53 protein-coding genes and 1 tRNA gene are annotated in these 57,671 nt (G+C 51.3%); 7 read left to right on the top strand and 47 right to left on the bottom strand.

The features are described 5' to 3' along the window. Nucleotides 1-220: 220 nt before the first annotated feature. Together BUA24_RS03520 and BUA24_RS03515 are read right to left on the bottom strand one after the other, a co-directional pair. Nucleotides 221-940 carry a PIG-L deacetylase family protein gene (locus BUA24_RS03520; protein WP_072788768.1) on the bottom strand — a complete coding sequence of 240 codons (720 nt, stop codon included), beginning with the start codon at nucleotides 938-940 and terminating at the stop codon, nucleotides 221-223. Then, entirely contained in the window at nucleotides 941-1,987 is a 1,047-nt protein-coding gene (locus BUA24_RS03515) for a threonine aldolase family protein (RefSeq protein WP_218587398.1), read from the bottom strand. A 50-nt stretch (nucleotides 1,988-2,037) separates the two neighbouring features. Between BUA24_RS03515 and BUA24_RS03510 the strand changes: the two genes are divergently transcribed. Further along, nucleotides 2,038-2,835, top strand: a complete 798-nt coding sequence (locus BUA24_RS03510) for an inositol monophosphatase family protein (RefSeq protein WP_072788767.1) — start codon at nucleotides 2,038-2,040, stop codon at nucleotides 2,833-2,835. A gap of 33 nt (nucleotides 2,836-2,868) precedes the next feature. Here the strand turns inward: BUA24_RS03510 and BUA24_RS03505 are convergent, their stop codons facing one another. The 3 genes from BUA24_RS03505 to BUA24_RS03495 form a co-directional block, all read right to left on the bottom strand. Further along, nucleotides 2,869-3,342, bottom strand: coding sequence for an SRPBCC family protein (locus BUA24_RS03505; RefSeq protein WP_218587397.1), 474 nt, complete (start codon nucleotides 3,340-3,342; stop codon nucleotides 2,869-2,871). Next, a complete protein-coding gene (gene nrdR, locus BUA24_RS03500) occupies nucleotides 3,329-3,829 on the bottom strand; it encodes a transcriptional regulator NrdR (RefSeq protein WP_272867279.1) in 501 nt (166 codons plus the stop codon). The genes BUA24_RS03505 and nrdR overlap by 14 nt, the downstream gene beginning before the upstream one ends. 93 nt (nucleotides 3,830-3,922) lie before the next feature. Continuing rightward, nucleotides 3,923-4,288, bottom strand: coding sequence for a LysM peptidoglycan-binding domain-containing protein (locus tag BUA24_RS03495; protein ID WP_084660157.1), 366 nt, complete (start codon nucleotides 4,286-4,288; stop codon nucleotides 3,923-3,925). Nucleotides 4,289-4,347: 59 nt separating this feature from the next. Here BUA24_RS03495 and lexA point away from each other — a divergent pair, with 59 nt between their 5' ends. Beyond that, complete coding sequence (lexA, locus tag BUA24_RS03490; RefSeq protein WP_072788765.1) at nucleotides 4,348-5,013, top strand: transcriptional repressor LexA; 666 nt, start codon at nucleotides 4,348-4,350, stop codon at nucleotides 5,011-5,013. A 35-nt stretch (nucleotides 5,014-5,048) separates the two neighbouring features. On the opposite strand, the gene BUA24_RS03485 is transcribed toward lexA, so the two are convergent. The 5 genes from BUA24_RS03485 to miaA form a co-directional block, all read right to left on the bottom strand. Continuing rightward, nucleotides 5,049-5,870, bottom strand: coding sequence for a 2,3,4,5-tetrahydropyridine-2,6-dicarboxylate N-succinyltransferase (locus BUA24_RS03485; RefSeq protein WP_072788764.1), 822 nt, complete (start codon nucleotides 5,868-5,870; stop codon nucleotides 5,049-5,051). Between the two features lie 10 nt (nucleotides 5,871-5,880). After that, a complete protein-coding gene (locus BUA24_RS03480; protein ID WP_072788763.1) occupies nucleotides 5,881-7,023 on the bottom strand; it encodes an aminotransferase class I/II-fold pyridoxal phosphate-dependent enzyme in 1,143 nt (380 codons plus the stop codon). A gap of 120 nt (nucleotides 7,024-7,143) precedes the next feature. Further along, nucleotides 7,144-8,415, bottom strand: a complete 1,272-nt coding sequence (hflX, locus tag BUA24_RS03475; RefSeq protein WP_072788762.1) for a GTPase HflX — start codon at nucleotides 8,413-8,415, stop codon at nucleotides 7,144-7,146. Continuing rightward, on the bottom strand, nucleotides 8,412-9,242 hold the full coding sequence (gene dapF, locus BUA24_RS03470; protein WP_072788761.1) for a diaminopimelate epimerase: 831 nt from the start codon (nucleotides 9,240-9,242) through the stop codon (nucleotides 8,412-8,414). The genes hflX and dapF overlap by 4 nt, the downstream gene beginning before the upstream one ends. A gap of 20 nt (nucleotides 9,243-9,262) precedes the next feature. Beyond that, entirely contained in the window at nucleotides 9,263-10,168 is a 906-nt protein-coding gene (miaA, locus tag BUA24_RS03465; RefSeq protein ID WP_178138688.1) for a tRNA (adenosine(37)-N6)-dimethylallyltransferase MiaA, read from the bottom strand. A gap of 81 nt (nucleotides 10,169-10,249) precedes the next feature. Here miaA and BUA24_RS03460 point away from each other — a divergent pair, with 81 nt between their 5' ends. Further along, entirely contained in the window at nucleotides 10,250-11,848 is a 1,599-nt protein-coding gene (locus BUA24_RS03460) for an aldehyde dehydrogenase family protein (RefSeq protein WP_084660154.1), read from the top strand. 35 nt (nucleotides 11,849-11,883) lie between these two features. On the opposite strand, the gene miaB is transcribed toward BUA24_RS03460, so the two are convergent. The 34 genes from miaB to dinB all read right to left on the bottom strand — a co-directional run bounded on the left by miaB (nucleotide 11,884) and on the right by dinB (nucleotide 52,740). Next, nucleotides 11,884-13,341 carry a tRNA (N6-isopentenyl adenosine(37)-C2)-methylthiotransferase MiaB gene (gene miaB, locus BUA24_RS03455; RefSeq protein ID WP_143146367.1) on the bottom strand — a complete coding sequence of 486 codons (1,458 nt, stop codon included), beginning with the start codon at nucleotides 13,339-13,341 and terminating at the stop codon, nucleotides 11,884-11,886. A gap of 65 nt (nucleotides 13,342-13,406) precedes the next feature. After that, nucleotides 13,407-14,456: a recombinase RecA gene (gene recA, locus BUA24_RS03450; RefSeq protein WP_072788758.1), complete on the bottom strand. Its 1,050-nt coding sequence runs from the start codon at nucleotides 14,454-14,456 to the stop codon at nucleotides 13,407-13,409. 112 nt (nucleotides 14,457-14,568) lie between these two features. Beyond that, nucleotides 14,569-15,819 carry a competence/damage-inducible protein A gene (locus BUA24_RS03445; RefSeq protein WP_072788757.1) on the bottom strand — a complete coding sequence of 417 codons (1,251 nt, stop codon included), beginning with the start codon at nucleotides 15,817-15,819 and terminating at the stop codon, nucleotides 14,569-14,571. Between the two features lie 152 nt (nucleotides 15,820-15,971). Then, on the bottom strand, nucleotides 15,972-16,517 hold the full coding sequence (locus tag BUA24_RS03440) for a CDP-alcohol phosphatidyltransferase family protein (RefSeq protein WP_072788756.1): 546 nt from the start codon (nucleotides 16,515-16,517) through the stop codon (nucleotides 15,972-15,974). An 11-nt stretch (nucleotides 16,518-16,528) separates the two neighbouring features. After that, nucleotides 16,529-17,827: a 30S ribosomal protein S12 methylthiotransferase RimO gene (rimO, locus tag BUA24_RS03435; protein WP_072788755.1), complete on the bottom strand. Its 1,299-nt coding sequence runs from the start codon at nucleotides 17,825-17,827 to the stop codon at nucleotides 16,529-16,531. Between the two features lie 83 nt (nucleotides 17,828-17,910). Then, on the bottom strand, nucleotides 17,911-18,582 hold the full coding sequence (locus tag BUA24_RS03430) for a class I SAM-dependent methyltransferase (protein ID WP_084660153.1): 672 nt from the start codon (nucleotides 18,580-18,582) through the stop codon (nucleotides 17,911-17,913). Nucleotides 18,583-18,858: 276 nt separating this feature from the next. Further along, complete coding sequence (locus BUA24_RS03425; protein ID WP_072788754.1) at nucleotides 18,859-19,725, bottom strand: homoserine kinase; 867 nt, start codon at nucleotides 19,723-19,725, stop codon at nucleotides 18,859-18,861. 45 nt (nucleotides 19,726-19,770) lie between these two features. Further along, nucleotides 19,771-21,054, bottom strand: a complete 1,284-nt coding sequence (locus BUA24_RS03420) for a D-alanyl-D-alanine carboxypeptidase family protein (protein WP_084660152.1) — start codon at nucleotides 21,052-21,054, stop codon at nucleotides 19,771-19,773. 83 nt (nucleotides 21,055-21,137) lie between these two features. Beyond that, the gene (locus BUA24_RS03415; protein ID WP_072788753.1) at nucleotides 21,138-23,555 is read right to left on the bottom strand and encodes a DNA translocase FtsK; all 2,418 of its coding nucleotides are present in this window, start codon (nucleotides 23,553-23,555) and stop codon (nucleotides 21,138-21,140) included. A gap of 31 nt (nucleotides 23,556-23,586) precedes the next feature. Further along, nucleotides 23,587-25,245 (bottom strand): ribonuclease J, encoded by a 1,659-nt coding sequence (locus BUA24_RS03410; protein WP_245790280.1) that lies wholly within the window; start codon nucleotides 25,243-25,245, stop codon nucleotides 23,587-23,589. Between the two features lie 2 nt (nucleotides 25,246-25,247). Further along, nucleotides 25,248-26,180 carry a 4-hydroxy-tetrahydrodipicolinate synthase gene (dapA, locus tag BUA24_RS03405; protein WP_072788751.1) on the bottom strand — a complete coding sequence of 311 codons (933 nt, stop codon included), beginning with the start codon at nucleotides 26,178-26,180 and terminating at the stop codon, nucleotides 25,248-25,250. Then, nucleotides 26,181-27,026, bottom strand: coding sequence for a 4-hydroxy-tetrahydrodipicolinate reductase (gene dapB / locus BUA24_RS03400; RefSeq protein WP_084660151.1), 846 nt, complete (start codon nucleotides 27,024-27,026; stop codon nucleotides 26,181-26,183). Between the two features lie 498 nt (nucleotides 27,027-27,524). Next, nucleotides 27,525-29,942, bottom strand: coding sequence for a polyribonucleotide nucleotidyltransferase (locus BUA24_RS03395; protein WP_072788748.1), 2,418 nt, complete (start codon nucleotides 29,940-29,942; stop codon nucleotides 27,525-27,527). A 109-nt stretch (nucleotides 29,943-30,051) separates the two neighbouring features. Beyond that, on the bottom strand, nucleotides 30,052-30,309 hold the full coding sequence (gene rpsO / locus BUA24_RS03390) for a 30S ribosomal protein S15 (protein ID WP_072788746.1): 258 nt from the start codon (nucleotides 30,307-30,309) through the stop codon (nucleotides 30,052-30,054). A gap of 137 nt (nucleotides 30,310-30,446) precedes the next feature. Next, a complete protein-coding gene (locus BUA24_RS03385; RefSeq protein WP_084660150.1) occupies nucleotides 30,447-31,421 on the bottom strand; it encodes a bifunctional riboflavin kinase/FAD synthetase in 975 nt (324 codons plus the stop codon). A gap of 18 nt (nucleotides 31,422-31,439) precedes the next feature. Continuing rightward, on the bottom strand, nucleotides 31,440-32,363 hold the full coding sequence (truB, locus tag BUA24_RS03380; protein WP_072788744.1) for a tRNA pseudouridine(55) synthase TruB: 924 nt from the start codon (nucleotides 32,361-32,363) through the stop codon (nucleotides 31,440-31,442). Next, nucleotides 32,363-32,743 carry a 30S ribosome-binding factor RbfA gene (rbfA, locus tag BUA24_RS03375; protein ID WP_084660149.1) on the bottom strand — a complete coding sequence of 127 codons (381 nt, stop codon included), beginning with the start codon at nucleotides 32,741-32,743 and terminating at the stop codon, nucleotides 32,363-32,365. The genes truB and rbfA overlap by 1 nt, the downstream gene beginning before the upstream one ends. Before the next feature lie 19 nt (nucleotides 32,744-32,762). Next, entirely contained in the window at nucleotides 32,763-35,729 is a 2,967-nt protein-coding gene (gene infB, locus BUA24_RS03370) for a translation initiation factor IF-2 (RefSeq protein ID WP_072788740.1), read from the bottom strand. A gap of 80 nt (nucleotides 35,730-35,809) precedes the next feature. Beyond that, nucleotides 35,810-36,058 (bottom strand): YlxR family protein, encoded by a 249-nt coding sequence (locus tag BUA24_RS03365; protein WP_072788739.1) that lies wholly within the window; start codon nucleotides 36,056-36,058, stop codon nucleotides 35,810-35,812. Between the two features lie 43 nt (nucleotides 36,059-36,101). After that, the gene (nusA, locus tag BUA24_RS03360; protein ID WP_072788737.1) at nucleotides 36,102-37,100 is read right to left on the bottom strand and encodes a transcription termination factor NusA; all 999 of its coding nucleotides are present in this window, start codon (nucleotides 37,098-37,100) and stop codon (nucleotides 36,102-36,104) included. Next, entirely contained in the window at nucleotides 37,087-37,671 is a 585-nt protein-coding gene (locus BUA24_RS03355) for an LSm family protein (RefSeq protein WP_072788735.1), read from the bottom strand. The genes nusA and BUA24_RS03355 overlap by 14 nt, the downstream gene beginning before the upstream one ends. Nucleotides 37,672-37,808: 137 nt before the next feature. Continuing rightward, complete coding sequence (locus BUA24_RS03350; RefSeq protein ID WP_178138687.1) at nucleotides 37,809-39,524, bottom strand: proline--tRNA ligase; 1,716 nt, start codon at nucleotides 39,522-39,524, stop codon at nucleotides 37,809-37,811. A 67-nt stretch (nucleotides 39,525-39,591) separates the two neighbouring features. Beyond that, nucleotides 39,592-40,833 (bottom strand): flavodoxin-dependent (E)-4-hydroxy-3-methylbut-2-enyl-diphosphate synthase, encoded by a 1,242-nt coding sequence (ispG, locus tag BUA24_RS03345; RefSeq protein ID WP_419187292.1) that lies wholly within the window; start codon nucleotides 40,831-40,833, stop codon nucleotides 39,592-39,594. Nucleotides 40,834-40,890: 57 nt separating this feature from the next. Beyond that, nucleotides 40,891-42,225: a M50 family metallopeptidase gene (locus BUA24_RS03340; RefSeq protein WP_072788732.1), complete on the bottom strand. Its 1,335-nt coding sequence runs from the start codon at nucleotides 42,223-42,225 to the stop codon at nucleotides 40,891-40,893. Next, a complete protein-coding gene (gene dxr, locus BUA24_RS03335) occupies nucleotides 42,222-43,403 on the bottom strand; it encodes a 1-deoxy-D-xylulose-5-phosphate reductoisomerase (RefSeq protein ID WP_072788730.1) in 1,182 nt (393 codons plus the stop codon). The genes BUA24_RS03340 and dxr overlap by 4 nt, the downstream gene beginning before the upstream one ends. Nucleotides 43,404-43,409: 6 nt before the next feature. Then, nucleotides 43,410-44,858: a phosphatidate cytidylyltransferase gene (locus BUA24_RS03330; protein WP_072788728.1), complete on the bottom strand. Its 1,449-nt coding sequence runs from the start codon at nucleotides 44,856-44,858 to the stop codon at nucleotides 43,410-43,412. A gap of 18 nt (nucleotides 44,859-44,876) precedes the next feature. Continuing rightward, nucleotides 44,877-45,449 (bottom strand): ribosome recycling factor, encoded by a 573-nt coding sequence (frr, locus tag BUA24_RS03325; protein WP_072788726.1) that lies wholly within the window; start codon nucleotides 45,447-45,449, stop codon nucleotides 44,877-44,879. Further along, a complete protein-coding gene (pyrH, locus tag BUA24_RS03320; protein ID WP_072788721.1) occupies nucleotides 45,449-46,195 on the bottom strand; it encodes a UMP kinase in 747 nt (248 codons plus the stop codon). Before pyrH ends, frr begins: the two co-directional genes overlap by 1 nt. A 7-nt stretch (nucleotides 46,196-46,202) precedes the next feature. Continuing rightward, nucleotides 46,203-46,994, bottom strand: a complete 792-nt coding sequence (gene tsf, locus BUA24_RS03315) for a translation elongation factor Ts (RefSeq protein WP_072788719.1) — start codon at nucleotides 46,992-46,994, stop codon at nucleotides 46,203-46,205. Nucleotides 46,995-47,081: 87 nt separating this feature from the next. After that, on the bottom strand, nucleotides 47,082-47,915 hold the full coding sequence (rpsB, locus tag BUA24_RS03310; protein ID WP_072788813.1) for a 30S ribosomal protein S2: 834 nt from the start codon (nucleotides 47,913-47,915) through the stop codon (nucleotides 47,082-47,084). Nucleotides 47,916-48,393: 478 nt separating this feature from the next. Then, entirely contained in the window at nucleotides 48,394-49,176 is a 783-nt protein-coding gene (whiG, locus tag BUA24_RS03305) for an RNA polymerase sigma factor WhiG (protein WP_072788811.1), read from the bottom strand. Nucleotides 49,177-49,191: 15 nt separating this feature from the next. Further along, on the bottom strand, nucleotides 49,192-50,085 hold the full coding sequence (locus BUA24_RS03300) for a tyrosine-type recombinase/integrase (RefSeq protein ID WP_178138686.1): 894 nt from the start codon (nucleotides 50,083-50,085) through the stop codon (nucleotides 49,192-49,194). Nucleotides 50,086-50,140: 55 nt separating this feature from the next. Continuing rightward, nucleotides 50,141-51,409 (bottom strand): cytochrome P450, encoded by a 1,269-nt coding sequence (locus tag BUA24_RS03295; protein WP_072788715.1) that lies wholly within the window; start codon nucleotides 51,407-51,409, stop codon nucleotides 50,141-50,143. A 101-nt stretch (nucleotides 51,410-51,510) separates the two neighbouring features. Then, the gene (gene dinB / locus BUA24_RS03290) at nucleotides 51,511-52,740 is read right to left on the bottom strand and encodes a DNA polymerase IV (RefSeq protein WP_178138685.1); all 1,230 of its coding nucleotides are present in this window, start codon (nucleotides 52,738-52,740) and stop codon (nucleotides 51,511-51,513) included. A 74-nt stretch (nucleotides 52,741-52,814) separates the two neighbouring features. Between dinB and BUA24_RS03285 the strand changes: the two genes are divergently transcribed. Beyond that, nucleotides 52,815-52,891: transfer RNA gene (locus BUA24_RS03285), tRNA-Val, on the top strand. Between the two features lie 755 nt (nucleotides 52,892-53,646). Here the strand turns inward: BUA24_RS03285 and BUA24_RS03280 are convergent. From BUA24_RS03280 to BUA24_RS03270, 3 genes are all read right to left on the bottom strand, one after another. Further along, entirely contained in the window at nucleotides 53,647-53,913 is a 267-nt protein-coding gene (locus tag BUA24_RS03280) for a hypothetical protein (protein ID WP_072788713.1), read from the bottom strand. Between the two features lie 166 nt (nucleotides 53,914-54,079). Further along, the gene (locus tag BUA24_RS03275; protein WP_143146366.1) at nucleotides 54,080-54,568 is read right to left on the bottom strand and encodes a CBS domain-containing protein; all 489 of its coding nucleotides are present in this window, start codon (nucleotides 54,566-54,568) and stop codon (nucleotides 54,080-54,082) included. Nucleotides 54,569-54,576: 8 nt separating this feature from the next. Continuing rightward, nucleotides 54,577-55,473 carry an inositol monophosphatase family protein gene (locus BUA24_RS03270; RefSeq protein WP_072788711.1) on the bottom strand — a complete coding sequence of 299 codons (897 nt, stop codon included), beginning with the start codon at nucleotides 55,471-55,473 and terminating at the stop codon, nucleotides 54,577-54,579. Nucleotides 55,474-55,723: 250 nt separating this feature from the next. Here BUA24_RS03270 and BUA24_RS03265 point away from each other — a divergent pair, with 250 nt between their 5' ends. Genes BUA24_RS03265 through BUA24_RS03255 form a run of 3 tightly spaced genes read left to right on the top strand, consistent with a single transcriptional unit; the run spans nucleotide 55,724 to nucleotide 57,560 of the window. Further along, nucleotides 55,724-56,281, top strand: a complete 558-nt coding sequence (locus BUA24_RS03265) for a hypothetical protein (protein ID WP_072788710.1) — start codon at nucleotides 55,724-55,726, stop codon at nucleotides 56,279-56,281. Between the two features lie 4 nt (nucleotides 56,282-56,285). Further along, the gene (locus BUA24_RS03260) at nucleotides 56,286-56,687 is read left to right on the top strand and encodes a hypothetical protein (RefSeq protein WP_072788708.1); all 402 of its coding nucleotides are present in this window, start codon (nucleotides 56,286-56,288) and stop codon (nucleotides 56,685-56,687) included. A 57-nt stretch (nucleotides 56,688-56,744) separates the two neighbouring features. Continuing rightward, a complete protein-coding gene (locus BUA24_RS03255; RefSeq protein ID WP_072788706.1) occupies nucleotides 56,745-57,560 on the top strand; it encodes a Cof-type HAD-IIB family hydrolase in 816 nt (271 codons plus the stop codon). The last annotated feature ends 111 nt before the right edge of the window (nucleotides 57,561-57,671 follow it).

Genomic DNA, 57,671 nt, shown 5'->3' with positions numbered 1-57,671 from the left:
ATCCCACAGATATATCGATCTTTATTTATCCGAATTGAAGGAATATTTTTAACAGAGCCCTTCGTAGTTAATTTATGCAGTTACGTCTATGGGTATATAACTCACCGGTACCTAACTGCTATTTTAGAAACGATAATCACAGCCATCATGCATATTATGCATGAACTGCTCCTAGCGGAAAGCCCACTACCGGATCTTAGCCTCAAGAATTAAAAAACCCTTAAAACACTCCAAGAGATCCGACCATGCGGAACCCTTCAGCGAAGGCTTTCCCACATTTTCCTCCTGCATCTTTGGCCATGTGTTCGATGGCGTCCCTAACTGACTCCTCATCACCGGAGATCTGGCTTTTGTGGCTGAGTACCGCTGTAACCTTCTTTTCCACAGTGCCCGTTATGTCGACAAATACATCTGGAGCCAAGGTCCCACTTAGCATCACCGCTGAGACAACATGGGCCTTTCCCCGGTCAGGATAGTACTTTGGCAGTCCGCAGGCCGGGTACACTGCGTCTAGAACCGCCCATCCTATCTCGCGATGGTCTCTGTGGTTAAAGTAGTGATCGGAGAAAAACACAGCGGTTGGATCCGGTGCCAGAACCACCTCTGGCTTTACGCTGCGGACAATCTCGACGATATCAGCACGAAGGGTTTCGTCGTTTACGATCTCACCATCGTCGATATTGAGAAAATGCAAAGCACTGAATCCCAAAATAGCAGCTGCCTCCTCAACCTCGCTACGGCGCTTGGCCGCCACCTCTTTGATATCTGCATCGGGATCTTTAGTCCCCTTCTCTCCCTTTGTGCAGATGACCACATGGACATCAGATCCTTCGTCGATCCATTTTTTTAGCGTTCCTCCGCAGGCGACATCTGCATCGTCCGGATGAGCATAGACCGCCAGTACCGGATTCGGCACTATCGAAAGAAGCTCAGCTTTCACTTACGGGGCCTTTGAAATTGCAACGATGGTTCTATCGATCATCTCGTCGTCTACATCCTTATGAGTAACCAAACGTACATATCCAGGAGCAACGGAACCGCCTAGCACATCTGCTTGTGAGAGATGGGTCAAAAACGCCTCTGGGTCTGGATGAGAAAAGACGACGATATTAGTCTGAACTGAATCGGGGTCCAAGACCTCTAGTCCGTAACGAGCTGCAATTGCCTTGGCTAGCTTTCTGGCCCGCCGATGGTCCTCGGCAAGCCTGTCGCGCATGGACTGTAGAGCCACGAGTCCAGCTGCTGCTAGGACTCCCGCCTGTCTCATCTGCCCTCCAAGTATCGCCCGCTCTTTCCATGCGTTTTCAATGAACTCCTTGCTACCTCCAAGCAGGGAGCCCACGGGGGCGCCGAGTCCCTTAGATACACAGCTCATCACCGAGTCAACGTGTTGTGCATACTCCGAGGGTTCAATGCCGGTAGCTACCGATGCATTAAACAGCCTTGCCCCATCCATGTGGATCTTTGCCTCAGGGAACAAAGAGCGTATCTCTTTGAGCACCTCTAGCCCTATCGGGACTCCTCCTGCTGGCATATGTGTATTTTCCACGCAGACTACCTTGACCGGCAACCCAAGAAACTGGAAGATATCCCTTTGCTCTTCAAGCTCTCTTACACTAAGAGTCCCTCGGTCATCTCTCACCGGGACGATCTGAACGCCTGAGTTGATCGCACTACCCATCCTCTCGTATTGAAGGACATGTTGTCTGGCACCCGCCAATACCACATCTCCAGGTGAGGTCCACGTTCTCATGGCGACCTGATTAGCCATCGTCCCTGAAGGCACAAACAAAGCAGCCTCTTTCCCCACAAGCTCTGCGTAGTAGGCCTCAAGTTCGGCCACTGTCGGATCTTCGTGGTAACGGTCGTCGCCAACGACGGCGTTCGCCATAGCTTCTCTCATCTCGATGGTTGGTTTCGTTACAGTATCAGACCGGAGATCTACGACCTCACCATTTTGAGTCGCAAAGGGTTTCATGAGTTCCATGCCTAAAACCTACCACCGCAGTAATGGTCCAAGTCAACTAATCTGGTCGAGTGAACACTGCATCTAGGTACGAGCTTCTAAATCTTGCCGAGCGCGCCAGCGCCCGAGCCGCTGCACACATAAAGGCTAGCCGTCGGGACCAAAACCTGGAGATCAAGACCAAGTCGTCCCCGACCGATATGGTAACTAAGGTAGACAAAGAGACAGAGAACATAATACGAGAGATACTGCTATCGGAGCGACCCAACGACGGCTTCATGGGAGAAGAGACAGAGGAGGTCGACTCGTCTGAGATCACCTGGATAGTGGATCCCATAGATGGAACGACAAACTTCATATACGACTTTCCCGTGTATGCCGTCTCCATAGCCGCAAGAGACAGCGATGGGCAGATACAGGTAGGAGTGGTAACCGATGTCTATCACGACGACGTGTACTATGCGACCTACAACGGCGGTAGCTACCTGAACAATCGAGCGATACAGGTCTCAAAGACCACCGAGATGTCCAAAGCCCTCATAGCAACAGGGTTCTCATACGACGACAAGATCCGACTCCGCCAAGCCAACACCTTAGTAACCCTAATTGCAAACGTTAGAGACATAAGAAGGGCCGGAGCTGCGTCCCTCGACCTCTGCTACCTGGCGGCCGGACGCACCGACGGATACTACGAGATAGGACTTTGGCCCTGGGACTACAGTGCTGGAACCCTGGTAGTGAGAGAAGCCGGTGGTGCCGTAGGCTCTCTATTTTCAGAGGAGCCCTCAGGAGAGTTGACCATTGCCGGAAATCCTTCGATCTACAAGTCACTGAAGAGACATCTACTCCACTTTAGCGATGCCCTCTAGCCTCAAATGGGCCGAATCGCAGGTCCTAGTTGTCTAGTTATAAAGATCTCTCATACGCTTCAACGTCGCTACAATCGACTCTCCGTTGCGTTTGGGTATCTTGAGACTCTCATAAAGAAGCGGAGATCGCGCCTCACCCCAGTAAAAGATCTCAGTGACCTTGGTAGAGCCATCTTCGACGTCTTCTAGGAGGTACCTCCAAACATGCCTACCCATATGCCGCCACGCAATGGAGTAACCCTCCACAAACTCAACTACCTGATTGGTGATCCGATAAGGAACCAAAAGGCGCATGTTCATAGAGAAGGTTGCATTCAAATAGAGTCTCTTTGGAGCTTGCAGAGAACCTTTGACGGTTCCAGATCCGTCAAAGAGCGCGTGTTTTGACGGATCGGCCAGGAGTTCAAAGAGATCAGATCTGGGAGCTGTGACCATCACCCAAGCGCCTATGCTGCGGACTCCGTCTAACTGCCTAAGTTCCAATTCCTTTGCATCACTCACCAACATCTCTATCATCCTCCCGTTTCTCAAGCACTGCCGGAGAGACAAATGAGGCCTCTTCGGTGAAGTCCTGAAGCCGCTCAAACCCCTTGTAAACAGAGGCAAAGCGCATATACCCCACCTCATCGACCTCGAAAAGCCGTCGTAAGACGATTTGACCTATCTCTTGCGAGGTTACTTCCTCCTTGAACGATCGAATCTCCTCCTCGACGTCGGCCGCCAAAGCGTCGATCTCCGAGTCCGAAAAGGGTCGATTTTTCAAAGCTGCTCTCATGCCTTGTGCCACCTTCTCCCGATCGAAGCTCTCCCTAGCGCCTCTTCTTTTGAGCACGACAATCTTTGTATCTTCGGCGACCTTTTCAAATGTGGTAAACCTACGCCCACATGCCAGACACTCGCGCCGACGTCTCACGGCGTCCCCATCATCGACCGTTCTCGAGTCCACAACCCGATCTTCATCCCTAAAACAGTAAGGGCAGCGCAAACCTATCACTCAATCCATCATTGGCCTACAGATAAAATCTATATGCTCATGCAGAAGATTCTTTAGGTGATGCCGCTGACCACAGCTTTTATGATAGTTCACCTATGCCGAAGGGAGTTGTATAATCTCTCCGGGATAAATCAGCGCGTTAGGCCCTACCTCCTGTTCCAAGGAGTAGAGATATTGGTTGAGATCAGACCCGTCACTGTAGCGAAGCGCTATCGAGTACAAAGTATCCCCGGGCTTTACCACATACTCCCTAGCTACAACGGCGCTTTGGCCCTTGGAGGAGATAAAGTGCGAGTAAAGTCCCAGTCCTACAAAGGCCAGTGCTACCATAAACAACCCGTAGCACAACCAGAGATAGATTCGCTCTCCTATCTTTCCATGGAGAGTATTAGCGGGGTGAGAGCCTGGGATTGAGTAATCTTCGAAATAGGTTGAAGATTTTTCATTTAATGCGAACATATGTTCTACTGTACTACAGATTCGCACACATGTTCTAATTTAAAGTTACAATAGTTTTTATGAAAAGATCGAGCCCTCAGCTACCGACAGCCCAACAGAGACAGATTATGGACTTTATTAAAAAGGTAGTCGCAGAACAGGGCTACCCTCCATCGGTACGCGAAATAGCGGACGCCATTGGATTTGCGTCGCCATCGACCGTCCAGTACCACCTGCGAGCTCTCGAAAAAGCCGGACAGATCGTGAGGGACCCAACAAAACCACGTGCGCTTAGCATTACCCAAAGCCCTGACTCTTTAGCCCCAGAGAAAGGTGACGAGCCGGTCCTCCTGGTTCCCCTACTCGGAGACGTAGCCGCCGGAGTTGGGGTATTAGCTGAGGAACACTTTGAAAACACCTTTGCTGTTCCTTCAGATCTCATAGGTTCACAATCTGGAAAGCTCTTTGCCCTGAAGGTTAGGGGCGACTCCATGGTAGATATCGGAATCTTCGAAGACGACGTGGTGGTGGTCGGCTCTCAAAGAACCGCGAAACACGGAGACATCGTGGTAGCACTTATAAATGGAGGACAAGATGGAACCGTAAAGGTCTACGAGGACCGAGATGGAGTTCCCAAGCTGAGAGCCAGAAACTCCACCTACAGCGAAGAACGCTCCACCATCTACTTCAGCGACGAACGAGACGGCGTTATCGGTAAGGTTTTAGGTCTGATGCGGACCTACTAGTTAGGCACTCCTACAACCCTCTACAGACTCTGTCTCTAGATGGCTGCACCGTGCTCGCGCAATAGGTCGTTCAAAAGCGTCTTGTTGTGGCGCTCGCCCTCGTTCAATCTCTTTATCACCAATACACAAGGAAGGCCAAAGGTACCACCGGGAAAGCTCCTAGTTCGTGTACCTGAGATACACACCGACCAAGAGGGAACTTCACCTCTTGAAAGCTCTTCGCCAGTATTTACATCAATGACAGGGATCGAGGGGTTCAAGATCGTGCCAGCTCCCAAGACGGCACCTCTTCCGACCCTCGCTCCTTCGGTAACCATGGCACGAGATCCTATGAAGGCATCGTCTTCTACTATAACCGGCCTCGCCTGAGCTGGTTCTAAAACTCCACCTATCCCCACACCTCCAGAGAGATGGACATTGCTACCTATCTGAGCACACGAACCAACCGTGGCCCAGGTATCAACCATGGTATTTTCTCCCACGTACGCTCCGATATTTACATAGGATGGCATGAGCGTCACGCCACGTCCCAAGTAAGACCCAAATCGCGCAGAGGCTCCAGGCAGTGCCCTTACTCCAATCTCGGAGTAGTTCTTCTTTAGGGGAAGCCTGTCTAAAAACTCAAAAGGTCCTACCTCATAGCGTACGAGGTTGCGCACTTTAAATGAAAGTAGAATAGAGTACTTAAGCCACTCATTTACGACAACATCTGCGTTCTGATCAATGAAGGCAACCTTCTCCAGTCCTCTGTCTAGTAGATCTAAGGCCTCAAATACAGAGTCTCTGGCATCTACATCTTCGGTTCCTAAGGTGTCTCTGCGCTCCCAAAGCGACTCGATCTCTTCCTTTAGACTCACTCAGTCCTCCTCATATACGAACGTCTTGAACCCTATGCGCCAATACCTTGATCGTCTCTGTTGTTGCCACCATCGCTATGCGCACACAGACTCCATCTGCGCCGTAAAGCTCACCAGGCGACGATACGAAACCGCCAGCCTTTGCCAGCCAGTTTGCAAAGTCAAATCCGCTAACAAAGGCTCCCGCTGGTGCCTTTGTCCACAGATAGAAGCCGCCTTCGGGCAGAGGCGCTTCGAGACCAATCCTTCCTAGAGCCTCGCTCATTATCTGCAGTCGCTCTAGATACCTACTCCGCTGAGTCATGACGTGACCGTCGTCCATTAGAGCTCCCGCTGCTGCGTCTTGAATGGGGCCTGGAACCATCATCCCGCTGTGCTTACGGACCTCGGATATGTACTCAACGAGTTCAGGGTCTCCACTGTAGGTGCCGACCCTAAGCCCAGCCATGTTCGACCGTTTAGACAGTGAGTGCACAGCTAGGACCGCTCTAGTCCCGAACTCCAGCGCAGACTTAGCCCGCCCATCCCACGTAAAGTCCGCATAGCACTCGTCTGAAGCAACAACGACACCGTGTTTGGAAGCCCAAGCTAGAGCCTCTCGCATCCCTGCGTTCTTTCCAGTGGGGTTTGATGGGAGATTGAGCCACAACAAAGCCGAGTCTTCAACCACCGACTCTGGCAAAGAGTCCAAAAGCAGTAGACCCGACTCGTCCTGTGGGACCTTGAAAGGGACGCAGCCGGCTAAGAGGGCCCCCATCTCATAAGAAGGATAGGAGATCTGAGGAAATAAAACCGTGTTTTTATTTGGATTTATAAGTCTTAGATAACGTGGAAGTGAGACTATAAACTCCTTCGAACCCAAAGTAGCACCTATTGAACTTGGGTCGATCTCTACCCCAAAGGTTCGCTTCATCCAAGCCGACGCCGATGACCTAAGCTGCAGCGTACCGAAGGATGGGGGGTAACTTCTCTCCTTCCCTGAAGTTGCCAGTGCAGAGGGCACAAATAGAGGCGGTGGATCAACAGGGGTTCCGATCGAGAGGTCGACAACCTCATCAAACAAGGTCCTCGCCGACGCCTTTATACCGTTTAGCAGGTCGTAGGGGTATGGAGGTAGCTTAAAGCCAGTAGAGGACTCTGAACGAAAATACATAGCCTACGTAGTTTACCAATCACTACATCCCCCAAAGACATCAACTACCACCACCGTCTACATCAGACCAACCCAAAAGGATCAACCGGGGCGCTTTGACTCGATTGAATCACCTTTGAATCACCTTTCATCTACTTCGCTCAGCATCTTCTCAAGCAGACCAAGCGACGCCGGTTCCAACCTTACAAGTACGTTTATGCCGTCTTCGTCGATTCTCTCCGATAGGATCTCTCCCTCTCTGTGCAAGAAAGCCAGGAGCTCTCCATGTTGCAGGGGAACCGAGATCTCCTTCAGAACCGCTCTTCTGCGCAGTCGACCTGATATCTCAGAGAGTAACTCATGAACACCTTGACCGGTTAGGGCAGATACTAGGACCGCACCGGGCACCACCTTTTGAATATGCTCGGAACTTTCAAGGAGGTCCACCTTATTTATGGCTACGACCTCTTCCACTTTACCTGCTCCGATCTCATCTAGAACCTCACGCACAGCCTTCATCTGCTCAAGCGCATTGAGCGAGGAGCCGTCAACCACATGGATCAAAAGATCCGCCTCAGAGATAACCTCCAAGGTTGACCGGAAAGACTCGATAAGCTGGTGGGGAAGTTTTTTTATAAAGCCAACGGTATCAGTCAAAGTGATGCTCTCCCCACCTGGAAGGCTCAGCCTTCTGGTTCTGGGATCCAAAGTCGCAAAGAGCCTGTCTTCTGCCAATACGCCTGCATTTGTCAGCTGATTCATAAGGGTCGATTTGCCGGCGTTCGTATACCCCACGAGCGACACAGTTGCCCCTCTCGATCTCTTTCGGGATCGTCTCTGAAGCTGTCTAGTGCTTTGAATCGCCTTCAACTCTCGTCGCAGCGCTGACATACGCTCAAGTAGACGGCGACGGTCTTCTTCTAGCTTTGTCTCTCCTGGTCCTCTGGTTCCGATTCGCCCAACCTGCTGAGAGAGCGCCTTCCCTTTCCCTCGAAGCCTTGGGAGTCGGTAGGACAAAAGCGCCAACTCAACCTGCGCCTTGCCCTCTGGTGTAGAGGCGTTTTGCGCAAAAACATCCAAGATCACCGCCGTTCTGTCGATCGCGGTCCTTCCAAAGATCTTCTCTAGATTTCGTTGTTGCGCTGGTGTCAACTCCTCATCAAAGACGACCGTGTCTACGTCTAGCACTTCAGAGAGTTGATGAATCTCCTCCGCTTTTCCAGCGCCAACAAAGGTGGCCGGATCGGGACGATCCCTCCTTTGGATCACTCGTCCTACCACCAAGGCTCCTGCAGTGTCCACCAAAAGAGCAAGTTCGTCGAGGTCACTTTCTACCTCTTCATAGCTCTTTCCACCCAAAGCCACCCCAACCAGTATGATTCTCTCCTGAAAGGAGCGTTCAATAAGCGTCATAGATGGCCGACGCTGGAGTCAGGTGCATATATGTCACCCACATAAACAGATGGTCCTTCCAGCCAGAGCGTCTCCGCATCGGAGAGTCCATCTCCCCCACTTACCCAGAGAGAGCCTCCTGGATTTAGGATCTCGACTCTTTCGTCCAATGTAGCGACCTCTGACAGGGCTGTAAATGAGGCCACAGATCCAGTGCCACACGCCAAAGTCTCACCCGCTCCCCTCTCCCACACCCGTAGATGTACCTTCGAATGACTCTCAAGGTAGACCCACTCGATGTTTGCCCCACCTTCAAAGGCACCCTCTAGCTCAGGACCGATCTTCGATAGAGGCTGCGATCTAAGCTCTGAGATATCTTTGCACTCGATCACGAAGTGGGGATTGCCAACGTCAACGAGATACCCCTTCACGCCTAGAACCTCTTGAGCTGTGACCTTTGCACGGGGCATCTCAACGCTAGAGAGAAGAACCTGAGGGGCGACAAAACCAAGAGCCTGAACCCTCCTCGGTCCCGCAAGCGTATCGAGGGTTACAGCGTCTTTAGCCTCCATCGCCTGAACCCTCACCAAGTGGTGGATAAGGCACCGCACCCCGTTTCCGCTCATCTCGGCGATAGAACCGTCAGAGTTCACCAGGTGCATATAAGCACCACCTAGTTCTTTGACGAAGGTCTCGATCACCCCGTCGGCACCAAATCCGTATCTCCGATCACAAAGACGCCTTACGTCATCAGAGCTAGTTAGGTCGCCTTCACTCTGTAGGAGTCGAACCAAGAAATCGTTTCCCAAACCGTTATACTTTGAGTACTGCGTAACTACCTCTTTCATACATAAAGATACACTCAAACTTACTGAGTCCCATCTAGTCGCTCGAGAACCTCGTCCAGGGTCTCGATCCATAGGATGCGACTGTCTCTTCTAAGCCAAGCTAGTTGGCGTTTAGCCAGATTCTTCGTCCGCCGAACGGTAAGCTCAACGGCCTCATCGTAATCAAGCTCTCCCCTAAGGTAAGCCGCAAGCTCCTTGTACCCGATAGCCTGGGCTGCCGTTCTGGATATCACCTTATCGCTCTCGATAACTGCGGCCACCTCGTCGATCCAGCCCTGCTCGAGCTGTAGATGGATCCTCTCCTCGATACGCTTGTACAACACCTCTCTTGAGACCTTCACCCCAAACTGAAGCACTCCTCCCGCACCATCTGGATTCGAGAAGACCTCACCGTAAATGCTTTTATGCATGCCTGACCCCAAAGAGACCTCAAGGGCACGAATCACCCTTCGGTCGTTAGTGCTAAGTATCTTCGATGCCGCCTTCGGATCCACGGTCTTCAAAATTTGATAAAGGACTCCTTGCCCTAGATGTAAAGAGACGGTCTCAAGCCAGAGCCGCAGGCCACTATATGTTGGCTGGGGTGTAAGACCATCGACCACGGCTCTTAGATAAAGGGATGTTCCTCCCACATAAAGGGCCGTCTTGAAGCGCCTCTCTATCTCCTCTTTCATCTTCTGGACCAAAGTTATGAACTCCGCTAGTGAGAACTCTTCTACTACCGAGACCACAGAAATCAAATGATAAGGGTGACCGGCAAGTTCGGTTTCTGTTGGTTTTGCAGTTCCAACGCTAAACTCTTTGTAGATCGTCATCGAATCAACCGAGACAGCCTCGTAGTGTGGGAGCAGCTCCATCAAATCAAGCGCAAGCCTCGTCTTGCCACTCGCTGTTGGGCCTACTATAGCTATGGGACCTCTGTACACCTCCCTCACATGATAAGAGGTTTCACGCACTTAGCTCACTGCATCACAAGAACAGCGATCACATTTAGGACAGAATTCGGCATGATTTTCTGTATCACCTACGAATATGTATGTGTGACTAAAAACATCTCAAAGAAAAAGACTTTGAAACCTGGCACATCTTTTGCAGAGGTATACGACCAAGCCGCAAAGCTCGCTCCCTCAGCCTTTTATCCTGGTAGGATAAATAATCTCTGGGGAGGTAGATGGAGAGAAGAGGGAGAACCAAACCCAACCTACTCCCCTGTAGACGGCTCCATGATCGTAGGGCCCTCCCTACTTGAGACCGACCAGGCCGCCGTAGCACTTCAAGCCTGCGTCAAAGACCACTTTGACTGGCTCAAGGTTCCTCTCTCCGAGAGGAAAGAGCGCATCGCAAAGGTGGTAAGCAAGATTCGGGAGAACCGCGAACTCCTTGCACTCCTGCTGGTCTGGGAGATAGGTAAACCCTACCAACAAAGCCTCGTCTCCGTCGATAGAACGACAGAAGGCGTTGACTGGTATATCGAAAACATCGACGAGATGTTAGTAGGTCGTGGTCCTCTACCTGGACCGGTGTCCAACATCGCCTCTTGGAACTATCCACTTTCTGTACTAGCTCACTCCATGTTGGTGCAGATGCTGGCTGGAAACGCGGTGATCGCAAAGGCCCCCACAGATGGGGGTGTAGCTGCTCTTACACTTGCTATGAGCTTTGCGGTCGACGAGGGGCTTCCCGTCACTTTAGTATCAGGGCTTGGAGGAAAGCTTTCCTCGGTGTTGGTCCGCTCCCCTGAGATCGGATGCCTTGCCTTTGTGGGAGGAAGAGACACAGGCGGTCAGATCGCCTCAGAGCTGGTACGCACGGACAAGAGACACATGTTAGAACAAGAAGGACTGAACGCCTGGGGCATATGGAACTTCTCTAACTGGGACAAACTCGCTAAGGACGTGAAGAAAGGTTTTGACTACGCAAAGCAACGTTGCACCGCGTACCCCCGCTTTGTCGTCCAGCGACAGCTGTTCGATCAGTTCCTGGAGATGTATATCCCGGTCCTAAAGTCTTTGAACGTAGGACACCCCTTGGCGGTATCTGATCCTTCAGATCCAATCCCTGCCGTTGACTTCGGACCGCTTATCAACAAGGCGAAGGCTCAGGAGCTAGAACGAACCGTCGAGGAGGCGATCGAACGTGGCGGCACCCCCTTATACCGAGGAAAGTTGAACCCTGAGAACTTCATTGAAGGTCAAGATCTCTCCGCATATCTGGCGCCGCAGTCCATCTTGGAACCTCCAAAGTCATCCAGCCTCTATCACGCAGAGCCCTTTGGACCGGTAGACACCATCGTGCTCGTAGATACAGAGGCAGAACTGCTCGCTCAGATGAACGTATCGAACGGAGCACTAGTCTCCTCAATCGCTTGCGACGACATCGACCTCGCCTCTAAGTTAGCCCAAGACGTAAACGCCTACAAGGTCGGCATCAACCAGGTCCGCTCAAGAGGCGACAAGGCCGAACCCTTCGGTGGAAAAGGAGCCTCGTGGAAGGGCGCCTTCGTGGGTGGCAAGTATCTTGTACAAGCAGTAACGGAGGGGCCTCCAGGTGAGAAGCTCTTTGGAAACTTCCCCGACCATCACACCTACCCGCCCCTTGAGGACTAAAGCGATCCGACTAAAGCGCAAGCATCGCCCCAAACCTACGGCTTTAGGGCGATGCTCTGCCTTACCCTAGGTCTAGATATTACCCTATCTACCTCTCCTCGCAAAAAGTGTGGGGCGGCAGATCCGATACGGACACCGATCAAGTCGCCTTCGCTTAGCTCTAGATCGCTTGGGGGCACAAAGTGAACCAGCTTGTTTTGCCTAGTTCTGCCGCTGAGCACAGAAGAGTCTCTCTTAGAAGATCCTTCTACCAAGACCTCTTCAACACGTCCCACCCTCGCTTCATGTTTGCCTAAAGCAGAGACCTCCACTACCTCCTTTAGAGCATCGAAGCGAGTCTGGACTATCTCCGGATCGATGAAGCTCTGCGTCATCTCTGCAGCCCTGGTTCCGGGTCTTGGAGAAAATATAAAGGTAAACGCTCCGTCGAAGTTCGCCTCTTCGACTACTCGAAGAGTATCTTTGAAGTCCTCATCACTTTCTCCGGGAAAGCCAACGATAATGTCGGTAGAGACAGCCAGATCAGGTACTATCGAGCGCGCTAATCTGAGTCTCTCAAGGTACTTTGCGGAGCTGTATCCCCTGCGCATCTCTGAAAGAACCCGGTCAGAGCCTGATTGAAGCGGGAAATGTAGCTGCTCGCAGACCGCCTCCGTCTCCGACATAGCCTCAAAGGTCTCTATAACCATATCCTTTGGATGAGGAGAGGTAAACCTTACCCTAGAGATGCCCTTGACAGACCCTACCGCCCTGAGCAGATCCGAAAAGAGAGGACGTACCCTTGGCCTTGGGTCCAGGAGCCACCTCTCCCCACTCCAACGCTCAAGATCTCCCTCGATCTCGCCCTTACGAAGAGAAAGCGTAATGTCACGGCCGTAAGAGTTGACGTTTTGTCCGAGCAAGGTAACCTCTCGCACTCCACTACGAGCGAGAAGACGCACCTCATCCACGATGTCTTGAAACGGCCGAGACACCTCTTTGCCCCTAACACTTGGTACGATACAAAACGCACAGGAGTTGTTACAACCGGTCTGTATGCTCACCCATGCCGAGATCGAAGACTCCCTCTTCATAGCGATCGAAGAGACCTCGTCGTACTCCTTTGGCGCATCTAAGAACTCCATCTCTGCTTTAGAGCCATCCGCACGAGATAAAAGATCAGGAATGGAAGAGAGGTTAAAGGTACCTACCACCACGTCCACATAAGGAGCCTTCTTGGCAACGAGTTCCTTGTCTTTTTGAGCCAAACAGCCGGCTACTACGATCTTCATACCTGGCCTTTCGGCCTTTAGTGCACTTAGATGACCGAGGTTGCCGTAGAGCTTGTTGTCTGCGTTCTCACGTATACAACAAGTATTTAGTACTACAACGTCCGCCGTATCTATGCTGTTAGAGGCTTCATATCCGACCTCTGACAGGATCCCTGCAATACGTTCGGAGTCGTGCACGTTCATTTGGCAACCAAAGGTCTTGACAAAATAATGCTGACTCACGTCTAACTAGCCTAAAGGTCTAAGCTTTAGGTTCTAGCACCACAAGGCCTCACAATACCTCTTAGCTAGTCCTCCATGAAGCTGTCTTCGGGAATCTCCTGAACCGACCCATGAGTAAGGATCCCTGGAGCGACGTTGTTTATCAACTCCCTAACCTTCATATCCAGTTCAGACATAAGCTGAGGATTGGTCCTAAGAAACACCTTGACGTTCTCCCGCCCCTGACCAAGCTGTTCACCATCGTAGGTATACCAAGAGCCTGACTTCTTTATGAGACCGAGCTCCACCCCTACATCCAATAGAGATCCTTCACGCGATATCCCCTTGCCATACATTATGTCAAACTCGGCTTGCCTAAAGGGGGGCGCGCACTTGTTCTTTACGACCTTGACCCGGGTACGGCTACCAACTATCTCGGTGCCTTCCTTTATGGCTTCGACCTTTCTGATGTCGAGACGCACAGATGAGTAAAACTTAAGAGCTCTTCCTCCGGTAGTTACCTCCGGAGAGCCGTACATAACACCGATCTTTTCTCTCAGCTGATTGATAAAGATGGCGATCGTATTTGATCTAGACAGGGTTCCTGTAATCTTGCGAAGAGCCTGCGACATAAGGCGTGCCTGCAGACCAACGTGAGAGTCTCCCATATCACCTTCAATCTCTGCCCTTGGCGTCAGGGCTGCGACAGAGTCGATGACGATTACGTCTAAAGAACCTGACCTAATAAGCATGTCGGCGATCTCAAGTCCCTGTTCACCTGTGTCTGGCTGCGCTATAAGGAGCTCATCGATGTCCACCCCGATAGCTTGTGCATAGATCGGGTCCAGAGCGTGCTCGGCGTCGATGTAAGCACAGTTGCCTCCCTGCCTCTGCGCCTCAGCGACCACGTGAAGGGCTAAGGTCGACTTTCCAGAGGACTCTGGACCAAAGATCTCTATAACTCTACCTTTTGGAAAACCTCCTACACCAAGGGCAAGATCCAAAGCCATCGCCCCGGTAGATATCGCCTCTATGGCAAGTTGAGGACTCTCCCCCATCTTCATGATCGAACCCTTACCAAACTGCTTCTCGATCTGCGAGATAGCTACCTCTAACGCCTTTTCCCTATCCATCATCACTCCTCAGCTGGTTATCTACAATCCTATATAGATAACTTACAAATGTGTAGTTACAAAACCCGGTAGATAATCTTAGAACACATGTTCTATAATAACCTCAGCTAACACACTAAGCATGAAATCTGGGAGATTCCTTCAGGTAAAGACGAAGAAGATCTAAGGCGGTCATGGTTGCGTACCATCTGATACGCTCCCTATCCCCGCCAAATAGAGTCAGACGGGTATAACTTGTCTCGCCATCTCCGATGCCGATCCAGACCGTTCCCGGATCGTTTCCTTCCTGGGTTTCAGGTCCGGCAACTCCGGTCAACGACAGACCCAAGTCACTTTGCAGAACCCTCTTTACACCCATAGCCATCTCTGAAGCCATCTCCGAGGAGATAACCGGGAGATCCCTAGCCCCAAGAACGGTCTGTTTCACCTCAGTGGCGTAAGAGACCACTCCTCCTCGAAAATAAGCAGAGGCTCCAGGGTTTGCCACGATCTTGGAGGACACCATACCCCCCGTAAGGGACTCAGCTACAGAGAGAGTCTTGCCCTTTGCAAGCAACAGATCACCAACGACCGACTCCATCGTCTCAGAGTCGTAACCAAAGATGTAGTCGCCAAGGATCTTCTCTAGCCGACCTCGCTCATCTACGAGCATTTCGTTAACCTCTGCATCACTTTGGCCTTTGGCTGTAGCCCTCACCTTAAGTCCCTCCATGCCCGAGGCCAAAAAGGCAAGCGTTAGACCCTCCTCAGAATCGAGACGCTCGATCTCAGGTGCCAAAGTCTCCGCAAGTTTCGACTCACTCAGACCCCATGTTCTAACTACCAAAGATTGGATCTTTGTAGACGAGCCACTTCTTCTTAGAAGGTCAGGGAGAACCGCTCTATCCAGCATATCTTCGAGTTCATAAGGGACGCCGGGCATAGCGTAAAGCACCTTGTGTCCAAGGCTACATATAAGTCCCGGAGCCGTGCCTCTTTGCTGTTCTATGACTGTTGCTCCCTTGGGCACGAGAGCTTGGCGTTCGTTGTTCTTGGGCATCTGACGTCCCAGGCGATCAAAGAAGGAACGGACCTTGGCCAAGACCGTCTCGTCAAGTACAAGATCGACCCCCATGACCTCAGCTATGGCTTCCCGGGTAATGTCATCCTGGGTTGGACCTAAGCCTCCGCAGACGATTACCGCATCGCATCTGGCGAGCGCCGCTCTTAGAACAGACACGATTCGTCCGTGATTATCTCCCACACGGCTTTGGTAATAACAGTCGACCCCTATCTCTGTCAACTTGGCTGCGATCATCGCAGAGTTCGTGTCTATGACTTGACCTAGGAGAAGCTCCGTACCTACAGCTACTATCTCGGCGCGCATACATTACCTTTCCAACGAGTAAGAAGACCGATCAGAACGGTTTCCACTTACGCCATAACTCAACAGGAGCCTACCATCCAAACCAACTCTAAGCCATGAATGCAACACAGGCGATGAGCACTAGCGTTGGCAGAAGCGATTGATATCGGCGCTTAGGTCGCTAAAGATGCATTTCGGAAGTATTGGTACGCCGATACGATAGCAAGAGCCGTAGCCAACAACATAAGCGGAGAGATAAAGAGCGCAAAGCTACGATAATCTGGCAAGAGTGCAAGCTCTATCACAAAGAGCTGTGACACCATCTTAAGTTTTCCTAGCATGCCTGCCGGTACAGAGACGCCATTTTTGAGAGCGAAGGTTCGATAAAGACTGACAGCGAGTTCCCTAACACCCATGATCAACACCAGCCATATAGAGATGCGCCCCAAATAGACAAGTACCCCAAAGGTCGAAAAGACCATGAGCTTGTCGGCCAATGGGTCAAGAAACGCTCCTGAACGGGTCGCACCTTGTTTTCGCGCCACAAATCCATCGAAACCATCGGTTAGGGCCAGGACAAACCACATCGCCGCAGGCCAGTAGCTACCTTTGTCGTTTAGGACGAAAACCACTACAAGAGGCGTAGCTAATATACGCAATAATGTTATGAGGTTTGCCGGTGTCCTAATAGCTGTGGGACCATAAACGCTGCTAGTCATCTAACTATACTTTAGAGCGTTTTGACCCGTTTGACCACTAAGTCAAGGCCATTAGTGTCTATCACTTTTCCTTCTATGAAACTACCAACATGAGCATCACCGACCACCTTACATAAAGCGTCTATCTCTGGGGTCTCCCTAAAGGATCGCCCTTTACCTTCGCTGTCGATCAGCACCGACACCTCTTTGCCCAGAAGTGACATCCGCTTGATCCGGGTAATCCTGTCTTGTATCTCGCTCAGCTCGTTTATCCGCTCTACGGCTAAGGAACGCTCTATATGATCACCCAAGGAAGCAGCATAGGTACCTTCTTCGTGTGAAAATGCGAAAAAACCAACCCAGTCCAGCTGGGCTTCTTCTATGAAGTCTCGTAGTATCTCTTGGTCTTCTTCTGTCTCACCTGGATAGCCGAGAATGAAGGAAGTACGAAATACAGCTTCTGGCCTAAGAGACCGGATTCTTTCGATCTTCGAAAGCACGGCCTTTGCAGATCCCACACGCTTCATTCTTCTTAGGAGCTGGGCGCTAACGTGCTGTAAAGAGAGGTCGAAGTACGGAACAGGGGACGCGGCCACCATATCGATCAACGACTCTGTAAGTCCGGTGGGGTAGATATAAAGCAGCCTTACCCATGGCACCACTTCTTGAACAGTCTTGTATAAAGTCTCAAGATATGGACGTCCATACAGATCAGCCCCGTAGTTTGCTAGATCTTGGGCGACCAGGACAGCCTCTTTTACTTCAAGCTCTAATATCTCAGCGACGATCTCCTCGATGGACTTTGAAACCTGTCTACCCCGGAAAGACGGAATCGAACAGAAGCCGCAGTTTTTGTTACAACCCTCTGCAACCTTAACATAGCTCCATGGCAGCGAAGCCTTTCTGCGTGGGAGCCTCAGGAGATCCATTACAGGCAGATCGTCTCTTGCGCCAGCTTCTCGTTCTGCACCCCTCGCCTTGCGGCCTATGGTAACACCTACTGCAACCGACGCTGAGAAGTCCTCTCCAAAACCCGCTACGATGTCGACTTCGGGGAGAGCATCGGCTAGCTCCGACTTGTATCTTTGGGCCAAACAACCTGTGACCACCAGCTTTGCGCCATCCGCTTTCAACTCCGAGAGTTCAAGTATGGTTTCGATAGACTCTTCTCGAGCAGCATCTATAAAGGCACAGGTGTTTACAACCACCACGTCCGCCTCGTCCACCTTGTTCGCCTCGCGCAGACCTTTAGCTTCAAGCTGGGTGATGAGACGGTCGGAGTCGACCTGATTCTTTGGACACCCAAGGGTCTCAAACCAGTACTTAGTCAATCGAACACACCTTAGAAAGAAACTATGATGGCCAAGCCTAGACGACTACGGCCTTACTTTATTGCGCTATACCTTGAAACCGGTCATAGTCTGCGCATCGTTATCCGCCAAAGTCTCCTTGGAAGCGCACCCTCTTCGAAGAGCGAGACCTCTTCAAGCTCGAACCCTTCTGCGAGTCTTTCAACCAACGACCTATCGAAGAAGTGAACGGCAAAACCTCCATTTTCGTAGATTCCGTCCCCAAGATCTGTTCCCGCCCCAAAGTGGGCGTCACCGACGTGTCGTACGGTGTAGATACATATGCCACCTGGACGAAGTACCCGACGCACCTCCGCCATGGCCCCAATGAGCTCCGCCGTTGAAAGCGCCATACAAAAAAGCATGTGAGAGAAGCATCCACCAAAACTCTCGTCCTCAAAGTGTAGCGGGTCGCAGATATCGTGTGTTAGCGTGATCAGTCTGTCACTCAACTTAGCAGTACTCGCCTCTTCAGCAATCGCCCTGAGACCAACGCTAGAGTAGTCCAAAGCACTAACACGCAGCCCAGCCTCCAACATAGGTAGCGTATCGCGACCCTGACCAGATCCAAGCTCAAGTATTTCATAAAGCCCTGACTCTATGAAACGTTGTGTCGCATAGACCCCCGCAAGGCTGGGTTGCTCGCCGTACATCTTTGGATTATCAAGGTAGGTTTTCTCCCAGTGACTGTACTGACTGTGATGTACATCCACTAGATCGGCCATCTTCGACTCCATCTCTTGAACCACCCTTCACATATGGGCTACGCCCAAGCAGCGTACATACTAAGGATCCTGGATTATCTATCAACAAAAAATCGCTAAGGCAGCCAGATTGGCTTGACGCAAAATAAGTGTAGTAAATGGATCCGAACCCATCGATCCATCAAGACAACATCGCCTCCATGAAGTACAAGAGAAGGGATCCGTAATCGTTCTTCGCAGAATCTAAAGTGAAAGCGAGTGTTTTGGGCTCGTAGATACTCATAGGCAATCTATACAAGCGTCCCCCTTTCACGAATCGAGTACTTTTTCAACGCCTCTGTGATCGACTCCTACGGAAAGTACCTGAGCATCTATCTCTAATCGATCTAGGTGTTTCCTTGTGCATGCCACTACCGACTCAGCATCACTGGAGCTGGAAAAACCGATCATCGTCGGACCCGCACCCGACCAGGTCGCACCGATAGCTCCAGAGTGGATCAACACATCGATGATTGAGATCGCCTGTGGAAACAGCTGCGACCTTTGTAGCTGATGGAGCCTGTCGTCAAAGAGTCCCTGCTGGAGTCTTGTAATATCTGCCAAGGCATGAGATAAAAGTACCGCCCTTTGAAGATTGAACACCGCGTCTTCCCTTGGCACCAAAGGCGCTAAGGTCTTTCTAGCCTCTTCCGTGGAGAGTCGAATCCTTGGAACCACTAGCACAAGACGGATTCGACTATCAACCTCTAGTCTTTCGAAGATGGGATCACCATCGATGCATCCAGCCGCCACAAGGCCCCCAGCGTATGACGCTGCAGCGTTTTCAGGGTGCCCTTCAAGTCCTACCGCCAAAGACAGTGGATCCTTAGCTCCAAGTGCTGTAGCTACGGCGACCGAGAACGCAGCCGATGAACCGAGACCTCTAGCAAGGGGTATCTCTGATCGAATATCGAGATGAACATGGTCGTGACCAAGAACCTTTTTAGCGATCACAGATCCCATGTGGTTTGCATCGCTCCTTAGCTCAGAGCCTTCTCCGTTCGCCGTTACCCTAAAGTTCTTTGAGGGCGTGGCTCTAACCTCTAGATACATGCCTATGGCCAACGCAAGGACATCGAAACCGGGTCCGAGATTGGCGCTCGAACCAGGCACCCTTACTACACCCTCGACGATCAAGAAAGCAACACCCCCAACAAAGATTCGACTCTTGATCGTTAGAGTCTAGAGATGAAGTAGGCGATAGCTAATCGGAGTGGATCCAATAGCGGCTCCGGCAATCAGCGGCGTGCTTAGATGCTGCTCCCCGACCATCATCGTCAAAGTACCTACGACCTGTCCTTCTTTGATGGGGGCTTTCTTTACCTTTATCGAAAAGCTGTCCGACTCGGTCAGACCCGCCCATTCCTGGACCGTCAGGGTGTCTTTCGCAAGTACTGGGATCGACCCCTTCCCAGGAACCGTTATCGACCCTACGACCCCACCGGCTTTTACAACCTGAACTGTCTTAGGAACAGAGGCTGCCGCCTTCACAAGACTTTTCGCAGCATCCAAAGCGGTAATGAGTGGCTGTAGCCCTTGTTGACCAAGGACGACACCGACTATCTTATCGGTAGCACCACCCGCCACGTTGACATCGGCAGCAAAGGCAAAGTCCCCACCATTTGGAGTAGATCCGGTCTTCACCCCAACTATCCCGTCGTGTCCCAGATCGTAGTCAACGTTGTACACAGTGCCAGCCACCGGTAGAGTTGCCTGAGGCTCTGCAACGATCTGAGCCAACACGGGGTTCTGTTCCACCAACTCGGCGATCTTTAGCTGATCCTTCGGTGTTGAGACAGTTGTGGGCGTAAGTCCGGAAGGATCGGTGTATGTCGTACCGGTCAACCCTAGTTTCTTAGCAAATGCGTTCATCTTGCCCACAAAGGCACTCACAGATCCTGCATCCCACTGCGCTAGCGTAACCGCCAGATTGTCTGCAGATGGAATCAAAAGCCCTTCCAACATCTGGTACTCGCTCAAGGTCTCGCCAGGAGCAACCGCCATCACCGAGTCCACCGCAGCTTGCATCTGAAGGTAGGTTTGGTAGTCCGACTGGGTGATGGTTATCGAGGGACCGTTCTGCCCAAGGGAAAGAGGGTGATCTTGGACGATCAGCAAAGCCGTCGTCATCTTTGCTACCGAAGCAATAGCGATGGGAGACTTTGATCCGTGTGAACCAAACGATCCCACTCCTTGAATGTCCAGAGTAGCGGAGCCCTGAGAGGGCCAAGGCAAAGACGGTGCCTGTCCTGGTACCAGTGCTGGAACATTTAGAGATGATGTAAAGTTAGGCGGAGGCACAGGTCTTAGGAGTTGGACAACGCCGACCACAACGATCAGGACCGCTACAACAATCAAGGCTGCTAATACTCGTCTAAGAGCGTACCCTCCACGTGAGGAGTGAGAACCGTATCCCCTCGAGGAGCCTCTAGCCGCTGTCCAGGAACCCTTGTCTTTCCTCGCCACACATACCTCCCACAGTTCTCACAACTCGGGCGTTTCCCAAGCAGACAAAGCGACAGCATAGCCTGACGCATCCGAAGCGATGTCTAGATGTTAAGCTCCTCTAATTGTTCAGGAGTAACCAGAACTGCCCTGGGTTTTGAACCCTCCGGAGGACCCACTATACCACCTTGTTCTAAGAGATCCATGATTCTCCCTGCGCGGGCAAAGCCTACCTTCAGCTTGCGTTGAAGCATCGAAGTCGAGCCAAGCTGCGAGGTAACTACCAGCCTTACCGCCTCCTTATATAGTTCGTCGTCCTGAGAAGACCCACCAAAGACTGACTCCCTCTCGTTTCCGTCTCCCTCCACCCCTTCTATATAGCTTGGCCCTCCCAACCTAAGCCAGTGTGACACCACCTGGCGGACCTCTGACTCAGAGACCCAAGGAGCCTGAACTCTTCGAGGGTGAGACGACGAAGCGGTTATCATCAAGAGATCACCTTTACCAACGAGTTTTTCTGCACCGCTTTGATCGAGCACGACCCTTGAGTCCGCCAATGAGGCTACAGAGAACGCGATACGAGAGGGAACGTTCGCCTTTATAACTCCGGTAATAACATCTACTGATGGTCTCTGAGTCGCAATGATTAGATGGATACCAACGGCGCGTGCTTTTTGAGCGATGCGACATATCGAGTCCTCGACATCGCGCGCAGCCACCATCATCAAGTCGTTCAGCTCATCTACCACCACCAGAATGAAGGGGAGCGGCCTAATCGCATCCTCGTGAGTCGGGTCGCCAAAGATCTCCATCGACAGAGTTCTTTTATCTACCCCTTCCTTATTTGCCTCCTTTATAAGAGCGTTGTAGCCTGTGATATCTCTTACACCTACCGCAGCAAGAAGATCGTACCTGTTCTCCATCTCTTTGACCGCCCATGCAAGTGCGTTAGCGGCTTTCTTGGGATCCACCACAACGCTTGTAAGTAGGTGAGGGAGCCTCGAATACTGGCCTAGTTCGACGCGCTTTGGGTCGATCAAGATAAGTCTCACCTCCTCAGGAGTGCTACGCATTAAGATCGAGGTAAGGATGGAGTTGAGCGCCGAAGACTTACCAGAGCCGGTGGAGCCAGCGATCAGCACATGTGGCATCTCAGCCAAATTGGCAACAACGGTTGATCCAGCGATATCTTTACCGATGGGTACCTGTAGCGGATGTGTTGCCCTGGACATCTCGGCAGAGGCCATCACGTCTCCTAAGGTCACCGTCTCCCTGGTTCTATTAGGCACCTCCACACCAACAGCGGATCTTCCAGGGATCGGCGCCAAGATCCTGACATCGGTTGCCGCCATAGCGTATGCGATGTCTCTATGAAGAGCTAGCAGACGGCTCACCTTCACTCCTTCTGCGAGTTCGAGTTCGTAACGGGTTACAGTAGGTCCAACCGTCATACCAACGACCTTTACGCCCACTCCAAAGGTTCCAAGAGAGCTCTGCAGCGCATTCCCCCTCTCTATCAGCTCAGCCTTATCCAGCTTCTGCTTCGAACCTCTGGACAGAATCGTTCGAGGAGGAAGCCTCCAGTTTCCAGCGACCTCAGAGGTCGCTGTCGTCTTGGCTGGAGCGTTATCTTGAAGATCTTCGATCAGAGAGAGATCGATGACGTCGTCCTTCTCCTTTACATCAGGGTCAGAGTCTTCAACACCCCTCTTAGACCTGCGTCTTCTCGATTCTTTCTCCACAACGTCTGAGTGTGGAGAAAATATCGGGATGTCGTAGATCAAAGGTTCCGGTTCAAGTTCACCTTTACTAAGTACAGGAGATACGTGCTCGCCTCTTCTTCTTGACCCTGCAGCGCCACTATCTAACTCTGGCTCTGACACATTAGAACTATTAGATCTGGTGAAGATAACTCCCTGGCGAGTATCCCTCAAAGCGTTAGACATCAAAGACGAGATCTTCTCTAGGTGCAGACCAAGTAGATGAAAGATCGAGATCAGAGCGATAATAGAGATCACGACAAAGGCACCGGTCTCCCCTGCAAGATGGATAAACACATACCCGAGTAACTCACCGAATACGCCTCCGTAGTGCACTACCCCAACAAAGGAGAAGTGCCCGTGATGATGGACCTCGTGTAAGACGCCGTAGATCGACGCCACCGTTAGCTGCAGTACAACGACGTCGAGCCAGACCCAGGACGACTTAGCGTAGCGTAGGCCTGCTAGAACTCCAAATGACACAACAGCACCTAGAACGACTACTACCCATCCACCATTGCCAAAAAGTACCGCAAGAAAACCATGGAAGAAGGCCCCTAAAGGACCAAGGACATGTGTATAAGCACCCACAGCAACTAGAACTGAGCCGATGAGAGCTACTACCGACCATGCCTCTTTTGAGAGGGAAAACCTTGAGGCTTTCACGGACCCTCTCGCTCCTCGTTGACCCTTTGATGCTGGACTCTTTGACCTTACAGATGCCCTAGAAGCTGGGGGTTTCGAGCTAGATGAGTTTGCCACAGGTTAGAACTCCTTTCAGGCGACTTTGTCTCTAGATCTCCGTTACCACTGGAATAACCATCGGCTTACGTTTTGTCAAGGTAGAGATCTTCTTGCCCACCGCTGTACGGATAGCCTTTTTCAGCGTATCAACATCTTTGCTGCCTGTCGATAAGGCACGGTTCAGGGCTTCAACCACTTCCTTGGAAAGTTGCGTAATAACCTCACCGTCGCCTTGCTCAACCCACCCCCTAGTAGCTATCTCCGGTTCCGCCAAGATCTGTTTGGCTCCAAGATCGACCGCTACAGATACTACCACTATCCCTTCTTCCGAGAGAACTCGCCTGTCGCGAAGTACCCCATGAGCCACACCACCGACGACTCCATCGACGTAGAGGTATCCAGCGGGAACCTCCGAGTCGTAGTGCACGCCATAGTCGTCTAACAAGATCACGTCTCCGTCTTCTGCGAGTAGAACCTTGTCAGGATCTACACCGCTTGCGATCGCTAGCTTCGCATGGTTCACCAAGTGGCGGAACTCACCGTGAACAGGAACAAAGGAGTCCGGTTTCGTAAGGGTCAGCATGGTAAGTAACTCAGATCTCTTTGCGTGTCCAGAAGCGTGTACGTGAGCGACACCTGGGTGTATGACCGTGGCTCCCCTTCTGTATAGATGGTCTATGACCTTCCCTACCGCACTTTCATTTCCTGGTATTACGTCGGCACTAATGATTACGACGTCGTTATCTCCAACCTTCATCCACTTAGAGTCCCCTGAGGCCATAAGTGATAGCGCAGAGAAGGGTTCACCTTGAGACCCCGTGGAGAGTACACAGATCTCTGAGTCCTCGTAGTCCGAGACCTTATCGATGTCTAAGATCTCGCTCCCCTTTAGATCTATCATCCCTTGTTTGACACCAAGGCTTACGTTCTTTGCCATCGATCTCCCAAGTGTAAAGACCTTTCTTCCTTGAGACATCGCCACCTCGATGACCTGACTAACTCTATGTATGTGGGATGCGAAACATGCAACGACGACCCGCTTTCCTTTGTTGGACTCAAACACTGTCTCTAGTGCTGGCCTAACCGAAGTCTCAGAGTCGCTGTAGCCGCTCTCCTCTGCGTTGGTAGAGTCTGACAGAAGTAGACGGACACCACTTTCACCGATCGCACCTATTCTCGAGATGTCTGTCCTTCTCGAATCAAAGGGTGTAAGATCTAATTTGAAGTCTCCTGTGTGGAAGATAACCCCTTGCGAAGTGGTAATCGCAAGCGCAAACGACGAAGGAACCGAGTGCGTCACCGGAATAAACTCCACTAAAAAGGGTCCAATCTCTAGAACGTCACCGTCGCTTACAACATGAGTGCGGCATCTGTTCATAAGACCCGCCTCCTCCACTCGATTTGTCGCAAAGCTTATCGTTAGCTGAGATCCATAGACGTCTAGATCTAACTCTCTCAGGAGGTAGGAGAGTCCGCCGGTATGGTCCTCATGACCGTGGGTCAATACACAACCCACTACCTTGTCCTTGTTCTCATAAAGGTAAGAGAAGTCCGGAAGAACAAGATCCACCCCAGGCATCTCTTCGTTTGGAAACATAAGCCCGCAGTCGACGATCAGTATCGAATCTCCTTGGCGAATAAACGCGCAGTTGCGGCCGATCTCTCCCAAGCCGCCCAAAAACCCGACCCTTACAGGCACTTCTCCCACAGTTAGAGTTCCCATCTTTCTTCTAGATACACCCCAGCCTCTTTCGCCTCAAGCACCAGCCGATCCAACAGCTCCTTAGCCTGGTCCTTTAGCTCTTTGGACGCACCTAAAAGCGGTAGTCTGCATATGCCTTCTCCAAATCCCATGACCTCAAGCATCGCCTTGAGCGGTGTCGGGTTTGGCGCGAAGTCCTGGCTTTGAAAGTTGAAAGAGGGCACAAGCACGAGGTTTAACTTTGCGGCTCGTAAATTATCACCGGACTTGAAGCTCTCTATCATCTCCTTGAACACAGGTCCAGCCCAGTGAGACGCCACCGATATTACGCCCACCGCACCCACCGACATAAGAGGAAGAGTCAAGGCGTCGTCACCAGAGAAGAGGCTGAGATTCTCACCACTTAGTCGCAAAAGAGCTGCAGCCTGACCAGTAGTCTGACTAGCGTCTTTTAATCCAAAGAGGTTATCAAACCGCTCTAGCAGCGCTAGTACGGTCGAGGTCTCAATCTTTCTCCCGGTCCTAATAGGGATATCGTAGAGGATCACAGGGAGAGATGTCGATGAAAGTATCGCAGAGAAGTGCGCAACTAGTCCATCCTGAGATGGACGGTTGTAATAAGGAGTAACCGCCAAGATTCCGTCCGCACCGGCTCGCTCGGCTCGTTCTACGAGTTCTAAGGAGTGTTTAGTGGAGTTGGTAGTAGTACCGGATATCACCTTCAAAGATGGCGCTGTAGACTTTGCCAAACGCACGAGCTCGATCTTTTCGTCGTCTGTCAGCGTCCCCGACTCTCCAGTGGAACCAGAGACTACGACCGCATCAGACCCGTGATCTGCCAGATACCTAACGAGTCTTTCAAAGACCTCTCGGTCTATCTCTCCATCTGAGCGAAAGGGTGTGGCGACTGCTGTGATTAGCGAACCTAACGAACTTTTCACTTAGAACTCTCCATCTCTATCTCCGCCAAATAACACGTCAAGCTCACGCTCGAGTATCCAATCGATCCCAAGCGCTAGGGACTGAAGAGAAAACACCTCTCTTAGAGCCATAACCACGCCAGGCATAAAGGATGATCTGTCGTAGGAATCGTGCCTTATAGTAAGGGATTGACCGACACCACCGAAGATAACCTCCTGATGAGCTACCGCCCCCACAGTTCTAAGAGAGTGAATGTGGACGTTACTCTCAGACTCAGCGCCTCTAGCCCCCTTTATCGTCTCTTTCTTGGTGGGGTCGTCGATAAAGGGTCTGCCAAGTCTTTTTCTTGTGGTGGCCATGGCCTTAGCTGTTGAGATCGCTGTCCCTGAAGGTGCGTCTACCTTGCGCTCGTGGTGCATTTCAACGATCTCCGCTGAGTCAAAAAACGCAGCCGAGATCTCAGACAGCTTCATCATAAGCACCGCTCCTATGGAGAAGTTAGACGCGATGATAGCACCTACCTTGTTCTCTCTGAACAGGTGGGTAAAACTGTCGATATCTTTGGCAACGAAACCCGTGGTCCCAACGACACAGCGTATCTTATTTTCAGCAAAAAACCTTAGATTCTCCCGAGCCGCCTGGGCATTAGTGAAGTCAACGATTACGTCCACACCCAATATAGGAAGGACGCTTATGTCGCCTACGACCTCTATACCCCTTGCACGGACGCCGGTCACCTGAAAGAAATCAATTCCAGCCATCTTTGGATCAACCGCCGCCACGAGCTCCATATCAGGCTGTTCCACCACGGTACGACAGACCGTCGATCCCATGGCGCCCCCCGCACCTACTACAGCTACCCTCACACACCTAATCTAATAAACAAGACCTGCAACCTTTGCCGAGAGCCACCAAAACCTGGTCAAATTAACGAAATGGAAGGAAACAATATCTGACTACTGAGATACTGAGCTAAAACCTCTTTCGTCGACGACAGTCACGGCCTTTGGTGTAATAAGCCAAGTCAATATAACCTGCTAGGTCGTACCTCTGAGATTCCCATGTCGCAAAGATCCTCTCTTTAGGCGAGACCGGCCCGATAGACCCACTTGATCCGTTAGTGCAACTATGTGTGACTGGCTTTAGATGATGAAGGAGCGACGTAACACTTCTTTACGTCGCTCCTTTCCCTTTGTTGGATCTGCTCTAAAGCGAAGATCTTCTCGCTCAGACAACCTCAGTTCTAAAGACTGTTATCGGATCATCTAGCTCTAATGGTCTTAGTGCGCATCAAGATACCTAACAGGGCCCACCTAATACTTAGGAACAAAGGTTTCAACAAAATTGGCTAGGTCTTTTGCCCGTCACTGTCTTCTCGGACTACGCCTTGGTCCTCGGTCTCGTTGTGGAGCGATATGCTTAGACACATCGGGTCCCAGATCACCGTAGTGTTGCACCAGCTCTTCTTGGAAACTCTCCTCGAAAGAGACTCTCGGCTTTGACGGCGAATCGGTCGTATCCTTGGAAACCGAATCCTCTTCCAACTCACCAGGAGAGCCTTCGGAGACTTCCGTAGTATCGCCATTCTCCCTTACATCGTTCTCCCGCCGAGCGCTCACAGTCTCTTGCGACAGAGATAAAGAGAGTTTTCCTTGAGGGTCTATGTCATCGACGCGAACAGAGATCTCTTGATCCAAAGAGAGGACGTCCTCTACTTTATCGATGCGTTTGCCGCCGCCGATCTTTGAGATGTGCAAAAGACCGTCTCTGCCCGGAAGGATGTTGACAAAGGCACCGAACTTTGTGATATTTACAACCCGTCCCACATAAACAGCTCCGACCTCCGCTTTGGGGGGGTCGACGATCTCCATGATCTTCCTTCTAACCCCTTCCGCAACCTCGATATCGGTGCTTCCAACGGTTACAAGACCGTATCCGTCCATCTCCTCGATGGAGACCTCTGCCCCGCTCTCTTGCTGTAACGTGTTAATCGTCTTACCCTTAGGACCTATGATCTCACCAATCTTGTCTATCGGCACCTCAAAGGAGATGATCTTAGGAGCCCTAGCTGCCACTTGACCTCTTGGAGACGGCATCACCTTCTGCATCTCCTCGAGAATGTAAAGACGAGCCTCTTTGGCTTGAAGCAGTGCCTTGCCAAGAACCTCCGCTGGTATCCCGTCAATCTTTGTGTCAAGCTGTAAAGCAGTCACAAACTCCGAGGTTCCAGCGACCTTGAAGTCCATATCGCCAAAGGCATCCTCCGCTCCAAGTATGTCAGTAAGGGTAACATAAGACCCCCCTTCGGCTATTAGACCCATGGCTATTCCAGCGACGGGAGCTTTGATGGGCACACCTGCATCCATCAGGGAAAGTGTAGAACCGCAGACAGAGGCCATTGAAGTCGACCCATTTGACGACAGCACCTCAGAGACGAGCCTAAGAGTATATGCAAACTCTTCCTGAGAGGGAACAACCGGTACAAGGGCTCTTTCAGCCAAAAGACCGTGCCCGATCTCCCTTCTTTTTGGACCCGTCATCCTCCCGGTCTCACCGGTTGAAAAAGGAGGGAAGTTGTAGTGATGCATGTAGCGCTTGGTGTCATCCACTCCGATAGTGTCGATCATCTGGTTCATCTTGGGCATTCCAAGTGTGCAGATATTTAGAACCTGAGTCTCACCTCTTTGGAACAGTCCAGAACCATGTGCCGTTGGAACTACACCGACCTCTATGTAAAGCGGTCTTACGGTGGTAAGGTCGCGTCCGTCTATGCGCACACCATCCCTTACTACTCGATCCCTGATTACCTTCTTAAGGAGGGATCTAAAGGCTGCCTTGATCTGAGATTGCTCTTCTGGAAAACGCTCAGTAAGAGACTCAATTACCGTAGCCTCAACCTCATCGATGGCGTTCTGTCGTTCCGTTTTGCCTTCAGTGATACTGGCGGAACGAAGTGGTTCAAGTCCTGCTGCCTCTACAGCCTCAAAGATCTCTTCGCTGTAGTCCACCTGGGGCTCCCACGCAAACTCTGGAAGCTCTCCCACCTCTGCTACGAGCACTTTTTGTAGGTCTATGGACTCCTTTATCCATCTCTTAGAGGCCTCTAGCCCCTCTGCGATGCGCTCCTCCGTTACCGGCACACCTCCACCGGTGACGTTCTTCCAAGAACTTGTCGTTCCACCGGCCTCGACCATAATGATGGCTACATCGTTTCCATCGGAGGTCATCTTTCCTGCAACTACTAGTTCAAAGGACGAGTCGTCACCATCTTGGTAGGTGGGATGAGCTATCCACTCGCCCTGTTTGGTAAAGGCCATCCTGACCGCTCCAACCGGACCTTCAAATGGGATACCCGAGACCATCAGCGCCGCTGACGCGCAGTTGATCGCAAGCACGTCATGGGGGTTTTCCAGATCTGCACCCAGGATCGTACCAACTACGTGAACCTCGTTACGAAACCCTTTCGGAAAAGATGGGCGAAGCGGTCGATCTATGAGACGAGCGGTCAAGATCGCCTGATCGGAGGCTCTTCCCTCTCGCCTAAAGAATGATCCTGGGATCTTTCCAGCTGCGTACATCCTCTCTTCGATGTCCACCGTAAGGGGGAAGAAGTCAACACCCTCCCTAACACCTTTGGCAGCTGTAGCTGTGACCAGAACCATAGTGTCTCCAAGCCGACCGACGACGGCACCGTTAGCCTGAAGCGCTAACTTTCCCGTCTCAAAGGATATGGTCTTGTCGGTATCCGAGAAGGTGTGGGAGACTGTCGTTACTTTATTCATTTTTCCTCTTTATCTTTTCCCTAACGGGCGAATCCAAAAACTTAGGTATACAACAATACCTCTGGACCACTTGACCCAGAGGTGAGGCTACCTAAGACTGTGAAACCTGCTATCTTCTGATACCAAGCTTGGAGATTAACTCCCTGTACCTCTCGACATCTTTGGACCTTACATAGTCCAGCATTCGACGGCGCCTTCCAATGAGCATCATCAGACCTCTACGAGTGTGATGGTCCCCTTTGTGATAACGCAGGTGCTCGGTGAGCTGATTAATACGATCGCTAAGGATCGCTACTTGGACTTCAGCTGAGCCTGTGTCTGACTCGTGTTTCCTATAGTTTGCTATTATCTCTGCTTTTTCTGACATTGCGTCGACCCTCAACGCCTTTTCTACTCGGAAGCGTATAGTTCGCTTGAACCCTTCTAAACAACTAGATCATCTTAGCCAGGTACAAAGCAACTAACGACCTTAGACCTTATGAAATATTACCTTGCACAGCACCTCTACTGGAGCGTCAGCTTATCCCTAACTGCCGCCACATCTAAATGTATCTGGGCGATCAGCTCATCTGAACTCTCGTAGGCGATCTGGGGCCTAAGAAACTCAACGAAGGCCACCTCGACCTCCTCGCCGTATAGGTTTCCGTTATAGTCCAGCACAAAGCTTTCTATCAATCTCGGCCCGCCCGAGGGATAAAAGGTAGGGCGCGTCCCTATCGAGATCGCCGCAAGATGGGATCTTTGACCGGACAAAGGTCTTAGGGTACCTGCGTAGACTCCGTCAAGAGGAACTGCCATATTCGCGGGAATCTCAAGGTTAGCCGTCGGAAACCCAAGTTCACCGGATCCCCGTTGATCCCCCCCGACAACAACACCTCTCACTGAGTGAAAACGGTGTAGGAGTGCCGATGCATCTTGCAACTCCGCTGCAGTCACCATCTTTCGCACTAGGGTTGAAGATATCGCCTTGTCGGCGTCCCTGTGGTTCTCGCCTAACACTTCAGATACCTTAGAAAGCCCGGCTGCGTAGACCTCGAAGTCCTCCAAGGTACCAACCTCTGCTAAAAACTCAACATCACCTTGTCGTTGGTGCCCAAAGCGGAAGTTCGACCCAACGTGAACCTCTTTGGCTCTTACACCATTTACAACTACGTCGTAGACAAAGTCCCTTGCACTTTGAAGCGAACGCCTTTGATCGAAGGTGAGAAGATAGAGATAGTCAACGCCAAGAGCTTGGATCAGCTCTGCCTTTTGTTGTGCACCGGTGAGCATCAACGGTGCCGCCTCAGGACGTAGCACCGAGAGAGGGTGACGATCGAAGCTCACAACGACCGAGCTAAGGCCACTATCATGACAACGTGACACCACCTCTGAGATGATCCTTCGATGGCCGTGATGAATGCCATCATAGGTTCCGATAGTCATAATCGAGCGATCGCTACCTGGGATAGGACCATGATAGTCATGTAAAACCTGCACTTGACTCTCCCGTACTTGTTAGGGTCTATCTATTGGCGCACCGCCACCTGGCATTACAACCTTAGGCGCAAAGAGGCCGTTAGAGACCTCCCCAACAGCCAAAAGACCGTCGAAAGAGACGGTGTTTCCCTCGTACAAAAAGGCTCGCACTCCACAGACAAGGGGGGACGGTTCTACTTTATGCAGAATCGAATCTTGAAGCGCTATCGACCTTCCGTTCCTTATATTTGAGATCTCCCTATCGTCACCAAGGACCAGATGAACATCGAGAGGAAATACCTCTTTGGGGGATAGCACATCATCTGGGCTAAGACTCTCGACTTTTTTTGCCTTCTCCAAAGAGATGGCTCCCACATGGGTCCTCCTGAGGGCTGTCATAGTTGCGCCGACCCCAAGGATCTGACCGAGGTCAAATATAAGAGACCTCACATAGGTTCCGCTTGAGACATGACAGCTCATAAGAAAAGAACCGTCTTCGTTCTCGTCAATATCTAACCCATAGACCGTTGCACTACGGGGTTCGATCTCAAACTCAACATTTTTCCTCGCAAGATCGTAGGCTCGTCTGCCATCTACATGTATGGCGGAGAACCGGGGCGGGCACTGTTGTATCTCTCCTTCGAGCGCCGCCTTAGCTGCAAGCACGTCGGATAGTCCGATACCAGAAGCGTCAGACTTTGAGAGTACCACCCCGGTTATGTCGTATGTGTCCGTGGTGACACCCAAGACAAAGTGGGCGAGATACCGCTTTTCAGCACCTGTAATGTAGGACAAAAGACGGGTAGATGGCCCTGCAGCCACCACAAGTAACCCCGAAGCTAATGGATCCAAGGTCCCAGAGTGACCGAGCTTCTTTGTGCGCAGTCGATCCTTGCACAGATTCAATACCCTCTGGGAGGTAGGTCCGCTCTCTTTGTCGACAGCGAATACACCCCGAACCATCAGTCTCCGTCGGCTTCTTGCCCAGTCTTTGCCACCCGCCTCAAGATAGCGTCTATCTTCTCACCCGCCTCCAAAGACGGGTCAAGCTCAAAACTCAAAAGGGGCGTGCGCTTCATGCGCATCTCGGTAGCCACTTTATGCTGAATCGATACCCTTACCTCAGCTAAAGCCTCCGCCTTGTCCTGCGGAAGACTGGCGAAGAACACCCTCGCTCTTTTTAGATCGGGATCCACCGCAACCTCCGTCACCGTGAGAAGAACCAGCCGGTCGTCGTACTCCGCTTCCCTCTCGATCTCCTCAGCCACCACCTCACGAAGCACGCGGTTTAGCCTTGCCACCCGATCGTAACCCTTCCTACGGGAACCTTTATTAGTATTCATACCAAGACCTTATATCCACCTAAACTCGCGGAATCTCACGATCCTCGTAGGTCTCGATTATGTCACCAGCATGGAGATCCTGGAAGTCTGATAGTCCGATACCGCACTCAAAGCCGGCTTGAACCTCTCTTACATCGTCTTTAAACCTTCTAAGAGACGCAATCGATCCCTTCCACAGCACCACGCCGTCGCGCAAGAACCTAACCTTTGAACCTCGGGTAATGGTCCCAGAGAGAACGTAACATCCAGCAACTGCTCCCACTCGAGGCACTCTAAAGACCTCCCGGACCTCGGCGTCACCTGTAACCACCTCTTCATACTCTGGCGCAAGCATACCCACCACGGCGGACTCGATGTCCTCTATCACCTTGTAGATGATCTCATAGGTTCTAATCTCAACGTCTTGTGCCTCTGCGAGCTCCCTCGCTCTTCTATCTGGGCGGACGTTGAATCCAATGATCGTAGCGTTTGAGGCAGCCGCAAGACCGACGTCGTTCTCAGTGATACCGCCCACAGCCTTGTGAATTATGCTCACTTTCACCTCGGGACGTTCAAGCTTTCTAAGACTCTCCGCCAAGGCTTCAAGACTTCCTTGAACATCGGCCTTCAAGATGATGTTCAAAGTTGCAGTCTCACCTTTTTGGATCTGCTCAAAGAGGTCCTCTAGCTTAGCCCCTGTTGCTGAAGCAGCCCTAGAGGCGTATCCAGCCATCCGGATCCGCTGCTCCCTCGACTCTGCAATCGTCTTAGCGGTGGAGAGATCCGCAGTTACGTTGAACTCGTCTCCAGCACTAGGAACCTCGGAGAATCCGAGCACCTGCACAGGCATCGCCAAAGATGCAATCTTAATGGACTTACCTTTATCGTTTACTAAAGCTTTTACGCGTCCCCAGGCGATGCCTGCGACCATCGGATCTCCGATGTGCAAAGTACCACCTTGTATCAATACCGTAGCGACAGGACCTCGACCGACATCCAAGTTGGCCTCGAGCACAACGCCGGTCGCTCTTCCCGAAGGGTTGGCTTTGAGCTCTAACACCTCAGCTAGCACAAGGATCTGTTCTAACAGATCGTCAATACCAAGGTTCTGAAGCGCTGATATCTGAACTGTGATGGTGTCACCACCCCACGCCTCAGGAACCAAACCGTACTCCGAAAGCTGTTGCATGACCCTGTTGGGATCAGCGTCTTCCCGATCAATCTTGTTGATAGCGACGACAATGGGCACATCCGCTGCCTTAGCGTGGTTGATGGCCTCTACCGTCTGGGGCATGACTCCGTCGTCGGCTGCTACCACAAGCACAACGATGTCGGTGACTTTTGCACCACGAGCTCGCATCTGCGTGAAGGCTTCGTGACCTGGGGTATCGATAAAGGTTATCGCCTTGTCGTTTAGATAGACCTGGTAAGCACCGATGTGCTGGGTAATTCCTCCCGCCTCTTGCGCAACCACATTGGCTTCTCTAATCCGATCCAATAGCTTGGTCTTACCATGATCGACATGTCCCATAACGGTGACGACCGGGGGCCTCTCGGCTAGAAGGGAGGGATCTACAGTGTCGTCCTCGTCAAAGTACTTTGCAGAAAGAACGGCTTCTTGCTCCTGACCTGGATCGACGAGCTTTACCCGTGCACCGATCTCGGCAGCAAAAAGCTCCACCATGTCGTCGGAGAGCGACTGCGTAGCCGTTATGAGTTCCCCTTGAAGGAGGAGGAATCGAACGATATCCCCTGGTGTCCTGTTGAACTTGGGAGCTACCTCTTGTGCCGTTGAACCTCTCTCAATGATTATCTCACCCTCTGGAACTGGAGCAGAAGATGGTACGTATGTAGTGACCTGAGTAGGCTCTAACTCTTCAAAGGTCTTCTTCGACCTTCTCTTAGACGGCTTCGTCTTACCCCGTGCACCTCGGGCGTTTCCACGAGCGCCAGCCGGTGGCATAGGTGCAGACGCAGCTCCACCACTGGGTCCTCTCGATCCCGGTGCACCGCCAGGACGTGTTCCAAAGGAGCGATCAGAGCCCCCAGCGCCTCCCCGTGGAGGACCAGAGAATCCTTGTCTGTCTCTTGGGGCTCCTGATTGGGCGCCGGTGAATGGGGGTCGACCCTGTCCACTGCTTCTTCCCTGATACCCGCCTTGTTGGCTCGAAGCACCGCCTTGTTGGCCAGGTCCTCGCCCTTGAAATCCACCTTGGCCTCGATCAGACCTTCCCTGATCCCCGCCTTGTTGGCTCGAAGCACCGCCTTGTTGGCCTCGCCTTGTCCTGTCTCCGTCAAATGGAGTCCCATGCGTTTTCGACCCTGGGCGCTCGTATCCTGGCTGAGGTCTTGGGGGAGGAGGTATAGGTCGACCGGTTACAGATCGAGGTGGGCCTGGGGGAGGAGGTATAGGTCGTCCAGAGATAGAGGTTGGAGCACCGTCTTCTCTGGTTCGTGCAGCTACGTCGGAGGGCCTAAGAGGAGCTCGCTTGGCTCCTTGCACTCCTTGAGGTGTCCGATGAGCTTGAGGGGTATCCTTTGGTCTTGTATCTAGTCGTTCCTCTGCGCTAAGTCGAGCTGACTCCTGAGCAACGAGGTCACCGAGTTTAGGCCTGTCTTTAGGTGGTTCACCTGTAAATGAGACGTTATCGCTCTTTGTAGTCTCTGCCGCCACTATCTTGATGTTTGCCGCTGCTTCCGTCTCGGCCTTTTCAGACTGTAACGGTACGGGTGACTCAGGTGTGAGAACTTGAGCTACGGATTCAATTTGAGCTGCATCGGTCGAAGGACCGCTCGCGTTCGCCTCCTCTGAGGACGACTTTGATTTGGCGTATATGCCGATCCCATCTCGTTCAGCACGCCGTCTAACTCTATCCGCCTGAGGATCCTCAACGCTAGATGAGTGGCTCCTAACCCCAATTCCAAGGGCTATGCAGAGATCCAACGCCTCTTTATTTTCAATACCTAACTCTCGAGCTAGTTCATAAACTCGTACTTTCTTTACCAACTGGTGACCCTGACCTCCGAATACAACATGAACAAAGCGAGTTATTTGTTACATAAGACTGGCTATTATAGCCTAGAGCTTTATTTGGGTGATGAAGCCGACCCGTCGCCTGGGTTAGTGAAGTAACCTTCCCACTCCTTTAGCACATCATCGGGTACCGACACTCGAAGTGCCTTATCGAACGCCTTACGCTTAAGGGCCAGACGGTAACAGGCATGTGAATCCGCACAGATCCACGCTCCCCTTCCGCATCTGGGATCTGGGTATCGAAGCCGGCGCAGATCTGTGACGTCCCTCTTAGCCCGGCATCCGATACAGCTTCTCTCCATATAAGCCTCCAACCTATTCGGCCCATAAAAGTAGAGACCTCGATTAGCCCTCTACGTCTATCTCCCCGTAGCTCTCCGACTCCGAGTGGATATCGATCTTCAAGCCTGTAAGGCGTGCCGCAAGCCGTGCGTTTTGGCCTTCTCTGCCGATCGCAACAGAAAGTTCTGAGTTGGGAACGATCACCTTTGCCGTGCCTGTTCCCTCATCTACCTGGACATCTAAGACATGTGCAGGCTGAATTGAACGCTCAACGTACTCAGGAAGGTACTCCGAATACGCCACGATGTCAACTCTTTCGCCTCGTAGCTCGTTCGTCACCATTCTCACCCTTGTTCCCCTGGCGCCGACACAAGAACCCACAGGATCTACATTTTGATCGTTGGACCATACAGCCATCTTGGTTCTTACGCCTGGCTCTCTGGCTATCGCCTTAATCTCCACAACACCAGAGGCGATCTCTGGAACCTCAAGCTCAAAGAGCCGCTTTACTAGTCCAGGGTGAGTCCTAGATACTACAATGTGAGGTCCACTTACTCCCTTTCGAACCTCAACGATATAGGCCTTGACTCTAGCTCCGTGCTCGTAGCGCTCGTTCGGAGGCTGCTCGGTCTGAGGCAAGAAAGCTTCTGCCTTACCAAGATCTAAAAGGGTATAACGGGCGTCGCTTTGCTGCACGATACCGGTTATCACGTCACCTTCACGACCCGCATACTCGTCGTATTTTAGGTCACGCTCTGCGTCACGGATCTTTTGAAACATTACCTGCTTTGCGGTCTGAGCAGCTATGCGTCCAAAGTCTTCAGGGGTGTCTTCCCACTCCCGAACGACGTTTCCCTCTTCGTCTAGCTCCTGACCAAAAACCCTAATCTCGCCGGAGTCTGGATCGATCATCACGAACGCCTCCTCAGCGGCGCCAGGCATACGCTTATAAGCAGCAACGAGGGCGTTCGCCAAAGACTCAAGCAGTGTATCGACGGCGAGACCCTTCTCACGCGCAACTAAAGCCAGCGCCTCCATGAAGTCTTGATTACTCTTCGCCATCTTCTTCTACCTCCTCGATCGAGCCAGCACTCTTGGCCTTTGTGCCCTTGGGCTTGCCACCTTGAGCTCCCCAAACAAACACCGTTCGGGCACGTAAAATATCTTCGAACGGCACCTCTAAGCTCAAAGAGGCGTCGTCGCTATAGAACTCAACTGTACTACCTTTGACATCGCCAACACGAACTCTCGCCTTTTTGACGGTATTATCGTCGCCATTGCGCCACTTTATATCCACGAGCGCCTCTTTGAAACGACGAAAGTGCTCCAGCTTTTTTAGCGGACGTTCAAGACCTGGGGACGAAACCTCTAACTCATAGGCTCCACTAAAAAGTCCATCTAAGTTCATTGAGTCAACGGTATCGGACAGTAGCCTCGACGCCTTCTCGATGGCGTCCATGGCCTGACTACCCTCCCCTTCCACACTTACCCGCAAGGACCGCTTGCCGATCTCAAGTTCAAGAACCTCTAGTCCAATTGGAGCTAGTACCGAATCGAATACGTCCTTCAGCTCCTGAACTCTCGTGGAGCTGTCAGATGGAACAGGCTCGTTGAAACCTTTTGAACCAGCCATCACTCCTCCTCTCCGCCGAACAAAGACCAAATTTGCCATCATCAAACAAAAACGCGGGCGATGAGCCCACGCTTTTTCTCAAAGATAGTGACAACTTAAGCTTTAAGCACTCTAGCGGGAGAGAGGCGATATCGCTGTCACAAACTTCGCCCAAGAAGCTCCCTTATGCGTGTCGGTACCTCCTCAATGGGCATCTTCGTCGTGGTTCCGTCTCTTCTTACCTTGATCTCCACCTGCCCCTCCTTGAGCGACTTCGATCCCACAACCACCTGATAGGGCACTCCAATTAGATCACAATCAGCTAAAGACACTCCCGGAGAGAGCTTCCTGTCATCTATCAGCGCCTCCACGTTGTCTTTTAGGAGCCCGCTATAGATCGTTTCAGCGACCTCTTCGATCTCCTTGGACCTCGCTGCGCCGAGAGGCACAACGACTACCTGATAGGGAGAGACGGAGACCGGCCATATAAGTCCACGGTCATCTAGAAAGTGCTCGGCGATAACCGCTATAAGTCTTGTAACACCGATTCCATAACAGCCCATGTAGTAGGGGTACTGCTGACCATCAGGACCTGTAAAGCGTGCGTTTTCTAGGATCGAGGAGTAGTACAGTCCGAGCTGAAAGGTGTGCCCTATCTCAACCGAACGAATAAGTGTAAGTGCAGATCCACACCGTGGGCAGGGATCTCCATCTCTTACAACGACTAAAGACCGATACTCATCTACCTGGAAGTCCCTACCAAGGACCGCCCCGGTTACGTGATAACCAGCCTTATTACCTCCAGTTGCAAAGTGCGATCTCTCCTTAACCGATAGATCAGCGACCACGTAGATCGAGTTCTCTTTAGCGTTCATCGGTCCAATGAACCCTTTATGCAAATACGGGTACCTCTCGAACTCCGGGTCCTCAAGGAGCCGCATACCAGAGGGGACCCGAGCCTCTCGATCCCCCGGCACGAGCAGCATAACGAGCCTCTGATCACCATCTATCGCCACTAGACACTTCAACATCTCATGTGCCTTAGTCGGAACCCCCAGATCAGAGATCGCCTCTACGGCTTTTTCCACCCCCGGGGCCTCAGGGGTGTAGTGGTACAAAAGCTCCGGTAGTTCGGAACCAACACCTTGTGCATCTGCGTCCTTGGAACCTCTCGTGGCTGCTTCGATATTAGCCCGATATCCACAGCTAGAGCACTTGGCGTAGTAGTCCTCACCGATCTCAGCTGGAGACATAAACTCGTGGTTGACGTCACCTCCGATGGCTCCGGAGTCTGCCTCTACAGGCTCAAATGGGATCTCCATCTTCGCAAAGATTTTGTTGTAAGCGTCGTACACCTTGGAATATGAGCTTCTCATTCCCTCTTGGTCAGAGTCGAAAGAGTACGCGTCGGCCATTATGAACTCACGAGTTCTCATCAGACCATACCTTGAGCGTGGCTCGTCTCTAAACTTGGTTTGAATCTGATATACGGTGGCAGGAAGATCCGAGTACGAGCTGAGGTCCTGGTATACCGCTTCTATTACCGCCTCTTCGTGAGTAGGTCCGAGAACAAAGTCACCACTTTTCGCTTCCACCTTCATTAGGACGTCTGCCATCTTCTTGATTCTGCCACTGCGTTCCCAGATCTCAACCGGATGAAGTGCCGGAAGTAGTATCTCCTGGGATCCACAGCTATCGAGCTCTTCTCTTACGATATTTGAGACCTTGGCCAACACCCTGAGCCCTAACGGGAGATAGGAATATATACCCGAAGATAGTCTCCTTATATATCCCGCTCTAAGAAGGTACTGATGCGACCTAGCCTTTGCTTCGCTAGGCGCCTCTCGAAGGGTCTTTAGGACCAACTGGCTCATCTGCATATGCAAATGCTACAGGATGAAGAATCGATCCTCCTTCAGTTGCCCTTAGTTCGCGCTTCTCCTAGCTCTCTTTGGTCTTCCGTCTTATCTTTTCGATCGTTACAGAAGAGTTGTTTGCGTCATCTCCCTTGTCAAGAAGGAGTTCAGCCCTGTCTTTGTTCGCCTCTATGACGGCCTTCGGATCTGCTGCCGCCAAGCGGGCCTCGATGCCCTCCTCGGCGATCTTTTGAGCCTCTCTGACTAGCGCCTCGACCATCTCATCCTCGGGTACCACAGCGACTATCTCACCTTTTATAAAGAGATGCCCCTTGTGTCTACCAGCGGCTATACCAAGATCGGCCTCTCTGGCTTCACCTGGGCCATTTACCACACAACCCATAACTGCCACCTGGATAGGAAGATGAAGCTCCTCAAGAGCCGCCTGAGCCTCAGAAGCTACCTTTATGACGTCGATCTCGGTTCGTCCACAAGAAGGACACGCAATAAGGTCGAGCCCCTTTCTCTCTCTAAGTCCCAGAGCCTCAAGTAGCTGTCTTCCAGCCTTTGCCTCCTCTACGGGGTCAGCCGTTAGGGAGTATCGGATCGTATCTCCGATACCCTCGGCCAACAACGTAGCGATACCGGCCGTAGACTTAATGAGCCCCCCAGGAGGAGGACCGGCCTCAGTCACGCCAAGGTGAAGGGGATGATCGGTTGTCTCTGAAAGAAGCCTATAGGACTCGATCATAAGAGGCACGTTCGACGCCTTTACGGAGATCGCTACCTGATCAAAGCCCACCTCTCCAAATAACTCAAGCTCTCGCATGGCAGATTCCACAAGGGCCTCAGGGGTCGCTCCATTGTACTTCTCGTATAGCTCGGGATGGAGCGAACCTGCGTTTACCCCGATTCGAATCGGTACGGAACGATCCTTCGCCTCTTGAGCCACGAGCTTTATCTCATTTGGCTTTCGGAGGTTCCCAGGGTTGAGGCGAAGGGCCGCTACTCCGGCCTCTAGAGCTGCAAGAGCCATCTTGTAGTGAAAGTGAATGTCTGCAACGATAGGAACCGGAGATCTCGGAACGATCTGGGCTAACCCCTCAGCCGCCTCGATCTGGTTACAAGTACATCTCACGATGTCCACACCCGCTGCAGCCAACGCATATATCTGTGCGAGGGTTCCTTCTACGTCTGCAGTCTTGGTGGTGGTCATCGACTGCACAGATATCGGAGCTCCCCCACCTACAGGTACCTTTCCCACCATAACCTGGCGAGTATGTCTTCTCTTTGCTACTTCAACCGGTTTCCTAGTCACAACTACCAACCTCCTAGGGGATCTAGAACCAAAGACCTTCAGTCCTAGAACTCCTTCAAATAAAGACTAACGCACAAACGGATTGCCGACGGGATGAGTGATATCTAGGTAAAGTGCCGTTGCACTTATGAGAATGAGAACAAAGATCACCGCATATGTCAAAGGCATCATCTTCAAGATATCCGCATGGTACGGCCTACCTCTTTTCGATCTGATCCTTTCGTATATAGCAATTACCACATGCCCTCCGTCTAAAGGAAGTAGCGGTATCATATTGAAGATACCCACGAAGATGTTGATGGAAAAGAGCAACGCCAGTACCGCTTCGAACCCTGACTGAGCTGCTTGTGATGCTAGGCGTACTATCCCTACCGGCGAGGCGAACCTTGCCTGCGCTCCCTTAGAGGCCGGATTCGTAGAGGGATGAACAAGCTGGCCAAAGTAAGCCGAGATACCATGTGGAGAGAAGTGCGAGGCTAGCGAGGTAACGGTCTGTGCGGAGAAACTAATCATATCTGAACCGGCAGCTGACAGCGCTCCAAAGAACGAGTACCTCGAGTTACCTTCTACTATGCCTATTCCGATTACGCCCCTGGCTTTGGATCCTTTAGGAAGGTAGCTCTGGCCATTAACCTTTACAGAACGTCCATCTACAGGCACAACCGAGGTGTGTATTACCTTTGATCCATCCTGTACAGACAAGGTAACAGGCTTCCCAACGCTAGATCCAATGATGTTTGCAAGCTCACTTCCAGAGGTCACCTCTTTACCATCTGCGCTTAGAATCACCTCGCCAGGTTTGAGGTGTGCAATCACGGCTGGAGACGTCAGGTTTGAAAAGTTCGTTACGGCACCGATCTCCACCACGTTCGGATTGGCAAATCCATACATGAACAACAGGGTAAGGAGGATACCAAAGGCCATTACAAAGTGCATAAACGATCCTGCCACCGCAACGGCAAGCCTCCTAGGAAAGCTCGCTTGACGGTACGTCCGGGGCTCATCTTCAGGGCGCACCTCATCCGCAGAGGACATCCCGATGATTTTGACGTATCCTCCAAGTGGCAGAAGTTTGACCCCGTACTCAGTCTCACCCTTCCTGAAGGACCACACCCTGGGACCAAAACCAAGGAAGTACTCAGTTACCTTCATGTGAGAAACCTTGGCAGCTATGAAGTGACCTAGTTCATGGATCATAATCATTGCAACTATCGCAGCCACTACCGCTAAGGTTGGGAGTGTATGGGTGTAGTACCCTAGGTATACGACGACTGCGAGCACCACAAGAAGCTCTACAGCTCTTCGTCCGCCAAGGCCCCTCGCCTCAGATAGAGTTGGACCCTCCGTCTGGGACGGGTCAGCCGACTGCGTCTCTGGCTTCTCCGTCAGATCTTGGTTCAAGTGATCTCCTCGACAACTCTGTGAGCAACGGACCTTGCTCTCCCATCTACAGACATAACATCGTCAACGCTGGAGATATTGCACTGTTCGTAGCGATCCATAGACAACTCTAAGACTTTTGCTACATCCTTCCAAGATATGACGCCATCGACCAAAGCCTTGACAGCTACCTCGTTAGCTGCGTTGTACCAGCAGGTCCCTCCACTTCCAAGTGAACCTGCTCTATAAGCGAGCTTGAGTGCTGGAAAGCGCTCATGGTCGGGGGGCTCAAACTCTAAAGAGACTACGGTCTTCCAGTCCATGGCCCCGTAGCTATGTATCGATCGCTTTGGGTAAAAGATCGCCAGGGAGATAGGCAGTCTCATATCGGGCATCGATACCTGCGCAAGCACCGTGCCGTCTTGATATTCGACCATTGAGTGCACGATCGACTGGGGATGAATAACTACCTCTATGTTGTCGTAGTCGACACCGAAGAGGTAGTGTGCCTCTATTACCTCCAGACCTTTGTTCGCCAAGGTGGAGGAGTCTATGGTATTTTTTGGACCCATGTTCCAAGTGGGATGCCTCAGCGCCTCGTCAAGGGTTACAGAATCTAGTTCATCTTTTGTAAGTGAGCGAAACGGACCGCCAGATGCCGTCACAACCAGTTGTTTGACACCTACTCTAGAAAGAGGAGAAGAAGAGAGCACCTGGAAGATCGCAGAGTGCTCAGAGTCAACCGGAATGAGCTCACTGTTTCCTTTTTGTCTCCAAATCTCAACTAAATCTCCAGCTGCAACGATCGACTCTTTGTTTGCATTCGCAAGTCTTTTACCTAAAACAAGGGCTTGCTCCGTAACCCTTACCCCACTGAAGCCCGTTACAGCGTTCATCACTATATCCGAGTCGCTTACGATACCGTAGATCTCCTCTCCGCAGACGACCTCAACGTCAAACGCAGACATCTGTTCCTTTGCATCTCGATATAGCGATGACTTATACAGTCCGACCACCTTTGGAGAGAACCTCTTGACCTGACCTACTAGGTCATCTAGGGAACTGTTTGCTACGAGTCCATATAAAGAGATCTCATCTGCTAGATCGGTGGCTTGGGCGTCGGAGACGACCTCAAGGGTCTGAGTGCCGATCGATCCTGTCGAGCCGAACACGCTGAGTAACTTCGGTGTCCTAGACATGTCTTGTTAGCCTAGATGGAAGAGCTGAAAGAGAAAGTAAGCGGTAGGCAACATAAAGAGCACCCCATCGATGCGATCAAGAACCCCTCCATGCCCAGGAAGAAGGTTCGATGTGTCTTTGACGTTCAAGGATCGCTTAATCATCGACTCACAAAGATCGCCAAGAGGTGTCACCAAACCCGCCACGAGTCCAAGAACTGCACCTTTTTCTAGGTTCATAGGGAATATAGCGCCCGCAATAAAGGCGCCTAGCAAGACTGCCGCCAAAGCGCCTATTACTACTCCTTCGAGAGTCTTTGAAGGACTCACGGAGGGGGCCAGCTTCCGCCTCCCTAAGAATGCTCCACCAAAGTAAGCGAAGGTATCTGCAGAGGTGGTGGTGATGAGGACGGCTAGGAGAAGCCTCACACCATAACCATGGAAGTCTTGGGGACGCAGAATCAAAGAAGCAAACGAACCTAGAAGTCCGATCCAAAGAAGTGGCATTAGAGAGACCGAGACTCCCTCAAGCGCCGGGGTGTGCAAAAGACCGGCAAGATACCAAAGAAACGTCACCACCACCCCAAGCAAAAGAGCGTCTAGTACGCCTTGCATCCCTTGAACATAGCCTCCGATGCTCATGAGCACGATAGATACTAGTCCAACGAGTTTTGCCGGCTTCATCTTTGCCTTTTGCACGTTCGAGTAGTACTCGGCGGCAGCCACGACGAGTGCGACAGCTACCAGCCCTGCAGAGACCTTGGGTCCTGCAGCTAGTGCGCCAAGAACGAGGGCCCCTAGCACTATCCCCGTAAAGATCGACTTGGACTTAGAACGTCCCCCAGATGCAGACCTCTTGAACTTTGATCTCATCGGTCGCTCTGACTCGGAATCAGATCCACCAGACATCTCCACATCGTCCCCCTCTGCTGTCGAAACAGGAGGTCTTTTTGGCCTTGATCGCAAACCCTTCTCAGAGCTAACTCTACCACTCCCCTTGCTTGCCGAGGAGTTTCGAGGGATGCGAACCTTGCGATAGCTTTTGTTAGTCGCTGGTTCGCCCATCCCGGGATTATCCAGCATAAGATCATCTGAATTCGCTGGAGGCGGTTCATAAAGCTTGTCAAGGTCAAGGCCATCGTCAAATCCAACACCAGCCCCGCTAAAGCTTCCCTGTTGGTTTCTGGAGGAACCAGCTCTAGAACCTAGAGCCCGATCGCCTTCCCTGTCTTTTTCTGGTTCTTTTTCGGGTGCAATTAGAAGGTCCTCTGAGGAGGTGGAGGGATCCAGCCAAAGGGGTTTGTCACCTGACATCTCAAGGACGACCCGTGGGATCTCCCCTGTGGGGGGGTCACTCCAGTGAGGCAGAACGATCTCTTCGTCGTCAGGGGGAAGAATCTTGGAGACTAAGCTATCTATCCTGTTGAGCCTGTCGTCGTCCTTCTTGTCACCCTGACCAAGGTTCTGCTCTGCCATCAATTCCCTTTCGCCTTATCAAACTTCTAGCAGCTCTTTTTCCTTATGCGATAAGGCCTTGTCCAGCTCTTGGACGAAGCTCTGCGTAATCTTGTCCAACTCTTTTTCAGCCGCATCTACATCGTCGGAGGTCAATACACCTGCCTTCTCCATCGACTCGAGGTCGTGGCGTGCAGACCTTCGAACTCCCCTGATAGCAACCTTTCCATCTTCAGCTTTTTGCTTTACCACCTTGACCAGCTCTTTTCGTCGCTCCTCGGTCAAAGGCGGAAAGTTGAGACGAATTATAGAACCGTCGTTGTTTGGGTTAATGCCCAGCTCAGAGGACTGAATCGCCTTTTCAATCTCTTTAAGAGCCGCTTTGTCGTAAGGAGTAATCACCAAGGTGCGAGCGTCAGGAACTGAGAAGTTAGCGATCTGCATCAATGGGACCTCTGTTCCGTAGTACTCCACAGGTAGCCTCTCTACCAGCACAGAGGAAGCCCTACCGGTCCTGACTGTGGCAAACTCTCCTTCTGCATGTGAGACGGCCTTAGCCATCTTCTCCTTGACAGCAGCTATCAGAGCGTCGATCGATTCGTATTCCGCCATTACCTCACCAACGTCCCAATGTTTCTAGCTTGACAGGCTCGAATTATGTTACCCGAGATCGAGACGTCAAACACCAAGATCTCCAAGTTATTGTCCTTGCAAAACGTAACCGCAGTCATATCCATCGCCGAAAGACTCTCAGTGATGACGTCCATATACTCCAAAGTTTCGTACTTTTTGGCACTAGGGTCGACCTTGGGATCCGCACTGTAGATGCCATCCACCCCTGAATGCGTGCCTTTGAGCATCGCCTGGGCTCCGATCTCCGCCGCCCTTAGAGAGGCTGCTGTATCGGTGGTAAAGTAGGGGCTTCCTGTACCAGCGGCAAAGATTACGACACGTCCTTTTTCTAGGTGTCTTATCGCCCGTCGTCTTATGTAAGGCTCAGCCAACTCTGCCATTTGTATAGCCGACTGTACCCTGGTTGGCTGACCGTGACGCTCGATAGCGTTTTGGAGCGCAAGTGCATTGATAGTCGTGGCAAGCATTCCCATGTGGTCTGAGGTCACACGGTCCAGGCCAATCGCCGTACCGTTTGTACCTCTCCATATGTTGCCTCCTCCTACAACCACCGCCAACTCTACACCGGCCTCCTCCTTTACCTGAGCTATCTCTGACGCGATACGCTCAAGCGTCTTGGCATCTACCGGGTCATCGACGTTGTCGCCACCAAGAGCCTCTCCGGAAAGCTTTAGCACGACTCTGCTCCAGCGTGACCTCACCTTGGGATCGTTGTCACCTTGCATCTTTCGCCTATGAGCCTACGACGACTAAGGCAAACTGTACGATCTCCGCACTGCCCAGAACGTCTTGTACCTTTAGCTTCTCGTCTTTGACAAAGGCCTGCTCGGTTAGACAGATGTTCTTGAAAAATCCGTCCAGCCTACCTGAGACGATCTTGTCGATAGCAGCTTCAGGCTTACCTTCGTTTCTCGTTATAGCGGTAAGGGTCTCTCGCTCTTTTTCCACCACATCTGCAGGAACGTCTTCACGCCTTAGATAGCTAGGTCGTGCGAAGGCTACATGAAGAGCTATGTCGTGCGCAAGGTCTTTGGAGCCGCCCCTGAGCTTGACAAGAACTCCGACCGTTCCACGACCGCTTTGGACGTGCATATAACCATCTAAAGTCTCACCCTCGGATGCCTCGAGGTAGCTAACTCTTCCTAGATCGATATTCTCCTTGAGCGTAATCTTTAGCTCATCTACCTCCGAGTCGAACTCCTTCGTCGCCTCGGGACCTCTCTCTGCTACCGCAGCCGCGATCTTTTCGACCAAAGACACAAAGGACTCCGACTTAGCAACGAAGTCGGTCTCACATCTAAGCTCGACGATAGATGCAGAACGGTCATTCACACTAACGTAACAGGCACCTTGGGTGTTCTCCCTATCAGATCTCTTTACTGCACCAGCCAGCCCCTTTTCTCTAAGGATTTGAGCAGCCTTCTCGGCATCACCGCCCGCCTCCTCCAAGGCCTTTTTTGCATCTAGCATGCCAGCGCCGGTTCTCTTTCGAAGGCTCTGTACGTCCGCAGCTGTTATCGCCACCGGTATCTCTCCTTTATAACTAAGTACTTTGGGGAAGCCAAGAACTTCCCATAAAACTTTTTCTCAAATATCTGACCTATGTTCAGCCTACTTGGACTGTTCAGCCAGTCTCTTCTCACGTGCTTGCGCCTCAAGAGCCGCTTGGCGACGTGCCTCCTGCTGCTCCTGTTCTTTCTTGGCTTTAGCCTCAGGATCCTCAATAAACTCCTTGGGCCTTAGCTGATCAGCTCGAGATCTCTTTCCATCTTCGATAGCTGTAGCGATGATCTCACACATGAGCTCTCCAGCTCTTATAGCATCGTCATTTCCAGGTATTACGTACTGCACGAGATCTGGATCGCAGTTGGTGTCTACAACCGCCACTACTGGAATACCAAGCCTGTTAGCCTCTGTAACTGCGAGGTGCTCCTTCTTGGTATCGATCACAAATAACGCATCAGGAAGACGGGTCATACCTGCAATTCCGCCAAGGTTAGCCTCAAGCTTTACTAGCTCCCTTGAGAGCAAAAGGGCTTCCTTCTTGGGCATGGCTTCAAAGTCCCCATTTGCCCTCATGGTCTGGTACTCTTTCATCTTCTTGATCCGAGAGACGATGGTGTTGAAGTTGGTGAGCATCCCACCGAGCCATCTGTGGTTCACGTAAGGCATGCCGACCTTGGTAGAGTACGAGGCGATGGCGTCCTGAGCCTGCTTCTTGGTTCCCACAAACATAACTACGCCACCCTTTGCGGACAGGTCACGAACAAAGTTGTAAGCCTCTTCGATCAAGACCAGCGTCTTTCTGAGGTCGATGATATAGATTCCGTTACGTTCACTGTGGATGTAACGCATCATCTTTGGGTTCCAGCGCCTGGTCTGGTGTCCAAAGTGCACTCCAGCTCCAAGGAGCTGCTTCATAGTTACTACAGGCTTATCAGCCATGTCTTCCTCCCATCGGTTCAATTCAGGCTACTTTTACGCTCAATGGCAGAACGACCGTGGGTACAAGTAGCCGTGAAGTTTGCATACTTAGCATAGCTGTAAAGCAAACGAAAGTCGTCGACAACGAAACACTCGATGGGATCTATAGACCCTTACCCAAGATAAGACGTGCAAGCTACCCTAAGGCCGCAGAAACTTCATCCATCACGAACAGAGCGTCCTTATCGCTTAGTTCTAGACCTCTGTCAATCGACTTTACAGTTACATGCGAGGAGCAAGTTTCCAGCAATCAGAGACTTCACCCGCTAAGGAACACCTCCCAGCACAATGCATGGTAAATCCATCGAAACTTTAATTCACTGTTCGATTTTAGGACTTGGAAAGTCTTGCGGTTACGAGCGATTCGCTACGTCATCTATCAAGCTTTGATGTGTCCAGGCTTATAACGGAAGGGGTCATTTGCTAGGACGGCTGTGCATCAGATTAGCTCACGTTCAGACTCCGCCAGCTTTGACTTTAATTGCATAACCGCCTTGGTATGGATCTGGCAAACCCTACTTTCTGTAACACCTAAAACATCGCCGATCTCAGCTAGCGTAAAGCCCTCAAAGTAGTAAAGGGCGAGCACCACCTTTTCCCTGTCTCCGAGCTTATTGATCGCCTGTGCAAGTATCTGCTTGGTTTCTTCGCGCTCGAATGAGTTCGTTGAGCTAGCTCTTTTATCGGCTATGGTATCTCCAATAGAGACCGATCCGTCGCCCTTGTCTCCGCCCGATATTACCTCGTCGAAGGCTACAACACCGATAAATGAGATTCTTGAGTATATGCTTTGCAGCTCTTTTTCAGATATCCCTAACTCCTCGGCGACCTCTTTGTCGGTGGGTGTTCTAAGAAGTTTGGCCTCGAGTTTCTGGTAGGCTTTTTCAACAACCCTTGCCTTAGCCCTAACCGATCTCGGCACCCAGTCGATAGCTCTAAGTTCGTCTATTATGGCGCCCTTGATACGCGATATTGCGTACGTCTCGAACTTGATCTTTCTATCAAGGTCGAACTTGTCGATAGCGTCGATGAGTCCAAACATCCCATAACTTACAAGATCTGCCTGATCGATGCTCTGAGGAAGACCTACAGCCACCCTTCCCGCAACGAACTTTACAAGTGGGGCGTAGTGGATAAGAAGTCGGTCTTTAGCGGACTTTGAGTGCGAGTCCTTAAACTCGCTCCACAGGGCAAACAGTTCTTCTGAGTTGAGTTCTTCCACAACAAACACCCTAACCTAACCTCTTGGGTGAGACTGTCGATGCACGTCACGCAGCCTCTCCTTCGACACATGCGTGTAAATCTGAGTCGTCTCCAGCCTGCTGTGACCTAAAAGCTCCTGAACACTTCTAAGGTCAGCACCGTTATTCAGCAGATGGGTTGCATAGCTATGACGTAGTCCGTGAGGGCTCACCTTCGATCCCGACCTCTCCAAGATGCGCCTGACCTCCCGCTGATCCAGCCTGTGACCGCAACTTGAGGTAAATAAAAACTCATCCTCATGACCTGCTATCTCCACATTGAAGTCTTTCAAATAAGGTTTAGGCAACATCTTTCTATCGGTAAGAAAATATTGTTCTAAAGCTTTGAGTGCGAAGTCACCGAAAATAACTGTTCGGCTCTTACCCCTTTTGGACCCAATGACCGAGGCGGTCCTTTGCATGAAATCTATGTCTGCTATGCGCAGAGAACAAAGCTCGGAGACCCTTACGCCTGTGCCGTAGAGAAACTCTAAGATAGCGGTGTCTCTTTCAGGATGTAAACCTCCATATCTTCCAGCTGCAACTCTATCGATAAGCGACTCTGCCTCTTGTTCGCTCAGATGTCTTGGTAGTCTGCTTGGTACCTTTGAAGCTGCAAGCGAGGAAAAAAGTGCTGGCTCAATAGGTACTCCACTGTCGATCACAAAGCGAAAGTACTTGCGCAAAGCTGCCGTGCTAGATGAGAGCTGGGATCGTGAAGCTCCTCTGCTTACAAGTTCACCCTGGTAGGAACGAAGAGTTCGGACTGTTATCTGATCCGGAGCAGACACTCTATTTCTCAAAAAGAAGTCAACCGCCCGACTCACCTCATAGACGTAGCGTCTACGGGTGTTTACACTAACAGACGCTAGTTGGCGCTCAAACTCCAACAACATATAGGAACTTTGACTTTGATTTTCGGTCAGAGCACTACCTTTCTACATCTCAGCGACCATCAGCCGAGACCATCAGATGCTTGATTCCATTTATGAAGTTCGACCTCAGCCTTTCGGGTTCTGCCGTTATCCTGTAGTTGGGCATATAGGTCATTACCTCTCTAAAAAGTGCCGCAAGCTCCCTTCTTGCTAGGTGCGCACCAAGACAGAAATGGGGACCATACCCTCCAAATCCAAGATGGTCGTTATTAGCCCTATCAACCCTAAAGCCATAGGGATCCTCAAATACCTCCTCATCTCGGTTTGCAGACCCATAAAGCAAAAGTACCTTCTCTCCTGCCTCTAGTTTCACACCTGAGATCTCCGTAGATCGGGTTGTGGTACGCCGCATAAACATTACCGGAGATGCCCATCTCACAATCTCTTCCACCGCAGTTGGAAGGTAGTGGGTAAGGTTTGAACGAAGGATCTCTCTTTGATCTTGAAACTCATCCAGTGCTACCATTCCCCAAGAGATAGCATTCCTGGTCGTCTCGTTACCAGCCACTACGAGAAGTATAAAAAACGAAGCCAACTCGGAGGGAGAGAGCGACTCTCCATCTACTGAGGCATTCACCAGGGCAGAGGTAACGTCGTCTCTTGGAACATCTACTCTTTCCTCCCCGATCTCATTCATTAGAGAAACAAGTTCGATAGCAGCGTTTAAGATGGCGCCATCTATCGAGGTTTCAGGATCGACGTACTCCGGATCAAGGGCACCGAGGATGATATTCGATCGTTCGAGCACAAAGTGAGCGTGATCCTCTGGAACTCCCATCATCTCGCAAATAACTCTAAGAGGTAGCTCGGACGCCACTTTGACAGCAAAGTCCAGTTCGTTCTCCGAGACAGCCTGTTGAATCAACTCGTGTGCTAGCGCTTCGATGCGTCCCTCTATCTGTGCAAGACGCTTCGGAGTGAAGGCTCTTGATACCACTCTTCGGAGATGCCCGTGTCTTGGGTCGTCGGTATTGATCATCGACCCAAAGAACTCAAGGAACTCAGTCGGTAGATCCACCACAGACACCGCTCCTCGTGCAGATGAGTACGTCTTCGGATCACGTGACACAGTCATCACGTCCTTGTGTTTCGTGACTACCCAAAATCCTCCCTCATCGTGATCTAGGAACGCCCACGGAGGATCTTCATAGTGAGAGATGGGACGGATCTCCCTAAGGGTCTTTAGCGCTCCCTCTCGAAGATCCAAAGGTAGCGTCCAGAACTCAAGCGAAGATAGGTCTATCTCATCTAACGTAAGTCTCTGATCAATAGCTTTCAAAGCTCTCTCCCCGCATAGGTGTTGGTGCCCTTTGGTACTTCCCAACCCCTAATCTATCAAAGTACAACTCAAGGGTAACTGTACCACACCCTTCAGCTCAGCTAGGGTCGTGGTCTCGTACTAGCACGATGCACAGATCTACGTCCATATCGTTGATTTATCTCACTTATAACTCGCTGTAGCCGGACCATCTCCTCTGCGTCTTTCTCTTGACGATCTAGATAGAGCTGTTTGGGTGCATCAATCGATCGAAGATTCGACAGGGAAACCCCTAAGAGACGTACGGGGAGTTTGAGATCGATCTTACGCAAAAGCTCCGTGGATCGCAAAAGAATATCTCGGTAGCTAAAGACCATCTCAGCGTAGCTCTCAGAGACAGACACAACACTAAAGTCTGAGAACTTTACCTTGACGCTCACCGTCTTGCCACCAATAGACATCTTGGAGAGTCCTTCTGCGATCTCTTCACACAGATCTCTGAGCTCCACGACGAGATCTTCTCTTGCAGTTACGTCTCTATCGAAGGTTCTTTCGTGTCCCAAAGACTTTCTCTCCCGATCTATCTCAACCGATCTTGGATCGTTCCCTTCGGCATAAGACAGGATCGACTCTGTAGATCTTCCGAAAATGGAAGTAAGCGTAGCTCTTGGAACATTGAACAGGTCAGAGACCTTTGTAACACCTACAGAGGCCAACCTAGAAGCTGACTTTGGACCCACCCCAGGAAGATAAGTCACGGGCAGGGCAAACAGAAATGCTCTTTCATGCCCCGGCTCTACTGCGAAGATACCGCTCCCATAGATCACACGATCTCGCTGAGGCTTAGGTTTTGCCATCTGGGATCCTATCTTCGCTACGGTCTTCGACGTTCCTATCCCGACCGATACTGGAAGCGCCATCTCTTCAAACACGGCCTCACGAACTTTGCTTGCAGCGGAAAGCGGAGAACCAAGCCGCCAGCGTGAGCCGGAGAGATCCAGGTAAGCTTCATCTACCGACACCATCTCAACAAGAGGAGTTAGCGTCCTGAGGATGTCGTAAAACTTTTTAGAGAGCTCTCTGTAATAGGCGTGATCAGGTACAACATAGATGGCATGAGGACAGAGCGCCCTTGCCTTAGCCACAGGCATCGCTGATCGAACTCCAAATCGTCGCGCCTCGTAGTTAGGACTTAAAACTACCCCCCTACTAGAAGATCCAGCTACGATAACTGGTCGATCAATGAGAGACGGGTCTCTTGCGACTTCAGCGGATGCGAAGAAACAGTCGATATCGACATGTGCAATTACTCGTCGACATTGCTCCACATCGGTAAGCTTAGTGCTCTGCAAAGATGAAAGTACAAACTTAGATCTAAGTGGCATGACAAGTTTTGTCTGAGCGGGGACTAGTATCTTCTACTCGCGGGCGCTTAGCTCAGTTGGTTAGAGCAATTGCCTTACAAGCAATAGGTCGAGGGTTCGAGTCCCCCAGCGCCCACCAACTCAATGTTGCGCGACACAAATGGTTTTTCTATTGTTACAGGGTGATTCCTCCCTCATCAACTCGCATCGGAAAGCCACCATAGGCAAATGACCAACGTTTCTTTTCTCTGCTTAGCTTGGACGTATCGAGACCAACAGAACATGGTCTCAGCAGAGACCTTTGGGACATGAAAGAGCAGTGGAGCACATTGGCTCGTTGTGGCGTGGAATGTCTCGGTCCTTAGGAAACGATAATGGAGTCAAGGACTCGCCAATTGGGCTGGCCGGCATAAAGCAGCGCTCTCACTCTTCAGTGTTAGAAATTCCTGCAGCCGAAGCCAACCTTCTTCACCCGCTTACTTAGGCTTGGTCTAGGTCATAAGCTATCTCCTTCGTGGATGGATCTGAGACTGGGGCACTTGTAGCCTCCTTGGCGTGACTGGAATTAATCACCAAATGGGACAGTCATTTCCCATTTGGTGATTAATTCCACCTTTACAAATCTGCGGACTTGGATCAGAACACCCTTGCGTTTGTGGGAAAAAAGCAGCTTGATAGAGAATAATCGTGCTGGGTTTATCTGGTCTCACAAGATCAAAGTCCGAAGAAGCTTCTATTGAACAGTTCAACTATCTCATAACCCTAATGGTTGGCCATTTCCTTGGAGATGGACGACGAAGTCGAGATATCCAGCACAGCCGCAACACTGCCAGCCTATGTACTTAGTCTATAAATTGGGATTTCATGGGGTTCAAAACAACTTCAGACGAACCCCTAGAGAAGGATCTCGCACCCATCAAATCGCATCACTCTTCCGTCATCGGCGTAGATCGGCATGCCGCTGATCATGACCGTCTTTCCAAGGTATCTATAGGCACTCTGCCAATCCCCTACCCCAAGACGACACAAAACCGTACACCTATCTGATATGCGCTCAACGACGGCAAGTAGATCTTCGCCTCCTGGACCATCTGCAACACTTATAAGTCGTGCATTGAAGCTGAGTGAAAAGGACGCAGTTGAAGCTTGGTTTGACTCCACGGGTTCACTCCCCTCTCATTCAGCGACCAGTTATAATATCAATATAGTCGCCACCACTAGTGGTTTTGTTACCACTTCTTGCGTTTTACAACCAAAATTCTACCTATCTCACCTAGAGGTAGGACTACGACAGACAATAGATTGCGACCATATCTCTATCTGATCTCTATCTGCGAATCAAAGCCCTGAGTAGATCTCTACGACCCAACACACCAACCACCTTGCCATCACTTACGACAGGCAGTATACGAAGATGGTGATCGTGCATCTTGGTTGCAGCCTCCTCGATGGAGTTGTGGGGAGTGACGGTAACTACCTTCTTGGTCATCGCCTCTTCCACCGTTGCGGCGAGATATCTCCTGGACTCCTCCTCAAACCTCCTTACCGCCGGTGGCCAGGCAGCCACCTCTCCAAGTGCAGCGAAGATGGTCGGTATGTGCAACTGTGCCTCTTCCACCATAAGGTCGTCGTCCGCCAGCACCCCAAGAAGCCGTCCCTCTTCATCGACGACGGGGGCCGCAGATATCGAGTGTTCAATAAAGAACTTTGCAGCATCTTCTACCGTGGCTTTGGGGCTGAGGCTGTATACGTCTCTTTGCATGTAGCTCTCTACCAAAGCCTCGCCTTGGCTCTGATCGTTTGCATCTTTATCCACGGTCACACCTATCCTTCTCGCTTAGTACTTGACCTTTTCAGTCCCGATACCTTTGACACTATAGCGTCATAGAGACCTTGGTCTCTGGCAGCGACGATGTGCCTGCGTTCTTCGTGTTCTATCCAATAGACCTCTCGGTTCTCTGTGTCTCCAAAGACATATCCCAACTCACCTAGAAGAAGAGCGGCGCCAAGATAGTCCCACAGACCAAGCCCCCGTGGCGAGACATCTATGAACCCCTCTGCACTTCCTGCCGCCACCAGGCACAGCTCCAAAGCGGCTGACCCAAGCGTTCTGTACTGCATCCATCCCAGATGGCTCTTGGGAAAGCCATTTACAAATAAAACAGACTCTCCTAGGGGTTTCGCTGGACGAGGTTTTAGACGAAGGCTACCCTTATAGGCACCGCCCTCCCTCACTGCAAAGTACACAGCCCCATCTGGTGCACCGACCAATAAAGAGATGAGAGGACCGGCTTTATCCACAACAGCAATCGACGAACACCAAAACGGGATGTTACGGGCGACGTTAGCCGAGCCATCCACAGGGTCTATAACCGCTATGAGGTCTTTGTCTTTATCGTTGACACCGGACTCCTCTGAATAGATCCCAAGCCCAGAGCTCTCAAGTACCTTTAGAGCGGCCTCATCGGCGACTAGATCACCTCTGTGCTGGCCGAGGTGCCCATCGGTACTAGACCAGTCTTGACACTTACGAGCTGCTTCAAAGGCAGCGCTGGCTGCGACATAAGCGACCTCCAATAGCTCTGCCTCCTCGCTTTGCCCAAGAGGCAGAAGCGCTCTAAAGTTTGGCATCGTCTCCACGCCCAAAGACCTGACCTCCTCGCCACCAAACAGCCTATCGCAGATCGGTCTTGCAGCGTCGAAACGGAACGTATCGACCAATAAGACTCAATCACCAACGATGCTATCTACCAACTCAAAGGGTTTGGACGATGTGTATCCCCTAGTGGTACAGCCACGATACTTGATAGAGACGTAAGTGTCTGTCATGCGAATTTGACCCCCGCTGCTATACGTTACAAATGCGCTATCTCAACCCTCATACCGATAGCGTGCACCTATCTTTCAGTTCCTTTGGAATTCGCCATGCATCGCTCAAAGCTTCATAAAAGCTCCTAGGCTATATACATATATGGCAGTTATAGATCTATCGGGGTTTGTAAGCCAACTCAAAGATCACCTCGTAGAGCACAGCTTTCACATACATGAGGAACAGCACGTAGTAGAGACTTACTCTTTATCTCAAAGCTGGTACATCTATCTGCATCCAGAAGATGCGTGCAACGGACCCATGGATCTCAAGGTCTCTCTCTCGATAAGCGCGCGAGAACTTCATAGCTTTGAGGATAAAGTAGCACAGGACGAAGAGCTCGCCGCAAACGCGTTCCCACTTGAGGTCAAGTTCGAGTGGGAGTTGCCACCGATCAGAGAAGGTTTGGACACTTTGGCGCTAGCCCTTGACCTAGCCCGATTCGGAGACCTTGACTTTCCGGTGTCGGTTGGTGTTCGACACGAGTACAAAACCGTGACCGATCAACCAACACATCACCTTATCGTTCATGCAACACACAGCTTCTCCTTGAACAAGATTTACATGGGAGAAGAATTTCCTTGCAAGGCGATCGTAAAGGCTATGGAGGTCTCAAGGCACCTCCTCGATCAGTCATCTGAGTGGCTAACTCTTCCATAGGGCGATGAGGTTAAAAGGGTTCCAAAAGGCCATAGCAGCGTTAGCCCTTGTACCCATATGTGCAGTCTCCCTGACATCCTGCGGCCGTTCCTCTGGTCAGTACGCAGAGAAAGCCTGTTCATATGTGAATAGATCGATCGTCATCTACAAAGCTGCCGAGAAAGATGTAAGCAGAGCAACTATTGTAAAAAAGGACGAGAAGGCATTGCTTCTCCTTCGAAAGGCTCTTCCCCTAGCCGCCTTGGCTGCAGGAACAAACGGTGCCTGGCAGGCTCTTCAGGCCACTTTGTCGGAGTCAAACAGAGTGCCTGAGTCCCGCCTCATAGGGGCGCTTTCACAACAGTGTGCGACGAACAGCCAGTACGCAAACGTCAACATCCCAGCCTCAACCGTACCTTCCAACTAGCCCGTCACAAGTCCTAAAGTACAGTCCTGACGTAGCGACTTCAGGTAGGCTTTAGTAATGGTCTCAAAAGACGATAAATTCCAAACAGGGATCGTAGCTCTAGCCACTGACCTCGACGGTACCTTGTTAGGGTCAGACGGATCGGTTCCGGCTCCCAATATCGATGCGCTTCAAAGGGCAAGAACAAGTGGCATTCCCGTATTTGCATGCACCGCACGCTCTCCTAGAAGCACCACAAAGATATCCAAAGAGGCCGGTCTTGGGCCTATAGCAGTGTGTGCTAATGGGGCCATCGGCTATCACGTAGAGTACAACTCCTACCTTTGGCACGAGACTTTGGAGTTAGAGGAGGTTGGTTCGGTCATAAAGGCCATAAGAGACACCTACCCGAACTCATACTTTGCACTTGAGCACGGAGTGGAGTTCTACTATGAAGCAGGCTTCTTCAAAGACAGTATCTTTATTGAAAACGTCGATATCATCGAGTCCATACTTAGCGCCAAGATAGCAAGGGCAACGAAGATAGTCTGTAGAGCTGAAGGTATAACCCAGGATCAGCTAAGGGAAACTATCTTTGCTTCTGCGACCTACGAGGTCTCGGTTAGCTTTGGATCGATAGATTGGGTTGAGATACTCCCACAAGGAGTATCAAAAGGCTCCGGAGCCCTAAAGGCCTGCGAGTACCTCCAGATAGAGCCGTCCTCACTTGCCTGTGTTGGGGATCACCTAAACGATCTTCCCATGTTTGAGGTTTCAGGTCTTGCAATAGCGGTTGCCAACGCGCATCCCCGTACCTTGAAAGAGGCAAACCTCGTAGTCTCTTCCAACGACGACGCAGGTGTGGCCGAGGTTATTGAACGCATGCTTGTTTAGCGGGCTAGTGTCCCTCCTCAGAAGTTTGCGGAGAAACAATAGGCTCCAGGTATTTCTGCATTGAGGCGAAGATCTCGTCGGCGCTCTTGGTCCAGATGAAGGGCTTGGGGT

The sequence above is a fragment of the Ferrithrix thermotolerans DSM 19514 genome (assembly GCF_900128965.1).
Classification (GTDB): domain Bacteria; phylum Actinomycetota; class Acidimicrobiia; order Acidimicrobiales; family Acidimicrobiaceae; genus Ferrithrix; species Ferrithrix thermotolerans.
Note: the sequence above shows the minus strand (reverse complement) of the source record. Positions and strands in the feature narration are given on the sequence as shown.

Bases quoted from the DNA above. Each gene is read 5' to 3' on its own strand.
- BUA24_RS03365 (WP_072788739.1), bottom strand. From the start codon at position 36,058: ATGGAGAGAAGCTGTATCGGATGCCGGGCTAAGAGGGACGTCACAGAT.
- BUA24_RS03505 (WP_218587397.1), bottom strand. From the start codon at position 3,342: ATGTTGGTGAGTGATGCAAAGGAATTGGAACTTAGGCAGTTAGACGGA.
- BUA24_RS03355 (WP_072788735.1), bottom strand. From the start codon at position 37,671: ATGGCTGGTTCAAAAGGTTTCAACGAGCCTGTTCCATCTGACAGCTCC.
- BUA24_RS03265 (WP_072788710.1), top strand. From the start codon at position 55,724: ATGGCAGTTATAGATCTATCGGGGTTTGTAAGCCAACTCAAAGATCAC.
- recA (WP_072788758.1), bottom strand. From the start codon at position 14,456: ATGATGGATAGGGAAAAGGCGTTAGAGGTAGCTATCTCGCAGATCGAG.
- BUA24_RS03330 (WP_072788728.1), bottom strand. From the start codon at position 44,858: ATGGCAGAGCAGAACCTTGGTCAGGGTGACAAGAAGGACGACGACAGG.
- BUA24_RS03495 (WP_084660157.1), bottom strand. From the start codon at position 4,288: ATGTTCGCATTAAATGAAAAATCTTCAACCTATTTCGAAGATTACTCA.
- BUA24_RS03460 (WP_084660154.1), top strand. From the start codon at position 10,250: ATGATTTTCTGTATCACCTACGAATATGTATGTGTGACTAAAAACATC.
- BUA24_RS03440 (WP_072788756.1), bottom strand. From the start codon at position 16,517: ATGACTAGCAGCGTTTATGGTCCCACAGCTATTAGGACACCGGCAAAC.
- dxr (WP_072788730.1), bottom strand. From the start codon at position 43,403: ATGTCTAGGACACCGAAGTTACTCAGCGTGTTCGGCTCGACAGGATCG.
- nusA (WP_072788737.1), bottom strand. From the start codon at position 37,100: ATGGCGAAGAGTAATCAAGACTTCATGGAGGCGCTGGCTTTAGTTGCG.
- BUA24_RS03395 (WP_072788748.1), bottom strand. From the start codon at position 29,942: ATGAATAAAGTAACGACAGTCTCCCACACCTTCTCGGATACCGACAAG.
- rbfA (WP_084660149.1), bottom strand. From the start codon at position 32,743: ATGAATACTAATAAAGGTTCCCGTAGGAAGGGTTACGATCGGGTGGCA.
- rpsB (WP_072788813.1), bottom strand. From the start codon at position 47,915: ATGGCTGATAAGCCTGTAGTAACTATGAAGCAGCTCCTTGGAGCTGGA.
- dapF (WP_072788761.1), bottom strand. From the start codon at position 9,242: ATGAAAGAGGTAGTTACGCAGTACTCAAAGTATAACGGTTTGGGAAAC.
- BUA24_RS03430 (WP_084660153.1), bottom strand. From the start codon at position 18,582: ATGGAGTCGAAGATGGCCGATCTAGTGGATGTACATCACAGTCAGTAC.
- pyrH (WP_072788721.1), bottom strand. From the start codon at position 46,195: ATGCAAGGTGACAACGATCCCAAGGTGAGGTCACGCTGGAGCAGAGTC.
- hflX (WP_072788762.1), bottom strand. From the start codon at position 8,415: ATGACGCTTATTGAACGCTCCTTTCAGGAGAGAATCATACTGGTTGGG.
- BUA24_RS03350 (WP_178138687.1), bottom strand. From the start codon at position 39,524: ATGAGCCAGTTGGTCCTAAAGACCCTTCGAGAGGCGCCTAGCGAAGCA.
- rpsO (WP_072788746.1), bottom strand. From the start codon at position 30,309: ATGTCAGAAAAAGCAGAGATAATAGCAAACTATAGGAAACACGAGTCA.
- BUA24_RS03260 (WP_072788708.1), top strand. From the start codon at position 56,286: ATGAGGTTAAAAGGGTTCCAAAAGGCCATAGCAGCGTTAGCCCTTGTA.
- BUA24_RS03255 (WP_072788706.1), top strand. From the start codon at position 56,745: ATGGTCTCAAAAGACGATAAATTCCAAACAGGGATCGTAGCTCTAGCC.
- lexA (WP_072788765.1), top strand. From the start codon at position 4,348: ATGAAAAGATCGAGCCCTCAGCTACCGACAGCCCAACAGAGACAGATT.
- BUA24_RS03445 (WP_072788757.1), bottom strand. From the start codon at position 15,819: ATGCGCGCCGAGATAGTAGCTGTAGGTACGGAGCTTCTCCTAGGTCAA.
- frr (WP_072788726.1), bottom strand. From the start codon at position 45,449: ATGGCGGAATACGAATCGATCGACGCTCTGATAGCTGCTGTCAAGGAG.
- truB (WP_072788744.1), bottom strand. From the start codon at position 32,363: ATGGTTCGGGGTGTATTCGCTGTCGACAAAGAGAGCGGACCTACCTCC.
- BUA24_RS03515 (WP_218587398.1), bottom strand. From the start codon at position 1,987: ATGGAACTCATGAAACCCTTTGCGACTCAAAATGGTGAGGTCGTAGAT.
- BUA24_RS03480 (WP_072788763.1), bottom strand. From the start codon at position 7,023: ATGTATTTTCGTTCAGAGTCCTCTACTGGCTTTAAGCTACCTCCATAC.